At 61.0% G+C, this 56,781-nt stretch carries 52 protein-coding genes and 1 pseudogene (2 of these 53 only partly in view); 32 read left to right on the top strand and 21 right to left on the bottom strand.

Translation table 11 applies throughout. From position 1 onward, the window contains the following. On the bottom strand, positions 1-39 hold the 5' portion of the coding sequence (hda, locus tag ACYVDM_RS06090) for a DnaA regulatory inactivator Hda (RefSeq protein ID WP_415789586.1). 687 nt of this gene lie to the left of the window's left edge; the window shows 39 of its 726 coding nt (coding positions 1-39); its start codon is at positions 37-39; its stop codon lies beyond the left edge, outside the window. 139 nt (positions 40-178) lie between these two features. Between hda and purM the strand changes: the two genes are divergently transcribed. Then, positions 179-1,228: a phosphoribosylformylglycinamidine cyclo-ligase gene (gene purM, locus ACYVDM_RS06085; protein WP_415789584.1), complete on the top strand. Its 1,050-nt coding sequence runs from the start codon at positions 179-181 to the stop codon at positions 1,226-1,228. 168 nt (positions 1,229-1,396) lie between these two features. Here the strand turns inward: purM and miaA are convergent, their stop codons facing one another. Then, positions 1,397-2,374, bottom strand: a complete 978-nt coding sequence (gene miaA / locus ACYVDM_RS06080) for a tRNA (adenosine(37)-N6)-dimethylallyltransferase MiaA (protein ID WP_415789582.1) — start codon at positions 2,372-2,374, stop codon at positions 1,397-1,399. Between the two features lie 47 nt (positions 2,375-2,421). Next, positions 2,422-4,386, bottom strand: a complete 1,965-nt coding sequence (gene mutL, locus ACYVDM_RS06075; protein ID WP_415789665.1) for a DNA mismatch repair endonuclease MutL — start codon at positions 4,384-4,386, stop codon at positions 2,422-2,424. Positions 4,387-4,607: 221 nt separating this feature from the next. Here mutL and ACYVDM_RS06070 point away from each other — a divergent pair, with 221 nt between their 5' ends. After that, on the top strand, positions 4,608-5,246 hold the full coding sequence (locus tag ACYVDM_RS06070; RefSeq protein WP_415789580.1) for a VTT domain-containing protein: 639 nt from the start codon (positions 4,608-4,610) through the stop codon (positions 5,244-5,246). Between the two features lie 26 nt (positions 5,247-5,272). Here ACYVDM_RS06070 and ACYVDM_RS06065 read toward each other — a convergent pair whose 3' ends face one another. After that, positions 5,273-6,694: an N-acetylmuramoyl-L-alanine amidase gene (locus ACYVDM_RS06065; RefSeq protein ID WP_415789578.1), complete on the bottom strand. Its 1,422-nt coding sequence runs from the start codon at positions 6,692-6,694 to the stop codon at positions 5,273-5,275. Further along, positions 6,625-7,161, bottom strand: coding sequence for a tRNA (adenosine(37)-N6)-threonylcarbamoyltransferase complex ATPase subunit type 1 TsaE (gene tsaE, locus ACYVDM_RS06060; protein WP_415789663.1), 537 nt, complete (start codon positions 7,159-7,161; stop codon positions 6,625-6,627). Before tsaE ends, ACYVDM_RS06065 begins: the two co-directional genes overlap by 70 nt. A 145-nt stretch (positions 7,162-7,306) precedes the next feature. On the opposite strand from tsaE, the gene fumC reads away from it, so the two are divergent. After that, positions 7,307-8,698, top strand: coding sequence for a class II fumarate hydratase (gene fumC / locus ACYVDM_RS06055; protein WP_415789576.1), 1,392 nt, complete (start codon positions 7,307-7,309; stop codon positions 8,696-8,698). A 75-nt stretch (positions 8,699-8,773) separates the two neighbouring features. On the opposite strand, the gene ACYVDM_RS06050 is transcribed toward fumC, so the two are convergent. Beyond that, positions 8,774-9,670, bottom strand: a complete 897-nt coding sequence (locus tag ACYVDM_RS06050) for an AEC family transporter (RefSeq protein WP_415789574.1) — start codon at positions 9,668-9,670, stop codon at positions 8,774-8,776. Positions 9,671-9,887: 217 nt separating this feature from the next. Here ACYVDM_RS06050 and ACYVDM_RS06045 point away from each other — a divergent pair, with 217 nt between their 5' ends. The 4 genes from ACYVDM_RS06045 (at position 9,888) to ACYVDM_RS06030 (ending at position 15,451) form a co-directional block, all read left to right on the top strand. Beyond that, the gene (locus tag ACYVDM_RS06045; protein ID WP_415789572.1) at positions 9,888-10,874 is read left to right on the top strand and encodes a tripartite tricarboxylate transporter substrate binding protein BugE; all 987 of its coding nucleotides are present in this window, start codon (positions 9,888-9,890) and stop codon (positions 10,872-10,874) included. A gap of 257 nt (positions 10,875-11,131) precedes the next feature. Then, a complete protein-coding gene (locus ACYVDM_RS06040) occupies positions 11,132-12,397 on the top strand; it encodes a Hint domain-containing protein (protein ID WP_415789570.1) in 1,266 nt (421 codons plus the stop codon). A 349-nt stretch (positions 12,398-12,746) separates the two neighbouring features. Further along, positions 12,747-13,916, top strand: coding sequence for a Hint domain-containing protein (locus ACYVDM_RS06035; RefSeq protein ID WP_415789568.1), 1,170 nt, complete (start codon positions 12,747-12,749; stop codon positions 13,914-13,916). A gap of 362 nt (positions 13,917-14,278) precedes the next feature. After that, the gene (locus ACYVDM_RS06030) at positions 14,279-15,451 is read left to right on the top strand and encodes a Hint domain-containing protein (RefSeq protein WP_415789566.1); all 1,173 of its coding nucleotides are present in this window, start codon (positions 14,279-14,281) and stop codon (positions 15,449-15,451) included. 65 nt (positions 15,452-15,516) lie between these two features. Here ACYVDM_RS06030 and ACYVDM_RS06025 read toward each other — a convergent pair whose 3' ends face one another. Beyond that, positions 15,517-16,410: a LysR family transcriptional regulator gene (locus ACYVDM_RS06025; protein ID WP_415789564.1), complete on the bottom strand. Its 894-nt coding sequence runs from the start codon at positions 16,408-16,410 to the stop codon at positions 15,517-15,519. Positions 16,411-16,479: 69 nt separating this feature from the next. Here ACYVDM_RS06025 and ACYVDM_RS06020 point away from each other — a divergent pair. Then, a pseudogene (locus ACYVDM_RS06020) lies at positions 16,480-16,668 on the top strand (gamma-glutamyltransferase); the annotation flags it as partial. On the opposite strand, the gene ACYVDM_RS06015 reads toward ACYVDM_RS06020, so the two are convergent. The 3 genes from ACYVDM_RS06015 to ACYVDM_RS06005 form a co-directional block, all read right to left on the bottom strand. Then, on the bottom strand, positions 16,665-17,810 hold the full coding sequence (locus tag ACYVDM_RS06015) for a CaiB/BaiF CoA transferase family protein (RefSeq protein WP_460475325.1): 1,146 nt from the start codon (positions 17,808-17,810) through the stop codon (positions 16,665-16,667). The pseudogene ACYVDM_RS06020 and the gene ACYVDM_RS06015 sit on opposite strands and share 4 nt — an antisense overlap. 13 nt (positions 17,811-17,823) lie before the next feature. After that, a complete protein-coding gene (locus ACYVDM_RS06010) occupies positions 17,824-18,801 on the bottom strand; it encodes a Bug family tripartite tricarboxylate transporter substrate binding protein (RefSeq protein WP_415789560.1) in 978 nt (325 codons plus the stop codon). A 97-nt stretch (positions 18,802-18,898) separates the two neighbouring features. Then, the gene (locus tag ACYVDM_RS06005; RefSeq protein ID WP_415789558.1) at positions 18,899-20,593 is read right to left on the bottom strand and encodes an acyl-CoA dehydrogenase family protein; all 1,695 of its coding nucleotides are present in this window, start codon (positions 20,591-20,593) and stop codon (positions 18,899-18,901) included. 121 nt (positions 20,594-20,714) lie between these two features. Here ACYVDM_RS06005 and ACYVDM_RS06000 point away from each other — a divergent pair, with 121 nt between their 5' ends. From ACYVDM_RS06000 to ACYVDM_RS05945, 12 genes are all read left to right on the top strand, one after another. Continuing rightward, complete coding sequence (locus ACYVDM_RS06000; RefSeq protein ID WP_415789556.1) at positions 20,715-21,620, top strand: LysR family transcriptional regulator; 906 nt, start codon at positions 20,715-20,717, stop codon at positions 21,618-21,620. A 182-nt stretch (positions 21,621-21,802) separates the two neighbouring features. After that, positions 21,803-22,306, top strand: coding sequence for a MaoC family dehydratase (locus ACYVDM_RS05995; protein WP_415789554.1), 504 nt, complete (start codon positions 21,803-21,805; stop codon positions 22,304-22,306). A gap of 114 nt (positions 22,307-22,420) precedes the next feature. Then, positions 22,421-23,413 (top strand): TRAP transporter substrate-binding protein DctP, encoded by a 993-nt coding sequence (dctP, locus tag ACYVDM_RS05990; RefSeq protein WP_415789552.1) that lies wholly within the window; start codon positions 22,421-22,423, stop codon positions 23,411-23,413. 1 nt (position 23,414) lies between these two features. Then, positions 23,415-25,058, top strand: coding sequence for an amidase (locus tag ACYVDM_RS05985; protein ID WP_415789550.1), 1,644 nt, complete (start codon positions 23,415-23,417; stop codon positions 25,056-25,058). Then, positions 25,055-26,059, top strand: coding sequence for a TRAP transporter substrate-binding protein DctP (gene dctP, locus ACYVDM_RS05980; protein ID WP_415789548.1), 1,005 nt, complete (start codon positions 25,055-25,057; stop codon positions 26,057-26,059). The genes ACYVDM_RS05985 and dctP (ACYVDM_RS05980) overlap by 4 nt, the downstream gene beginning before the upstream one ends. Next, entirely contained in the window at positions 26,046-26,687 is a 642-nt protein-coding gene (locus tag ACYVDM_RS05975; protein ID WP_415789545.1) for a TRAP transporter small permease, read from the top strand. Before dctP (ACYVDM_RS05980) ends, ACYVDM_RS05975 begins: the two co-directional genes overlap by 14 nt. Continuing rightward, on the top strand, positions 26,684-27,955 hold the full coding sequence (locus tag ACYVDM_RS05970; protein ID WP_415789543.1) for a TRAP transporter large permease: 1,272 nt from the start codon (positions 26,684-26,686) through the stop codon (positions 27,953-27,955). The genes ACYVDM_RS05975 and ACYVDM_RS05970 overlap by 4 nt, the downstream gene beginning before the upstream one ends. A 31-nt stretch (positions 27,956-27,986) precedes the next feature. After that, on the top strand, positions 27,987-29,387 hold the full coding sequence (locus tag ACYVDM_RS05965) for an MmgE/PrpD family protein (protein ID WP_415789541.1): 1,401 nt from the start codon (positions 27,987-27,989) through the stop codon (positions 29,385-29,387). 41 nt (positions 29,388-29,428) lie between these two features. Continuing rightward, positions 29,429-30,583: an acyl-CoA dehydrogenase family protein gene (locus ACYVDM_RS05960; RefSeq protein WP_415789539.1), complete on the top strand. Its 1,155-nt coding sequence runs from the start codon at positions 29,429-29,431 to the stop codon at positions 30,581-30,583. After that, a complete protein-coding gene (locus ACYVDM_RS05955; protein ID WP_415789537.1) occupies positions 30,580-31,770 on the top strand; it encodes a CaiB/BaiF CoA transferase family protein in 1,191 nt (396 codons plus the stop codon). The genes ACYVDM_RS05960 and ACYVDM_RS05955 overlap by 4 nt, the downstream gene beginning before the upstream one ends. Next, on the top strand, positions 31,767-32,525 hold the full coding sequence (locus ACYVDM_RS05950) for a GntR family transcriptional regulator (RefSeq protein WP_415789535.1): 759 nt from the start codon (positions 31,767-31,769) through the stop codon (positions 32,523-32,525). Before ACYVDM_RS05955 ends, ACYVDM_RS05950 begins: the two co-directional genes overlap by 4 nt. Beyond that, entirely contained in the window at positions 32,522-33,736 is a 1,215-nt protein-coding gene (locus tag ACYVDM_RS05945) for an MFS transporter (RefSeq protein WP_460475324.1), read from the top strand. The genes ACYVDM_RS05950 and ACYVDM_RS05945 overlap by 4 nt, the downstream gene beginning before the upstream one ends. Positions 33,737-33,749: 13 nt before the next feature. Here ACYVDM_RS05945 and ACYVDM_RS05940 read toward each other — a convergent pair whose 3' ends face one another. Both ACYVDM_RS05940 and denD read right to left on the bottom strand, forming a co-directional pair. Continuing rightward, positions 33,750-35,537 carry an IlvD/Edd family dehydratase gene (locus ACYVDM_RS05940; RefSeq protein WP_415789531.1) on the bottom strand — a complete coding sequence of 596 codons (1,788 nt, stop codon included), beginning with the start codon at positions 35,535-35,537 and terminating at the stop codon, positions 33,750-33,752. Between the two features lie 9 nt (positions 35,538-35,546). Then, positions 35,547-36,533, bottom strand: a complete 987-nt coding sequence (denD, locus tag ACYVDM_RS05935) for a D-erythronate dehydrogenase (protein ID WP_415789529.1) — start codon at positions 36,531-36,533, stop codon at positions 35,547-35,549. A gap of 191 nt (positions 36,534-36,724) precedes the next feature. On the opposite strand from denD, the gene ACYVDM_RS05930 reads away from it, so the two are divergent. From ACYVDM_RS05930 to ACYVDM_RS05880, 11 genes are all read left to right on the top strand, one after another. After that, positions 36,725-38,164 (top strand): FAD-binding oxidoreductase, encoded by a 1,440-nt coding sequence (locus ACYVDM_RS05930; protein ID WP_415789527.1) that lies wholly within the window; start codon positions 36,725-36,727, stop codon positions 38,162-38,164. 44 nt (positions 38,165-38,208) lie between these two features. Next, positions 38,209-38,955 carry a FadR/GntR family transcriptional regulator gene (locus ACYVDM_RS05925; protein ID WP_415789525.1) on the top strand — a complete coding sequence of 249 codons (747 nt, stop codon included), beginning with the start codon at positions 38,209-38,211 and terminating at the stop codon, positions 38,953-38,955. 7 nt (positions 38,956-38,962) lie between these two features. Next, positions 38,963-40,129: a fumarylacetoacetate hydrolase family protein gene (locus tag ACYVDM_RS05920; RefSeq protein ID WP_415789661.1), complete on the top strand. Its 1,167-nt coding sequence runs from the start codon at positions 38,963-38,965 to the stop codon at positions 40,127-40,129. A 106-nt stretch (positions 40,130-40,235) separates the two neighbouring features. Next, positions 40,236-40,760, top strand: coding sequence for a TRAP transporter small permease (locus ACYVDM_RS05915; RefSeq protein ID WP_415789523.1), 525 nt, complete (start codon positions 40,236-40,238; stop codon positions 40,758-40,760). Continuing rightward, positions 40,760-42,037 (top strand): TRAP transporter large permease subunit, encoded by a 1,278-nt coding sequence (locus tag ACYVDM_RS05910; RefSeq protein ID WP_415789521.1) that lies wholly within the window; start codon positions 40,760-40,762, stop codon positions 42,035-42,037. Before ACYVDM_RS05915 ends, ACYVDM_RS05910 begins: the two co-directional genes overlap by 1 nt. A gap of 145 nt (positions 42,038-42,182) precedes the next feature. Beyond that, complete coding sequence (locus ACYVDM_RS05905) at positions 42,183-43,205, top strand: TRAP transporter substrate-binding protein (protein WP_415789519.1); 1,023 nt, start codon at positions 42,183-42,185, stop codon at positions 43,203-43,205. Between the two features lie 68 nt (positions 43,206-43,273). After that, complete coding sequence (locus ACYVDM_RS05900) at positions 43,274-44,008, top strand: SDR family oxidoreductase (RefSeq protein WP_415789517.1); 735 nt, start codon at positions 43,274-43,276, stop codon at positions 44,006-44,008. Positions 44,009-44,042: 34 nt separating this feature from the next. Continuing rightward, complete coding sequence (locus ACYVDM_RS05895) at positions 44,043-44,888, top strand: fumarylacetoacetate hydrolase family protein (protein WP_415789515.1); 846 nt, start codon at positions 44,043-44,045, stop codon at positions 44,886-44,888. 75 nt (positions 44,889-44,963) lie between these two features. Then, positions 44,964-45,740 carry an SDR family oxidoreductase gene (locus ACYVDM_RS05890; protein ID WP_415789659.1) on the top strand — a complete coding sequence of 259 codons (777 nt, stop codon included), beginning with the start codon at positions 44,964-44,966 and terminating at the stop codon, positions 45,738-45,740. Positions 45,741-45,853: 113 nt separating this feature from the next. Further along, positions 45,854-46,495: a bifunctional 4-hydroxy-2-oxoglutarate aldolase/2-dehydro-3-deoxy-phosphogluconate aldolase gene (locus tag ACYVDM_RS05885; protein WP_415789513.1), complete on the top strand. Its 642-nt coding sequence runs from the start codon at positions 45,854-45,856 to the stop codon at positions 46,493-46,495. Continuing rightward, entirely contained in the window at positions 46,479-47,417 is a 939-nt protein-coding gene (locus ACYVDM_RS05880) for a sugar kinase (RefSeq protein WP_415789511.1), read from the top strand. The genes ACYVDM_RS05885 and ACYVDM_RS05880 overlap by 17 nt, the downstream gene beginning before the upstream one ends. Before the next feature lie 68 nt (positions 47,418-47,485). On the opposite strand, the gene purU is transcribed toward ACYVDM_RS05880, so the two are convergent. The 6 genes from purU to ACYVDM_RS05850 all read right to left on the bottom strand — a co-directional run bounded on the left by purU (position 47,486) and on the right by ACYVDM_RS05850 (position 52,603). After that, positions 47,486-48,340: a formyltetrahydrofolate deformylase gene (purU, locus tag ACYVDM_RS05875; protein WP_415789509.1), complete on the bottom strand. Its 855-nt coding sequence runs from the start codon at positions 48,338-48,340 to the stop codon at positions 47,486-47,488. A gap of 25 nt (positions 48,341-48,365) precedes the next feature. Next, positions 48,366-49,475 carry an NAD(P)/FAD-dependent oxidoreductase gene (locus tag ACYVDM_RS05870; protein WP_415789507.1) on the bottom strand — a complete coding sequence of 370 codons (1,110 nt, stop codon included), beginning with the start codon at positions 49,473-49,475 and terminating at the stop codon, positions 48,366-48,368. Positions 49,476-49,488: 13 nt separating this feature from the next. Next, on the bottom strand, positions 49,489-50,001 hold the full coding sequence (locus ACYVDM_RS05865; RefSeq protein ID WP_415789505.1) for a flavin reductase family protein: 513 nt from the start codon (positions 49,999-50,001) through the stop codon (positions 49,489-49,491). Positions 50,002-50,039: 38 nt separating this feature from the next. Then, positions 50,040-50,672, bottom strand: coding sequence for a pyridoxamine 5'-phosphate oxidase (pdxH, locus tag ACYVDM_RS05860; RefSeq protein WP_415789503.1), 633 nt, complete (start codon positions 50,670-50,672; stop codon positions 50,040-50,042). Positions 50,673-50,738: 66 nt separating this feature from the next. Then, positions 50,739-51,392, bottom strand: coding sequence for a gamma-glutamylcyclotransferase (locus tag ACYVDM_RS05855; protein WP_460475323.1), 654 nt, complete (start codon positions 51,390-51,392; stop codon positions 50,739-50,741). Beyond that, positions 51,389-52,603, bottom strand: coding sequence for an MFS transporter (locus ACYVDM_RS05850; protein WP_415789501.1), 1,215 nt, complete (start codon positions 52,601-52,603; stop codon positions 51,389-51,391). The genes ACYVDM_RS05855 and ACYVDM_RS05850 overlap by 4 nt, the downstream gene beginning before the upstream one ends. Positions 52,604-52,890: 287 nt before the next feature. On the opposite strand from ACYVDM_RS05850, the gene ACYVDM_RS05845 reads away from it, so the two are divergent. Then, positions 52,891-53,844 (top strand): tRNA threonylcarbamoyladenosine dehydratase, encoded by a 954-nt coding sequence (locus tag ACYVDM_RS05845; protein WP_415789499.1) that lies wholly within the window; start codon positions 52,891-52,893, stop codon positions 53,842-53,844. A 5-nt stretch (positions 53,845-53,849) separates the two neighbouring features. Here the strand turns inward: ACYVDM_RS05845 and ACYVDM_RS05840 are convergent, their stop codons facing one another. The 3 genes from ACYVDM_RS05840 to uvrA all read right to left on the bottom strand — a co-directional run. After that, positions 53,850-54,485 (bottom strand): aminotransferase class IV family protein, encoded by a 636-nt coding sequence (locus ACYVDM_RS05840; protein ID WP_415789496.1) that lies wholly within the window; start codon positions 54,483-54,485, stop codon positions 53,850-53,852. A gap of 82 nt (positions 54,486-54,567) precedes the next feature. Beyond that, positions 54,568-55,764, bottom strand: a complete 1,197-nt coding sequence (locus tag ACYVDM_RS05835; RefSeq protein ID WP_415789493.1) for an aminodeoxychorismate synthase component I — start codon at positions 55,762-55,764, stop codon at positions 54,568-54,570. 3 nt (positions 55,765-55,767) lie between these two features. After that, a protein-coding gene (gene uvrA, locus ACYVDM_RS05830; RefSeq protein ID WP_415789657.1) for an excinuclease ABC subunit UvrA crosses the window boundary here: on the bottom strand, positions 55,768-56,781 show its 3' portion. Its footprint extends 4,758 nt past the window's final position; the window shows 1,014 of its 5,772 coding nt (coding positions 4,759-5,772); its start codon lies off the right edge, out of view — the gene reads right to left on this strand; its stop codon occupies positions 55,768-55,770.

The raw sequence follows: 56,781 nt of genomic DNA, 5'->3' as shown, positions 1-56,781 counted from the left end.
GGGTGCGGGTAGAACGTCGAGCAGGAGCTGGCGATTCATGGGTAAACATCTAGTATGGCAGGGGCGCGGAACCATCAAAAAGACGGTTTACGCGATGCTTGGCACCTTACATCGTAAAATCATGGGTACGGCACTCCCTATAAACTCTGCAATTGTCACATACCCGACGGTTTTTCTCATGACGACTCAACCTTCTGCCCCCCTGACGTACCGCGACGCTGGTGTCGATATCGATGCGGGGGACGCTCTGGTCGACCGCATCAAGCCCCTGGCGGCACGCACGATGCGCCCTGGCGTACTGGCCGGCATTGGCGGCTTCGGCGCCTTGTTTCAGGTGCCTGGGAAATACCGTGAACCGGTTCTGGTGTCCGGCACGGACGGCGTAGGGACCAAACTGCGCCTGGCTTTTGAATGGAATCGCCACGATACGGTCGGCATCGACCTAGTTGGGATGAGCGTCAACGATATTCTGGTTCAGGGCGCTGAACCGTTGTTTTTCCTGGACTATTTCGCTTGCGGCAAACTGGCTGTCGATACCGCCGCCGCCGTGGTGGGAGGCATCGCCCAGGGCTGCGAGCAGGCCGGTTGCGCGTTGATTGGCGGTGAAACCGCCGAAATGCCCGGTATGTACCCCGACGGGGAATACGATCTGGCCGGTTTTGCGGTCGGCGCGGTCGAAAAATCCGACATCATCGACGGCAAGTCCATCAAACCGGGCGACGTGGTGCTGGGCCTGGCCTCCAGCGGCGCGCACTCCAACGGTTTTTCGCTGATTCGCAAGATCATCGAGCGCGCCAACGCCAAGCCCGATGATGATTTTCACGGCCAACCGCTGGCTGACGTGGTCATGGCGCCGACGCGTATCTACGTCAAGCAGGTGCTGGCCGCGCTGGCCAAGCATGGCACCGACATCAAGGGCCTGGCCCACATCACGGGTGGCGGCTTGCTGGACAACGTACCTCGTATTCTGCAGGCCGGCCTGTCGGCCAGGCTGCATCGCGACGGCTGGGAAATGCCCAAGCTGTTCCAGTGGCTGCAGCAGCAGGGCGGTGTCGAAGACAACGAGATGTACCGGGTGTTCAACTGCGGTATCGGCATGGTGCTGGTCGTAGACGCCGCCCAGGCCGATGCGATCGCCGCGACCTTGCGCGAGCAAGGTGAAACCGTCAGCAAACTCGGTGAAATCGTCGAGCAGGCTGACGGGATGGCCCAGACCGTCGTGGTGTAACACGTTGTCGGTTCTGTAGCGCCGAGGCTGCCCTGCGTAATTCCGATGCTCGGCGCACTGCGCCTGTGCTTCGGATTACTCCGGGGTCCTCGGCTCATGTCGGTCCTGGCGCCGACGGCTACAGAGCAGAGGCTCGGCAGTTCAAATAACAGAGCCAGACGCTCACCATCAACCCGAAACCTCGCCAGCCACGGCATCGATGACTTGCCCGACGGCATCTTCGGCGAGGCAGTCCACGATGACGCGGTCCGGTTGCGCTCGCAGCCAGGTGATCTGCCGTTTGGCTAACTGGCGCGTTGCGGCAATGGCTTGTTCACGTGCTGTGTCCAGATCGGTGACGCCGTCCAGATGTGCCCACATCTGCCGATAACCGACACACCGCACCGAGGGCAGACCGGGATGCAGATCGTCGCGCGCATGCAGGCGGCGGACTTCGTCCAGCAGACCCGCATCCAGCATGGCATCAAAGCGCTGGGCAATACGCGCGTGCAGCGCCGTTCGATCAGAGGGTTCCAGACTCAGGGTGATGTAACGGTGCCCCGACACCTCGTCCCTCGCTTCCCTGTCGGTCGTTTCGACGGTCGCGGCGCGGGATCGTCGCTGCAGCAAGTTGGACATGGGCTGCCCGCTCAGGATGCAGACCTCCAGCGCGCGCTGGATTCGCTGGCTATCGTTTGGGGCCAGTCGCGCGGCCGTCACCGGGTCCCGCTCGGCAAGCTCGGCGTGCAGGGCGGGCCAGCCCTCTTGGGCCGCACGGGCTTCCAGTGTGGCGCGCAGGGCCGGATCGGCCTGTGGCAGGTCGTCCAGGCCCTCCCGCAGGGCCTTGTAATACATCATCGTGCCACCCGCCAGCAGGGGCATGCGGCCGCGTGCCCGGATCTCATCGATCAGGCGCAATGTGTCCGTGCGGAATTCGGCGGCTGAGTACGACTGGGCCGGGTCCCGGATGTCCAGCAAGTGCTGCGGAACCAGGGTCTGCTCGCGAACCGAGGGCTTCGCCGTCCCGATGTCCATGCCCCGATAAATGGTGGCGGAATCGACGTTGATGATCTCCAGGGGCCAGCGCTGCGCCAGCGCCAACGTGGCGGCGCTTTTACCGGCAGCTGTCGGGCCGGCCAGACAGAAAATGGGGGCAGGCCTCGTCATGCCGGGTTGGACGTCGGGCGTCCTGGTCGTGAAAACGGCGGCATCGCTTATTGGCCGCGCAAAAAGAGTTTGTCCAGGTCGGACACGGACCACTGCACCCAGGTGGGACGGCCATGGTTGCACTGGTCCGCGCGTTCGGTGACCTCCATCTGGCGCAACAGGGCATTCATTTCTTCGAGGGTGAGGCGCCGGTTGGCACGCACGGAGCCATGGCACGCCATGGTTGACAGCAATTCGTTGCGTTGCTCGGTGAGCAGGCCCGAGACGCCGACGGCGCCCAGGTCGCGCAGCACGGCGCGTGCCATGGTCTCGATGTCGCCCCGCGCCAGCAGGGCGGGTACGGATCGCACGGCGATCGACGTGGGCCCCGCCGGGCGCAGATCAAAGCCCAGGCCGGCCAGTTGTTCCTGGTGTTCTTCCGTGAGAGCCACGTCCTTTTCCTGGGCATGGAATACCACGGGTACCAGAAGGTCTTGGCGCGGCAGCTCGCGGGCATCCAGGGCATGTTTCAGCTGTTCGTAGACTACGCGTTCGTGCGCGGCGTGCATATCGACCAATATCAGGCCGTGGCGGTTTTGCGCCAGGATGTAGATACCATGCAATTGCGCTAGCGCCATTCCCAGCGGGTGCTCTTCGTCGGGCGGCAGTGAGGTGGCAGCGCCGGGGGCGACAGAAGGAGCCGGTTCGCGTAAGGTCGTGGCCGACGAGGCGGAGATTTCGTCCAACGGTCGGTAGTGCGCGCGCCAGTCCGCGACGGGGTTGCCGCTGGATTCGGCATGCAGACGGAACGGCACTTGCGTATGGGGGCGCGTCGCTGGGCGAGACGCTGGTTGGGGAGCAAAACGCGAGGCCGAGGTGGACGGCACCGAGGCGCCGTCGGTGCGAGGTGTCTGCCACGCGCCCGGTTGCACTTGCTCAGGAGTGCCTGCGGACGCACCGTCCTGATGAGTGGTGGGCACGCCGGGCGTAACGGGCGTCGTGGGTGCGTCGGCCGCCTCAGGGGCGGCGGAAACGGCTGACGCGCCGCCTGTCTGCGCCAAGGCCTGCCCCACGACCTGATTCACAAAGCGGTGTACGGCCCCGCTGTCACGAAAGCGGACCTCGTGCTTGGCCGGATGCACGTTGACATCGACGGCACCGGGATCGATGTCCAGATACAGTACATAGGCCGGTTGACGATCGCCATGCAGCACGTCCGCATAGGCGGCGCGCAGGGCATGGCTGACGGTGCGATCGCGGATATACCGGCCATTGACATAGAGGTATTGCCTATCTGCGCGGGCACGGGCGGCCGTGGGGCGCGTGATCATGCCCGACAGGCTGATGGCCCCCATCGACACATCGACGGGCAGGCCGTGTTCGGCGAATTCGGCGCCGAGAACATCGCGAATGCGTTGGCCCGGTGCGGCGGGCAGCCATTGGCGTTGTGCGCGGTCGTGATGGAACAGACGGAACGCAACGTCGGGATGGGCCAGCGCAATGCGTTCCATGGCATCGACGCAATGACCAAATTCGGTGGCCTCGGCACGCAGAAACTTGCGCCGCGCCGGGACGGCGTCGAACAATTGACGTACATCGACGGTGGTGCCCGGCGGTCCTGATGCGGGGGCGACCTCAAGACTGCCGCCGTCGATCTGCCAGGCGTGATCGCCCTGGCGCGTGCGAGAGATGATCGTGACTTGGGCCACCGACGCAATCGATGCCAGCGCCTCGCCCCGGAATCCCATCGACGCAACGGACTCCAGTTCGCCGAGCGAGCTGATCTTGCTGGTGGCGTGTCGTGCCAGCGCCAGAGGTAGTTCGTCGGGGGGAATACCACCGCCATCGTCCGAGACCGCGATGCGTCGAATACCGCCCCCTTCGAGTCGCACCTCAATCGCGCGCGCGCCCGCATCGATGGCGTTTTCCAGGATTTCCTTCAGCACAGAGGCCGGCCGTTCGATCACCTCGCCCGCCGCGATCTGGCTGATCAGCAAATCGGGCAGGGCAGCGATACTGCGGCGTTCGGACACGGAAGGCGTTTGGGGCAAGTCAGAGAGTTCGGGCATGTGGCGATTTTAGCGCCCGAGGGCCCATCGATGCGCGGACAGCCATGACGGCTACCCGGAATATCGGGGAATGATCGCGTGCATTTGGTCATCGATGTGGTGACGTGTTGCGCTATAGTCCAAACCGGTCAGCCTTGGAAACCCCCGGCGAGTATCCCCGCCTTATTTACTGACACGGTTATTGCATGCTCGAATTTTTTCAGATGGTGTTGCACATCGACCAGACATTGGGTATTTGGGTCGAACAGTACGGAGCCTGGGTTTACTTGGTTTTGTTCCTGATTATCTTTGCCGAAACGGGGCTGGTGGTCTTTCCCTTTTTGCCAGGCGATTCCCTATTGTTTATTGCGGGTGCGTTCGGCGCGACCGGCAGTTTGAATCCCGTTTTGCTGGGCGCGCTGCTCATCGTGGCGGCTGTGACCGGCAATACCGTGAATTATGCGATCGGTCGTTATATCGGGCCGCGCGTATTCACCATGAATGTGCGTTTCCTGGACCGTGCCGCGCTTTTGCGAACGCACGCGTTTTATGAAAAACACGGTGGTAAAACCATTGTGATGTCGCGTTTCTTGCCGATCATTCGCACGTTCGCGCCGTTTGTGGCGGGCGTGGCGGAAATGAACCTGCTGCGTTTTCAGTTGTTCAATATCGGGGGGGCGGTGCTATGGGTGGCCAGCCTGATTACCGCCGGCTATTTCTTCGGCAACATCCCGCTGGTCAAAGAGCACCTGAACACCATTGTGCTGCTGGGCCTGGCCGCGGCCATCGTGCCGCTGATCGTGGCAGGCCTGGTCAAGTTGGTGCGAGGACGACGCCAGGGCTAGTGGGGAGCTGAGCCCTGGCGTGCGTATCAACTGGCGTCGGCAATATGCGCGAGCGGCGGGTTCGCCACAAAATATTGCTGGATGCCGGTCAGCATGGCCAATGCCAGCTTTTGCTGATGGCTGCTTGAGCGCAGGAGTTGCTCTTCCTTCGGGTTACTGATAAAGGCGGTTTCAACCAGAATCGACGGAATATCCGGCGCCTTTAATACAGCAAAACCGGCCTGCTCGACTTGGCGCTTGTGCAGACGGTTGATCTTTTTGATTTCATCCAAAAAGGCCGAGCCCAGTCGTAGCGAATCATTGATCTGCGCGGTCGTGGAGAGATCCAGCAGCACCTTGGCGACCTGTCTGTTATGGCTGCCCAGGTTGACGCCGCCGATCAAATCGGCCGCGTTTTCCTTGTCGGCGAGCCAACGTGCTTGCGTGCTGGTCGCGCCGCGCTGCGATAACGCAAAGACCGACGACCCGTTGGCCGAGGGCTTGATCCAGGCATCGGCGTGGATGGAAATGAACAGATCGGCACGTACCCGACGGGCTTTTTGTACGCGGACGTGCAGCGGCACGAAGTAGTCGTCGTCGCGTGTCAGATAAGCGCGCATATTGGGCTGATCGTCGATCAACTCCTTGAGCCGGCGAGCGATGCGCAGCACGACGTCTTTTTCGCGCAACCCGCTGCCGCCAATGGCGCCGGGGTCTTCGCCGCCGTGTCCTGGGTCGAGTGCGATCGTCACCATGCGCTTGCGGCGCGATGGCGTGGAGGGAATCGAGGGTGCAGGGGCCGGCGCAGGCGAAGGCTTGGGCAGGGCGATCCTGGTGGGTGGCTCCTGGCCCTCGGCTTGTGGCGCCGGGGCCGGGATTTGAGCCGGACCCGAGCCCGAGGGGGCAGGCGTGCTGCGTGAAATGTCTTCGAGAATGCGCGCCAGCGGATCATCGACATCCGCCTGGGCGGGTCGCTCGAGTATTGCCATCAGCGGATCTCGTGCGACCTTGGGGTACAGATCCAGCACCAGCCGGTACTGGTAATCGGCCACCGGTTTCAGTGTGAACACCTGCGGCGCGACCGATTGTTTCAGGTCAAATACCAGACGTACGACGTTGGGGCGATTTTGCGCGACCCGCAAGCTGCGGATGTACGGATCGTCGTGACGGACCTTGGAAATCAGTTGGTTCAGCGCGGTGGTAGCCTGCAGTCCTTCGATATCCACCACCAGCCGGTGGGGATTTTCCAGGGTGAAATGCTCGGCTTTGAGCTCGCTGTCGAGCTCGAGCGTGACGCGCGTGTATTCATCGGCGGGCCAGGTCCGTACCGCCAGGATCGTGGCGGCTTGTGCCAGACGTGGGATAACCGGCAGGACGAGCAGGGTCGTGGCGACGCTGATCAGGCGTCGTCGGCGGGCCCCATTGGGGGACAGGGCATCTGGGTCGGAGGAGCAATCGCGTTCAACCATGTTTGTCCTCGTGCGGTAAAAGCGGTCAGGGTGACGACGCGGCCCGGGTCGGCATACACCAGGGAAAGCTGCATGTCAGGGGGGGGAAGAACCCCCTCTGCTCGCTCGGGCCATTCGATCAAGACCACTGCGTCCTCGCGCAGTAAATCCCGGAATCCCGCATCCAGCCATTCGCGCGAATCGTTAAATCTATAAAAATCAAAGTGATAGAAGTATAAGTTAGAAACTTTATAGGATTCAAGTAGCGCGTAGCTCGGACTTTTGATTCGGCCCTGTATGCCGCATTCCCGCAACAGTGCCCGGGTAAAGGCGGTTTTTCCGGCTCCCAGGTCGCCTTGCAGATGGATGCGTCCCCCTGGCGGTTGGCCCGTGGCGCCGCTGACCAGGGGCGCAAATTGTCGGGCGAGTGCATCGGTGGCGGCTTCGTCGGGCAGGGTCAGGGTCAGGCTGCACAGCGGGGCGGACATGGCGGGCATCGAGTGGTAAAACAGGTTGAACGTGTTCGGATTATAGGGAGCCAGCCCTCTGCTATGATCGAATTGATTTTTATTCTTGTTTAAGCTTCGCGTCTGGGCCGCGGTCCGGCCCACTTCTGCCAGGAATTTTGACATCATGACTACCCGCATCGAAAAAGATACGTTCGGCCCTATCGAGGTTCCTTCCGATCACTTGTGGGGTGCCCAGACACAGCGCTCGCTGCACTTTTTTGCCATTTCGACCGAGCGCATGCCCGTGCCGCTGGTGGCGGCCATGGCGAGCTTAAAGCGCGCGGCGGCCAGGGTGAACGCCGAACTGGGCGAACTCGATGCCAAGATCGCGGATGGCATCGTGCGTGCCGCTGATGAGGTGATCGCCGGCAAGTGGCCCGACGAGTTCCCGCTGTCAGTCTGGCAAACGGGGTCGGGCACGCAAAGCAATATGAATATGAACGAGGTGCTGGCTAATCGCGCCTCGGAACTGCTGGGCGGCGAGCGTGGCGAGGCCCGCCTCGTGCATCCCAACGATCACGTAAACCGCGGCCAATCATCCAACGATACTTTTCCGACGGCAATGCATGTGGCGGCGGCCGTGCAGGTCGAGACGCATCTGTTGCCGGCGCTGAAAGCGCTGCGTGCCACGTTGGCGGAAAAGAGCGCGGCGTTCTATGACATCGTCAAAATCGGCCGTACCCATTTACAGGACGCCACGCCGCTGACACTGGGACAAGAACTGTCGGGCCACGTGGCCCAACTGGACCTGGCCGAGCAACAGATTCGGGCGACCTTATCCGGGCTGCATCAGTTGGCCATCGGCGGCACCGCCGTGGGGACGGGGCTCAACGCTCACCCGGAGTTCAGCGCCAAAGTCAGCGCAGCGCTGGCGCATGATACCGGTGCTGCCTTTGTGTCGGCGCCCAACAAGTTCCAAGCCTTGGCCTCGCACGAGGCCCTGCTTTTCGCCCACGGCGCCCTGAAGGCATTGGCAGCGGGTCTGATGAAGATCGCTAACGACGTGCGCTGGCTGGCCAGCGGCCCGAGGTCGGGGTTGGGCGAGATCAGCATTCCGGAAAACGAGCCAGGCAGCTCGATTATGCCGGGCAAGGTCAATCCCACGCAGTGCGAGGCCATCACCATGTTGGCCGCCCAAGTGCTGGGCAACGACGTGGCGATCAACATTGGCGGCGCCAGCGGTAATTTTGAGTTGAACGTGTTCAAGCCGTTGGTGATTCATAACTTCCTGCAGTCGGTACGCTTGTTGGCCGACGGCATGGCCAGCTTTGATCAACATTGCGCGGCAGGCATTGAACCCAATCGCGAACGCATCGCTGAGCTGGTGGATCGCTCGTTGATGCTGGTGACCGCGCTGAATCCGCATATCGGCTACGACAAGGCCGCCCAGATCGCGAAAAAAGCGCACAAGGAAAACCTGTCGCTCAAGGACTCGGCGCTGGCGTTGGGTTTCGTGACGGAAGAACAGTTTGCACAATGGGTCGTGCCGGCAGACATGACCAACGCCAAACGCTAAGCTAGCCTTCACGCTGTTCGACCGCGGGCCTTGGCAGAGTCACGCGGTGCCTGGCCGCATGCTGCCCCGAGACAGTCAGCCACCGACGATCATCAACCACATCGGCAGGGTCACGACCGAGAACAGCGTGCCTAGCGAAATGATCAGTGCCACCATGCGACCGTCTCCGCCCATGCGCATGGCCAGTACATAGGCAGCCGAGGCCGTCGGCAAGGCCGCAAACAGCAGCAGGATGCGGGCCTCGGCATCGGCCAGGCCGAACAGGGTGGCAGCGCCGATGGCTGCCAGGGGCAGCAGCAGCAGTTTGACCGTCAATATCCAGGTGATCAGGCGGCCGTGCCCCTGGCCGCCTTGCCACGAGAGGCTGGCGCCCACGCACAGGATGCCCAGTGCCAGCGAGGCGGCGCCCAGGCGTGCCATCACCGTGTCGACAGGGCCCGGCAGTTGCAGGCCCGCCAGATTGCCGGCCAGGCCCAGCAGGGTGGCCACCAGCAAGGGGTTGCGTATCAGCTCGCGCAATAGGCCGCTGCCGCCATGGCGCGCCAGCCCATAGACGGCCGCGAGGTTCGCAAAAGGGACCGCAAAACCCACGATCAGCGCCATGGTGGTTTGACCCTGTGCGCCGCCCAGGCTGGCCGCCAAAGCCAGGCCGATATACGTATTAAAGCGATAGCCGCATTGTGCCGCCGACGCCAATGCCAAGGGTGGAGCCCGCAAAATTCGACCGCCCAGCCATGCCAGCGCCACGCCCACCGCCAGAACCGACACTGTCGACTGCAGCAACAAGAGGGCATTATCGGCACTGATGGGCGTGCGCAGAATCGATTGAAAGAGCAGCGCCGGAAACAGAATGAAGTACACCAGGCGCTCGGTGCCGGCGAAAAAATCCCGGTTAAAACCCAGTTTGTGACGCAATACCCAACCGAGGGCAACCAGCAAAAAATCAGGCAAAACCAGTAGCGCAACGGACATAAAAATCAGCGTGGGGCAGGAAAATAGGGTATTTCTAGTCTACTCGGAGAGGCCGATTTGCTGCTATTCTCCCGAAACCCGACGAAGATGCAATCTCAAAATTGCCTATACTTCGCCTAGTTTTTTGCGTTGACGGCGTTTGGCTTATCGGCTGGGCGCTGACGCCTGCACTAGTGGTTCCCGGACAGGGAGCCTCGCACATGGAGGAATCACAATAATGAAGATCAACACTCGTATCCTGGTGACGGCCATCGCGATGGCCACAGGATTGGCCGGTGCGTCGGCCGCGTTGGCGGCGGATGCCTACCCCAACAAGCCGGTTCGCGTCATTGTGCCGTTTGCCCCGGGTGGCTCGACCGACATCATCGCGCGTCTGGTGACCCAGCGCATGGCTCAAGAGCTGGGCCAGCCGTTGGTCGTGGAAAACAAAGGTGGCGCCGGTGGTGCAATCGGTGCGGCCGAAGCCGCCCGCGCCAAGCCCGATGGCTACACCTTGTCGATCGCGACTGTCTCGACGATGGCAGTGAACTCGGCTTGCCGTCCGAACGACCTGCCCTATGATCCGATCAAGGATTTCCAGCCGGTCACCAATTTTGCCAACACCGCCAACGTGGTGTCGGTGAACCCCAAGTTCCCGGCCAAGGACTTCAAGAGCTTTCTCGAAGAGCTGAAAAAGAATCCCGGCAAGTATTCGTACGGTAGTTCGGGTACGTGCGGCGTGCTGCACTTGATGGGCGAGTCCTTCAAGGACGCAACCGGCGCCGATATCGTCCACGTGCCTTACAAAGGCTCGGGTCCCGCCGTGGCGGATGCCGTCGGTGGCCAGATCGAAATCGTGTTCGACAACCTGCCCTCGTCCATGGGTCAGATTCAGGCGGGCAACCTGCGCGCCATGGCCGTGGCATGGCCCGAGCGTCTGAAGTCGCTGCCCGATGTCCCGACCTTCAAGGAAGTCGGCTTTCCGCAAGTCAACCAGCCGGTTTGGTACGGTTTGTTGGCGCCGGCCGGCACGCCGATGGAAATCGTGAACAAGCTGCGTGACGCTGCCGTGGTGGCACTGAAGGATCCCAAGGTCATTCAAGTCCTCGACCAGCAGGGTTCCGCGCCGTCTGGCAATACCCCCGAAGAGTTCGCCAAGGAAATCAAAGAGCAGAACGACTGGGCGAAAGACATCGTCAAAAAGAGCAACATCAAGCTCAACTAATCCCCGCGGCAGGGTTGACCCGTCCTGGGTTCGACCCCGTCATCGTGGAATACAAAACGCCTCATTCTTGAGGCGTTTTTTTTCGTTCAGGACGAGGTGTGATGGGATAAGTGTAGGGGTTCGTCTCAGACTGAGTTCTGCGATTTCGTTCAATGAAAAGTAGGTAGCACAAGCGGGAACCAGGCTGTTTCGAGGGGTACTTAGGGACGCGCGCATAACTCAAGCGCATCCCTCAGACTCATCTCGCCCACGTTCACATGACTACCCACGATATCGAATTACCAGACGCTACCACCCTCCTACTTAACTCCGTCACGAGTGACAATCACGATACCTGGAACGTCGTCATGCCAGGGTTGAATGTGGTGGTGGTCAAAGGGATTGACGTCACTATCAATCCCACCATGACGGGCACGGATACCAGCGCCAACAGTATCGGTGCGTTTGACGGTGCCGACGTGATCATCGGTACTGCCCAAGGGGTCTGCGCACACAAGCAGATGACCTACAAAATTGAGGGAGAATCATCACTCACCTACCGTAGCCAAGGCCTGGACGCGAAACAACTCGACCACACCGATTTCGAGTTCACGGGGGATGCCGGCGGTACGCTCAAACTCCTCTTGCCGAGTGATCCAAAGATCGATATTCCTACCATTTCCATTAGTGGACTACGTCCTGGCGACAACATGCTCGTGGAAATGAACAATCCCTACGGTGGCGCCAATATTCTGCCAAAGACCCTTTATTACGATAGGGGAGAGGGCTTGCTGAGCTTGTCATTCAATGTGAATGGTGCCAACTATGAGTTTAATGGCGCTCCGATCAAATGGGTGCGTTTCCAACTCGATGAAGATATGCCAGCGGGCTACTCTTTTAAGCCGAACGGAGATGGTTCGCTCAGCTACGCCTGCTATCTGCGCGGTACGCACATCGCCACGCCCGACGGGGAAACTAAAGTCGAGGCCCTGCAAGCCGGCGACAAGGTGTTGACCGCCGGTGGGCAAGTGGCCACCGTCAAATGGCTGGGTTATCGCAAGCTGACCGCATCGCGTATCCCCGCCCAAGACGCGCTCAAGGCGTTTCCGATCACGTTTCAAAAAGACGCCATCGCCGATAACGTGCCGCACCGGGATCTGACGATCTCGCCTTATCATCATCTGTACTTCGACGGCAAATTGATTCCGGCCATGGCGTTGGTCAACGGCCTGACCATCACGCAAGATTTTTCGCGCCAGTCGTTTGAGTATTTCCACGTTGAGCTGGATCACTTCGACATCCTGTTGGCCGAGGGCGTTGCCGCCGAGTCGTACGTGGATACGGGGAATCGTTCGATGTTTCAGAACGTCAATCCCACCTCGATGTTGGCGGACTTCGGGCCTGCCCCGGGCCGTCAATCCATCGCAGGCATGAAGATCGTCCGTAAAGGCCCCGTGGTCGAGGCCCTGCGCGAGCGTCTGCGCCAGCGCGCCGAGGCGATCGCGCCTGTGGTCCAGCCTGTGGTCCAACGCTGCGCAGCGTAAGTCGACCACGAGCCTTCACGGCTTGCATTGCGATCGTCGACATTGCTACGCAAGCGTCAATTACGCCAAGTCTGCAGCCGCGACGCTCGGTGGCGCGCGTCGCGGACATGCGTAATGGCAAGGCCTCGTCGCATATTGAACTCGACGATTGCATTCAATGAAAAGTAGGTGGAACAAGCCGGAACTAGACCGTCTTGAGGGTTACTCAGGAACGCGCGAATAACTCAGGCGCATCCTTCAGACTCATTCAGCCTATATTTCCATGATCTATAAATACAAAGTACCAGACGACACGGTCGTTGAGATTAATGCCGGCTCATGTAATCCTCACGACACCTGGAAACTCACGATGACGGGGTCGAGCCGGGTAGAGGTCAAGGGCATTGACATCAATGTTAAGCCCATCATTGATTGCCCTGACAGCTGCGCTAGCAGCATCGTTGCTATGAACGGCGCCGACGTCGTCATCGGCCCTACCATGGGTGTCCGCGCAGACACCAGCATGACGTACAGGATCGACGGAAAATCCTCGCTGACCTACGGCAACCAAGACTCGAGCGCGAGCGATTTCGACAACGTCGATTTCGAGTTCACCGGGGACACCGGCGGAACGCTCAAACTCATTTTGCCGAATGATCCGAATATTGATGCTCCTGTTGTCTACATTCGGGGTTTACGCCCTGACGACACATTTATTGCGGAAATGACCAATCCCGCCGGCGCCAACTTTCTACCGGTGGACATGGAATACGACGCGGAGGGTCTGCTGAACCTGGCATACGCCGTCGATGGCCCCCTCTATGAATTCGACGTCCCCGACGCCAGATTCGTGAAAATCTACCTGGACGAAAGTGTGACGGAAGGTGATCGGATCGCCCTGTACGACGATGGTTCGGTCGGCTACGCCTGCTATCTGCGCGGTACGCACATCGCCACGCCTGACGGGGAAACCAAAGTCGAGGCCCTGCAAGCCGGCGACAAGGTGCTGACCGCCAGCGGACAGGTGGCCACCGTCAAATGGCTGGGTTATCGCAAGCTGACTGCGTCGCGTATTCCAGCCAAGGACGCGCTCAAGGCCTTTCCAATCACGTTTCAAAAGGACGCCATCGCCGATAACGTGCCGCATCGCGATCTGACGATCTCGCCTCATCATCACCTGTACTTCGAGGGCAAACTGATTCCGGCCATGGCGTTGGTCAACGGCAAGACCATCACGCAAGATCTGTCATGCCAGTCGTTTGAGTATTTCCATGTTGAGCTGGATCACTTCGATATCCTGTTGGCCGAGGGCGTTGCCGCCGAGTCGTACGTGGATACGGGGAATCGTTCGATGTTTCAGAACGTCAACCCCACCTCGATGTTGGCGGACTTCGGGCCTGCCCCGGGCCGTCAATCCATCGCAGGCATGAAGATCGTCCGCAAGGGTCCCGTGGTTGAGGCCCTGCGCGAGCGTCTGCGCCAGCGCGCCGAGGCGATCGCGCCTGTGGTCCAGCCTGTGGTCGAGCGCCGCGCCGCGTAAGTCGACCACGAGCCTTCACGGCTCGCATTGCGCTCGTATCGCTACGCGATCGTTGACGCCGCTACGCGAGCGTCGATTGCGCCAGGTCTGTGCAGGCCTGGCGCAGCGTCGCGCGCACGGGCCTTCGTCAATGGGCGACCTCGTCGCATGTTGGACTGGACGATTGCCTATCGAGAGAAGTCGTTGAAACGAGTCGGAACGAGATGAGTTCGGCTGTTACTCAGAAGCACGCGAATCATTCGAACGCATCCTTCAGACTCATTCAGCCTCTTTCCATGAATTACAGATACACAGTTCCTGACAACGTCATTATCAGGATTGACGATAACGCTTGCAGCCCTTACGACACCTGGAAACTCAAGATGACGGGGTCGAGCCAGGTAATGGTCGATGGCGTTGACGTCATTGTCAACGCCATCATTGAATGCCCTGATAGCTGCACCAACAGCATCGTTGCTTTGAACGGTGCCGACGTCGTCATCGGCCCCACCATGGGTGCCCGCGTAGATACCAGTATGACGTACAGGATCGACGGAGCGTCCTCGCTGACCTACGGCAACCAGGACTCGCGCACGAGCGATTTCGACAACGTCGATTTCGAGTTCACCGGGGACGCCGGCGGTACGCTTAAACTGATCTTGCCGAATGATCCGGCCGTCGATGTTCCTGTCATTTCCATTCGCGGTCTGCGCATCGGTGATCGGATCATTGCGGAAATGAACGATCCCGATGGCGGTGGCAACTTTCTGCCGGTGGACATGAAATACGACGAGAATGGTCTGCTGGGCGTGGGATACGCCATCGATGGTCTCCCTCTTGAAGTTAACGGTCCTACCGTCAAATTTGTGAAATTCCAGATCGATGGTGATGTGCCGGCGGGCACCGTGCTTTCCGTGTACGACAATGGTTTGATCAGCTACGCCTGCTATCTGCGCGGCACGCACATCGCCACCCCTGACGGGGAATCCAAGGTCGAGGCTTTGCGGGCCGGCGACAAGGTGCTGACCGCCAGCGGGCAGGTGGCCACCGTCAAGTGGCTGGGTTATCGCAAGCTGACTGCGTCGCGTATCCCCGCCAAAGACGCGCTCAAGGCCTTTCCGATCACGTTTCACAAAGACGCCATCGCCGATAACGTGCCGCATCGCGATCTGACGATCTCGCCTCATCATCACCTGTACTTCGACGGCAAATTGATTCCGGCCATGGCGTTGGTCAACGGCAAGACCATCACGCAAGATCTGTCACGCCAGTCGTTTGAGTATTTCCATGTTGAGCTGGACCACTTCGACATCCTGTTGGCCGAGGGCGTTGCCGCCGAGTCGTACGTGGATACGGGGAATCGTTCGATGTTTCAGAACGTCAACCCCACCTCGATGTTGGCGGACTTTGGGCCTGCTCCGGGCCGTCAATCCATCGCAGGCATGAAGATTGTCCGCAAGGGCCCCGTGGTTGAGGCCCTGCGCGAGCGTCTGCGCCTGCGCGCCGAGGCGATCACGTTTGTGGCCCAGTCTGTGGTTCAGCGCCGCGTCGCGTAAGTCGACCACGAGCCTTCACAGCTCGCATTGCGATCGTCGACATCGCTACGCGATCGTTGACGTCGTTACGCGAGCGTCGATTGCGCCAGGTCTTCGCAGGCCTGGCGCAGCCGTTCAATGAGCTCGCGATGCAGGCTCGATAAGGGATCCTGTGTTCGCGTCAAAATGCTGAGCGGGACCTTCAGCGGCGGATCCAGACGCCGCACGATCATGCCCGGACGCAACATGGCGCGCACGGTAATGGCATCGACGATCGCTTCGCCGCAGCCGGCTTCTGCTAGTGCACAGGCGACGTAATGGGTCTGCACTTGAATGGCCACATCGGGATTCAGGCCTTGGGCATCCAGCGCCATCTGCAGCAGCGTGCCTGAGGCATCGCGCGAGTCCAGCACGATCAAGGTGTCATCGACCAGGTCGGCCAGGCGGGTCGTCGTCGTAGTGTCCGCCTTGCGGCCCAAGTGCACCAGTTCGGTATGGCCCAGCGGCGCGCGGGTCAGGCCCGCATAGTCGTGCATATCGAATGTCACGGCCAGGTCCAGCTCGCGGCTCAGCAGTCCCTGGACCAGCTCGGCGCTGTGATAGGTATGAATATCGAACGTCAAACCGGGGCGGGCGTCACGGCTGGCGCGTACCACTTGCGGCAGCAGGCCCAGCCCCAATGCGGGTGCGCAACCCAACCGGATGTGGCCGTGCGGCCGATCGCGCAGACTGGCCGCCAGTCTGCGCACGCTATTCAGGTCTTGATTCAGGCGAGTGACCTCGGGGGTCAGGATCTCGGCCTCGCGCGTGGCCACCAGACGGCCCTTGACGCGCTCGAACAGCTTGAAACCCAATTGCGCCTCGGCGTGCGCAAGCAGCTTGCTGGCAGCCGGTTGGGAAATATGCAGCGCCGCCGCCGCTTCGGTCAGTGAGCCCGTACGGCGGATGGCTTCGAAAATTTCGATGTGTCGAAGACGCATGATAAAAGGGTGGGGGAAAACAGGGATTCTATTGCGATAATGGCGGTTGGCACAGGTCGATTTCATTACAGCCGCAATCAGGCCGCGGATTTAGAGCAAGGCACGGCACTGGAGAATCTGGCGCCGGCCCTGCGCGGCATGGGGTACGAGGTCAAGATGGTCGATTTCCCCAGCGGCCTCCAGGGCATCGTCATCGATGCGGGAGGGCTGCTGGATGGGGCCGATCCAAGACGCGAAGGGTGGGTGCTGGGTGACTAATCGCCGAGGTCAGCGCGGATCTCGGCATCGTGCTCGCCGAGCGCAGGCGGTAGCCTGCGCAGGCTGGCTGGGGTGCGCGATAGCTTGATGGGCGAGCCTACCCCGCGGTAGTCGCCTTGCTCCAGCACCATGTCACGATGCTGCGTGTGCGGATGGTGCAGCACGTCTTCGACGGTCTGTACGGCCGCCGCCGGCACGCCTTGCCGCAGCAACTGTTCGGCTAGTGGTGCCGCTTCGTACGGTGCCAACAGCGCAGTCAGTGCGTCGCGTAGTGCCTCGCGGTGCTGCAACCGGTCGGCGTTGTTAATAAAGCGCGGGTCCGTGGCCAACTGAGGGACATCCAGCGCCTTGGCCAGCGCTGCGAATTGCCGGTTGTTGCCCACCGCCAGAAAGATCGGCCCGTTGCGGGTGGGCAGCGTTTCATAGGGGGCGATGTTGGGGTGCGCATTGCCGGTGCGGCCCGGTACTTTGCCGCTATAGAAATAATTCGCCGCATGCGGATGCAGCAACGACACGGCGCAGTCGTACAAGGTGATATCCAGAAACTGCCCCAGCCCACTGCGCGTGCGCTCATTCAGGGCCAACAGTACCGCCACCGCCGCGTTCAGGCCCGTGACCATGTCTACCACGGGCAGTCCCACGCGCGTCGCTTGACCGTCGGCATCGCCGTTGACGCTCATCAAGCCGCACATCGCCTGCGCGCAGGCATCGTAGCCAGGCAGGCCGCCCAGCGGGCCGTCCGCGCCAAAGCCGCTGACGCGACAATGAATCAGGCGCGGAAATGCGGCACAGAGTTCGTCATAGCCGAGTCCCCATTTCTCTAGCGTGCCAGGCTTGAAGTTCTCGACCAGCACATCGGCGTCGGCCAGCAGTCGGCGCAACAGCTCCTGGCCGGCGGGTTGCGACAGATCGAGCGCCATGCCGCGCTTGTTGCGGTTGACGCCGACGAAGTACGACGCCGTATCGCCCAGAAACGGAGGCCCCCAGCCGCGCGTTTCGTCGCCGGCAGGAGGTTCGATCTTGATGACATCAGCACCGTGGTCCGCCAGCAACTGCGTGCAGTACGGGCCGCCCAGCACGCGAGACAAGTCGATGACGCGGCAGCCCGCCAGCGCGCCGGGTTGCAGAGTAGGGATAGGCATAGGGAATCGATCCTCAGTCCAGCGCCACGTGGGCTTCCTGGACGATAGCGCGCCACTTGGGTACTTGCGCATCAATGAAGGTGGCCAGGCCTTCAGGCGTCTTGTCCTCGGCGTCGACGATGCCCTGCTTGTGCAGGGTTTCTTTGACACCCGGGTCCGCTAACGTCGCGATAAAGGCCTGGTTCAATTTGGCGACCACCTCGGCAGGCGTGCCGCGCGGCGCCACGATGCCAAAGAAAACGCTGACGTCGTAGCCCGGCAGGCCCTGTTCGGCGATGGTGGGCAGATCGGGCAGGGCGTCGGAGCGTTCGGCGCTCGCCAGCCCGATGGCACGCAACGTGCCGGCCTGCACGTGCGGCAATGCGGTCAGGATGTCGGTGAACGACATCGATACCTGGCCACCCAGCAGGTCGTTCAGGGCCGGACCGGTGCCCTTGTAGGGCACGTGCAGGATTTTCGTGTCGGCCATTTTGTTAAACAGAATGCCGGCCAGATGCGAGGAGGCGCCGTTGCCCGACGAGGCATAGCTGAGCTTGTCGGGATTTTCCTTGGCGTAGGCGATCAGTTCCTGCACATTATTTACGGGTACCGACGGATGCACGGTCAGGATGTTGGGCAGGTGGCCGATGCGGATGATGGGCGCAAAGCTCTCTTGGGGGTCGTACTGCTGTTTCTTGTACAGGCTGACGTTGATCGCCAGCGGGCCCGACGTGCCGAACAGGAGGGTGTAACCGTCGGGCTTGGCGTTGGCGACGTATTCGGCGCCGATGTTGCCGCCGGCGCCGCTGCGGTTTTCCACCACTACGGTTTGCCCCAATTGGTTTTTCAGACCCTCGGCCAGGCGGCGCGCCATAGCGTCCGTGGGGCCACCGGGTGGGAAAGGAACGACCAGCGTCACAGGCCGGTCGGGATAGGCGTCGGCCGCCGAGGCAGGGGCCGCGGCGAGTAGGGTGGCGGCTGCCATGGCCAGGCAGAAAATACGACGTTGCATGGTGGTCTCCTGAGGGGAATGAACGCGCTTTTGCCCGGGACGCGGGTCGGATAGCGCTGTTGTGAAGGCCGCGGGCCATGTGGCCAGCGGTGGGACATTACAGGGCATCGGCCAGGATGGCGCGGCACGCGGCGTCTTCTTCGCCGGGGATCGCGCACGGGTCGCGGGGCGCCAGGCGATGCCGCAGCACCTGATCGGCCAATAGGCCGCGGCTGGCCAGGCCCGGGGCGCTGGCTTCGCGGCGCAGTGCGGCCAGCGATAGCGCGTGGTACAGCGCCGAGGCGGCCTGGCGGGCCAGATCGGGCCGGTCCTGCAGTGCGGCGTGTCGGGCTAGTGCAAAGGCGCTGTCGAGCGCGCGTGCCTGATTGTCGGCCAATGCCGGATCGCAGGGGGCGCCGTCTTGCAGCAGGGTGTCGATATGGCGGCGCAATGCGGCCAGCGCGTCGGTTTTCTGGATGGCGCGCAGCACGTCTAGCGCCACGATGTTGCTCGTGCCTTCCCAGATAGAGCCCAGGTGCGCGTCGCGTACCAGACGGGATTCGACGAACTCTTCGATGTAACCGCAGCCGCCGCGCACTTCCATGCCGTCGCCGGTGACTTTGCGCGCGTCGCGGCAAGCGCGAAATTTGATCAGTGGCGTCAGGATGCGGGCCAGCGCCGCGGCGTTGGCGTTCTGCTCCGAGTCGGCCAGCGCGATCGCCGTCTGGAACATGACGCTGCGCGCTTGCTCCGCCCAGACATTCATCTTGGTCAATTGGCGGCGCATCAGCGGCATATCGATCAGGCGTTTGCCAAACGCGCGGCGTTGCTGGGCAACGTAGATCGCCTCTGTGACGGCGCGGCGCATCAGGCCAGCGGCACGCATGCCGTTGGACAGTCGCGAGTTGTTAATCATGTCGGCCATGTGCTTGAAGCCCTGGCCGCGCTCGCCAACCAGCCACGCCAGCGCGCCTTCTAGACGGATCTCGCCGCTGGCCATCGAGCGCGTGCCGAGCTTGTCCTTCAGGCGCAAGATGCGGTAGGCATTGTGCGTGCCATCGGGCAAGTCGCGGGGCAGCAGGAACAGGGATACGCCTTTCAGGCCGTCCGTGGCCTCGCTGCGTGCCAACACCATGGCAAAACCCGCGTCGGGGTTCGAGCAGAACCATTTGTCGCCATGCAGGCGCCAGGTGCCGTCGTCGTGCGGTTCGGCACGCGTCGTGGTGGCGCTGACGTCCGAGCCCGCGCCCTGTTCCGTCATGAACATCGCGCCCTGGCGCAGTTCGTCGAAATCCTGCGACGTGACTTGCGGCAGCACGCGTTCGATCAGGTCCGGGTCGCCGAATTTGCGTAGCGTACGGGCCAGCGAATCGGTCATGCTGACCGGGCAGCACAGACCGAACTCGCCTTGCACAAACAGATGGCTGAGTGCGTACTTGGCCGCCGGGGGCATGGGTTCGGGCCAGCCCAGCACGCCGCCGCGATGCGATAGCGCGGCCAGACCAAACTCGCTGTAGGCCAGGCGTTCCAGTTCGATATAGGCGGGGTGCTTGTGTACCCGTGATTCGTCCTGTCCGGCTCGGTTGCGCACCGACAGAGTCGGCGGATTCTGGTCGGCTACGGCGGCGAGTGTGTCGATCTGACTGCCGGCCAGTGCACCCAGGCGATCCAGGTGAGGCAACAGATGGGCGTACAGCGCCGGCGGCAGGTACAGCGCGCACAGTGCGGCGGCGTACGGATCGGCGCTGAATAGGTTCAGACCACGCGAATCAGGAACTTCGGTAGCGGTGCAAGCAGCGGATAGGGTGGGCATAGCGGACACTCGGATGGCGGGACAGTGCATGGTCGCGCAAGCTATCTATCTATACAAATACCGTTTTTATGTAGAACAATACATAAAAAATATAGATTCAAACTCACCATCGGAACACGCCATGGATCTGGAACCCCGCCTGCTGCGCTATTTCATTGCGGTCGCCGAAGAGCGACATTTCAGCCGTGCCGCGGCCCGACTGCATTTGTCGCAGCCGCCGCTCAGTTACGCCATTCGCCAGTTGGAGTCCACGCTGGGCGTTCGTTTGCTCGAACGCACGAGCCGGCACGTCGCTCTGACCGAAGCGGGGCGGGTGCTCTATCGTGAGGCCCAGGCGCTGTTGCGCCAATCGGAAGCCATCGGCACCTTGGTCCAGCGTGTTGACGCGGGGCTGCGGGGTCGGTTGCGTATCGGGTTTGTGGGGTCCATGTTGTATCGCGGGCTGCCTGATCTGCTGGCGGCGATGCGTGCGGCGCTGCCCGATGTCGAACACGTACTGACCGAGTTGAATTCGCATGACCAGGTCGAAGCCGTGCGTCGCGGCGAACAGGACCTTGGATTCATTCATGCCAACCCGGCGCCTGCCGAAGTGCAGACCCAGGATTTGATGGCAGAGCCTTTCGTGCTGTGTGTACCCGATACCCACCCGTTGGCCCGGCGCCGGCGCGTCCAACTGCTGGAGCTGGAGGACGATGACTTTATTTTGTTTGCACGCGAGGCGTCGCCCAGTTATCACGAGACCGTGCTGTCGCTGTGCGTGACCGCGGGCTTTCATCCTGTTATTCGCCATGAGGTGCGGCATTGGCTCAGCGTGGCCGCGCTCGTGTCGCAGGGGTTGGGCGTGTCGGTTGTGCCAGCCTGCCTGGCACGCAGCGGCCTGGCGGGAACGAAGTTCATCGCCTTCGAGCACCAGGCTCGCTCGGTCAGTCAGATGATTTGGCCGCGCGAATCCGATTCGCCATTGTTGCGCATGGCCGTGTCGCTGGCGCAAAAACACTATGGCGAAAACCGCCAGACGCGGCGCTGAGCCAGGCGCGTGGTGACAACTACGCGATACCAATACGGCGTCAATCTCGAAGAGATTTCTCTGACCGTATCCGACTGAACATCCCCGTTGCTGCGCCGCGGGAAGAAAAATCGTTGACAAGGACTCTTCCTTTGTTGGATCATTTGTCCAGACAAAGTGATAAATAAGACAAAGGAGACAAAATGGAAGTCGTGGCAGTGAGCCCCAAGCGATATCGCTTCAGTTTCGGTCGTTATTTGGAGGAGTTCGAAGTGGGGGCGGTGTACGAACACCGACCGGGCCGCACCTTGACCGATGCGGACAACATTCAGTTCTCGCTGATGACGATGAATTTTCATCCCATGCATTGCGATGCCGCGCACGCTGCCAAAAGCGAGTTTGGCAAATTGCTGGTCAACAGTGGCCTGACGGTGGCAGTCGTCTTAGGCATGACCGTCGCCGACGTCAGCGGCAAAGCCATCGCGAATCTGGGCTGGAAAGAAATCAATCTGACTGCCCCGGTCTTTGCCGGCGATACCTTATATGCCGAGTCAGAGGTACTGGAGTTGCGTGAATCGCGCAGTCGACCAACACAGGGCATCGTAACGACACTGACGCGTGCCTATAACCAGAATGGCGTTGAAGTGATGAACTTCATCCGGTCGTGCCTGGTGCCCAAGCGCGGGCATGGTGTGGGCGATCAATAGTCGGCACACCTGTTTTTCCAACATCGCGCGACAAATTTTGCTGAAAACGCCGCAGCGCTGTGCGCCAGGATCGTGCACGTGCTGCATTGCAGTACTCATCCAGGAGATATTGCCATGTTTCATTCGCTATTGCGCCGGGCTGCATTGTTGTTCCTTACGTTGATCGTCCCCTTGAGTGCCGGAGCCGTCGAGATGGTGCTGACGTCGGAAGTCGCCGCGTCGCACTGGAAAACGCGCTACATGAATGAGTTCGCCAAGGATGTCGCCAAGCGCACCAATGGTGAAGTGCAGGTCAAAGTCTTTCCCGCGTCACAGCTGTACAACGATCAGGACGGTATGGCGGCGTTGGGCACAGGCGCCGTGCATATGGTGTGGCCTGTCTCCGTTCGCCTGGAAACGTTGGATCCTGGCTTGGGTTATGTGAATCTGCCATTTGGCTTGTCGGACCAGAAGATGGAGAACGCGTGCTTTGCGAACGGTCTGACGGCACTGATTTCCGACCGCTTGAAGTCCCGCCAGCTGCAGGTGCTGGGGTTGCTGCGTACCGCTGACCTGTTCTTCATTTTTCGCGATCGCGATGTGAAATCACTGAAAGATATGGAAGGCGCGAAGCTGCGGGTGACGGGGGGGCGGATCTTCCTGGACATGGTGCGCAGCTTTGATGCCAGTCCGATCTCGATGGCCGCGTCGGAAATGAGCACGGCCTTGGCGCAGGGCGCGATTGACGGCGTGTTGACCTCACCGGCGGGTTGGGCCGAGATGATCGGCAAGACTGGCAAATACGCCTTCCATGTTCCTGGCATGTCACTGGCGACCTATGCGGTCGTGGTCGATCGCAACTGGATGGATGCGCTGACGGATTCGCAGCGCAAGGCCGTGACCGACAGCCTGAACAGTATTGTCCAGCGCCAATGGGAAGAGGCCCGCGAGGCTGACGCCAAGCTGGTGAAAAAAATGGAAGAGCAGGGCTCGACCTACCGCGTTGCCGACGAGGCCGCCTCGGCAGAGTGGAAAGCCCGCGCCGATGTTGCCAAAAAGGCCTACACCGACAAATATCCCGAGGTAGTGAAGCAGGTCGACGAGATCACCAAACGCTGCGGGGCCTGACGTGAGTACCCCGACAGCGTCGGCAGTGCATGGGGCGCGCGAGTGCAATCTGCCCGTGAATGATCGAGATTTAGCGGAGTTGACCGAGGTTGTGGCCGCCTTGACGGCGACTCTGGCGCAGGAAACGGCGACATTATCGATGACGCAGATGGCCGTGCCATTTGGCCACGTGCTGCAAGCGTTGGCGCCGCAGCCATGGTTCGATGTGCCTGTTGCCGAAAAGACTGCCGTCATGAGCAGCGAAGACTGGGTGCGTGCCAGTCTGGCCGCGATAGCGCGTTCGGCGCCAGGAAAATTGGCATGGATGAGTATCGATGCCGATGCGGCGTTGGAGGCCGCGCGCCACTGCGACGACGAGCGGCGCCAGGGTCGAGTACGAGGCCCTTTGCATGGCATGCCTGTCGGGATCAAGGATATGTTTGACCTGAAAGGCCGGGTTGCGGGCTGGGGAACGCCCTTGCGTTCTGATAGTGCGCCCGCCCGTATCGACGCGACGATCGTGACGCGCTTGCGTGCGGCGGGCGCCATCGTATTGGGCACGCAACATATGGCGGAGTTTGCCATGTCTCCCACAGGTTGGAATGCTACTTATGGGCCGGGCCGCAATCCCTGGGATACGGATCGGGTCTCGGGAGGCAGTTCCAGCGGCGCGGCCATGTCGGTGGCGGCCGGGCATGTGCCGCTCGCGATCGGCTCCGATACCGGCGGTTCCATTCGGTTGCCCGCTGCGCTGTGTGGATTAACCGGGCTGAAACCGACCCAGCATCGCATCAGTGTCGCAGGCGCGATGCCGTTATCGGCAAGCCTGGATTGCATTGGCCCATTGGCGGGATCGGCCGAATTATGCGGTCAGGCCTATCAGGCCATGGCGGGACCGGACCCTGCGGACGGGTCCTGTCTGGATGCGCGGGTCGCGGTGGGCGCGGCACAACGTCGTCTGCGTGTGGCGGTACCTCAATGGCGAGATGAGGATCCGCTGTCGCAAGAGATGCGGCGATCGCTGGACGAAGCCGTGCAGGTGTTGCGCACATCGGGCGTGGAGTGTGTGACCGTGCCGTCGCCCTATCCGATGTTGCAACGGGCAGGGGTGCTGGCGTCCATTTTGCTCGTTGTCGAAGCGTCCGCGATGCATCAGCGCTGGTTGCGCCAACAGGGAGATGCCTATGGACATCAGGTGCGTCGGCGCATTTCGCGCGGCTTCTTGGTGTCAGGCGTGGATTACTACGATGCCTTGCGTTTGCGCGAGCCCTTTTTGCAGCGCTATTTGCGTGAGGTGCAGGGCGATGCAGACGTGCTGTTGTTGCCCAGCACACCGGGTGTGGCGCCGCTTGTCGAGGACACCCGAGTCGGGGACCAAGCTCGGCTGGAACGCGAGTTCTCCTTGTTGTCGGTATGGACACGAGGCATCAATTATTTGGGGCTGCCCGTGCTGAGCGTACCGATCGGCGGGGGGACGGGAGGGTTGCCTTTAGGGATGCAACTGGTTGGCCCTCCGCTGGGCGAAGACAGGGTGTTGGCGTTAGGCCGGCTGTATCAACAAGCGACGCAATGGCATCAACAGCATCCCAACGATTACGCAGCACACGACGATCAATTCCCGCGCGACCCATCAGGGCGTCGTCAAACGACAAAGGAGGCAACATGAAGGCATGCTGGAGTAAAGCCGCATTCTGGATGACAACGCTGGTTGTCGGGTGGGCGTCAGCCGCGAACGGAACAGAAATGATCATCACCAGTGAGATCCCACTGGCGACCAATCCCAGTCCGTATATCGAGCAGTTCATCACTGAAGTCGACAAGCGGACTGACGGTGCGATCAAAGGAAAGTATTTCCCCGCGTCGCAGCTCTATAACGATCGTGATGGTCTGGCCGCACTGGGTACGGGTGCCGTGCACATGGTGTGGCCCGTGTCTTCGCGGCTAGAGCAGTTTGATCAGCGCGTGGGGATCGCCAGTCTGCCGTTTGCACTAACGACAGAAGAAATGACCAACGCGTGTTTCGCGAATGGATTTACGCGTCAGATTTCGGGTTATCTGGAGCCCCGTGGCATGCAGATTCTAGGGTTCTTGCGCACGGCAGATCTGATTTTCCTGATGAAGGATCATGACATTCAGACCGTCGCGGATCTAAAGGGTCAGAAAATTCGCGTGATTGGCGGGCAGATCATGTTGGACGCGATGCGTTCGGTACAAGCCAGCCCCATTTCAATGTCGGCCTCAGAAATGTCGGCGGCGCTATCGCAGGGCGCGATCGACGGCGCAATGACTTCGCCGGCGGGGTGGGTCGATGTGCTGGGAAAGACAGCAAAGTACGCCACGCTGGCACCAGGCATGGGATTGGCAACGTCAGCCGTGACCGTGGATAAGCAATGGCTGGACGCATTACCTGATGCACAGAAAAAAGCGATTCAAGAGGTGCTGAGCGAAATCATCGCGCGGCAATGGAAGGAGACCGTGGCCAAGGATAAGGCGCTGATTGATCAGATGGTCGGTAAAGGGGGGCATTACCGCGTGATGGCGCCCGACGAGGTCAATAAGCTGAAAGAACGTTTTCTGGCCGCGGGTGAGGGTTTTCGCAACAAGCATGCGGATGTGATTGCGCAATTAGAAAAAACTCGCCAGGAGTGCATCCATGATGGCAAGTGATCTTAAGCCTGGCCCACTGCACGCGAGACAGCCTTTGCCTGACAAGGCAACGGCTGCCCCGCGCGCCGCGCCGGTTTTCGGCCAGCTAGGCTGGCTATCCAGAATCATCCTGGCGGTGGGCACTGTCCTTGCGTTGGGCGCGACCGGCATCATGATTCTGGAGGGGTTTAGCCGCTACGTTCTGAATGTCAGCTATTTCTGGGCCGAAGAGTCGGTTCGCTTTTTAATGGTGTGGGCATTCTTCCTGACACTGGGCGTTGCCGGCTTTCGTCACTATCACATCCGTACGGAATTGCTGGTGCAGCGTTTGCCGCGCGGCCTGCAGCGTGCCGTGTGGTTGCTTTCTTGCGTGGCCGGCATGCTGTTCGCGTTCATCCTGGCGTATTCGTCCATTCCTCAAGTACAGCGGTTTTATTCCATGGGCATGGTGTCCGAGTCGTCACTGGAGCTGCCCATGTGGTTGCTGTTTTTGGCGATGCCGGTGGGTGGCGTGGCGTTGTTTCTGTATTACGCATGCGCTGCCTGGTACGCCTGGCGTTGGGGCGATCCCTTTGCGCCTGAGCCTATCGACGAGACACCGGACGCCGGCGTCGCCACCGCGCTAAGCCGTCAGGAGCCACTGCTATGACATTAGGACTTTCCGTAATTGGGTTGTTGGTGTTGCTGGCGCTGGGGGCGCACGTCGGAACGGCCATGGGACTGATATCCAGCGGCATGGTGATGTCCGTAGACGGTGTTCCGCTGACGGTCGTCGCGCAGACGGCGTTCAAGTCGATCAATAGTTACCCGTTGATGGCGATTCCCATGTTCGTGTTGATGGGCAATCTCATGATGCGCGGCAATATCGTGGCCGTGATGATCGAGTTGATCGGTAGCCTGGTGCGCTGCGTGCGAGGCGGGCTGGCGTTGACAGTGATGCTGTCGTGCGTCTTCTTTGCGGCGGTTTCGGGATCGAGCGTCGGGTCTGCCGCCGCCATTGGCGCGGCGACGGTCGACGGGTTGAAACGAGAGCACTATCCGCCGCGTTTCTCTGCCGCATTAGTGGCAGTGGGGGGGACGCTGGGTTTGATGATTCCTCCGTCATTGGGTTTCATTCTGATCGGCTCCATTGTGGGGATTCCCGTCGACAAGCTCTTTGTGGCCGGCATTCTGCCTGGCCTGATGGAGGCGGCGCTCCTGTTGTTGACGACGATCTACCTGACGCGTCGTTATGGCTATGGCGATACGACGGGAAAGCCTGATCTGGCGGGTTTCGCGAAACGCTTGCCGCGCGCGGCCGGCGCCTTGTCGATGCCGGTGATCGTGTTAGGCACGATCTATCTCGGCATCTTTACGCCGACTGAAGTGTCGGCTGTGGCCGCCGGGTACGCGGCGCTGCTGTGCGTGGTGGTGTATCGCACCATGAATTGGCGTGGCGTATGGCTGGCATCGCAAGAGTCGATTCTGCAGTCGACCATGATCTTCATGGTGGTCATGGGCGGCAGCCTGATTGGTTTCATTCTGGCGCGCATGGGCGTATCCGCTTCATTGATTGGCGCGATGGAAAGCATGGATATGTCGGCCTGGCAGTTTCTGTTGCTGGCCAATGCGGTTTTGCTGGTGCTGGGCATGTTTCTGGACGGCGTGGCCATGATCGTGTTGACCGCGCCGTTGCTATTCCCCATGGCCACGCATCTGGGTATTGATCCGGTGCACTTTGCCGTGATCATGGTGGCCAACGTCGAAGTTGCCACGCTGACGCCGCCTATTGGTCTGAATCTGTTCGTCATGAGTGGCATCGCTCGCATTCCCGTCGAGCAGGTGGCGCGCGGTGTTGTTCCCTTCTATCTGACTCGTTTGATATCGCTGGCGTTGATTACCTTTGTTCCCGCGATATCGCTGACGCTGGTGAGTTGATGCCCGAACGTGTTTCTGCTGGAGAATCCTTATGAAAGACAATGTCGATACGCCCGTGGTCGGGCAAGCATTATCCGAATTGCTGGCGGATTACGCCGCTGGCTTCAAGGCCGAACGCATTCCCGCCGAGGTCCGCGAGCGCGCGCGCTTGCTGATGCTGGACTCGATTGGTATTGCCCTGGCCTCGCATGGCTACGACTTTGCGCGACGAGCGATGGCCGCCGTCGGTGAGTTGGATGGAGGCGGCGATAGCATCGTGATCGGCACGTCCGTCAGGATGGACCCGCGTAATGCGGCGCTGCTCAATGGGGTGCTGGTGCACGGCTTGGATTACGACGACACGCACGCACGCGGCGTGATTCACGCCACGGCCTCCGTACTGCCTACTGTACTGGCGCTGGCCGCGCGTGATGATCGATCCGGTGCGGACATGGTGGCCGCCTATGTGCTGGGCATGGAGGTCGCGACACGGTTGGGCGCGGTTGCGAAAGGCGGCTTTCACCAGGTGGGTTTTCATCCTACCGGACTGATCGGTACGTTCGGCTGCACGTTGGCGGCCGGCTGGCTGCTGGGCCTGAATGCAAAACAGATGGTGGATGCTCAGGGCATTGCGCTGTCTATCGCGTCTGGCAGTCTGGAGTTCTTGAACGACGGCGCGTGGAACAAACGCATGCACCCCGGCTGGGCGGCCAACGGCGGGATCACTGCCGCGACCTTTGGCAAGCATGGCTACACCGGCACACGCTTGGCCTATGAGGGGCGCTTTGGCCTGTATGCCAGTCATCTTGGGGACGCTGACTACGACTTGAGCCTGGCGTCGGCTGATCTGGGCGAGCAGTGGGAGGTGCCACGTGTGTCAGTCAAACCGCTACCCGCCTGCCACTTTACGCATGCCAGCGTGGACGCGGCGACACGATTGCACGCGCAAGGGGTGCGGCCGGAACAGGTACGGCGCATTACGGTGCTGGTGCCGCAAGAGGTCGTCAAGACCGTTTGCGAGCCGGAGGCCGCCAAGCGCAAGCCTGCCAACAGTTACGAGGCGCAATTCAGTATTCCCTATCTGGTCGGTACCGCGTTGTGCAAAGGCGGTTTGACGTTGGACGACTTAGAGGAGAGCGCGTTGCGGGATCCTGCCGTGCTGGCGTTGGCGGCCATAACTGACTATCAATGTGATCCGCACAGCGGGTTCCCCAAACATTACTCGGGCGAGGTCATTGTGGAACTCAATGACGGTCGAATTTTGCGTGAGCGCGAGGCCGTCAACCGTGGTGCGGAAGACCGGCCCCTGACAACAGAAGACATTCGTGGCAAGTATCGCGACAACGCGTTGCGTCAAGTTTCCGCGGCGCGTGCCGAATCCATCGAACAAAGCGTATTGCGGCTGGAGCAAGGTTCGGCGCGCGCGCTGGCAGATCAATTGGGGCAGGCTTAAGCCGCCGCCTGACGCATTCAACATACTGAGGAGAGGACGACATGACGGACCGTGATGACGGCCAGGAGCAACTGATCCTGGATATGGTGGGACGCTTTCTGGAGCAGGAAGTACGGCCGCACGTGTGGCAGCTTGAACACGACGATACGTATCCAGAAGAGATCGTCGAGAAGATGAAGGCGATGGGCTTGTTCGGCTGCCTGATCGCGCCGGAATATGGTGGGCTTGGCTTATCGACGGTAACGTATGCCAAGATCATCGAGCGCATATCGGAAGAATGGATGTCGCTTTCGGGCATCTTGAATTCCCATTTGATTATGGCGACAGCGGTGCAGCGCAACGGCACCGAGGCGCAGAAGCAAGCCTATCTTCCCCGATTTGCCACGGGTGAGCTGCGCGGCGGCATCGGGTTGACCGAACCCGATTGCGGAACGGACTTGCAGGCCATTCGCACCGTCGCGCGTCGTGATGGTGATGCCTATGTCGTCAATGGGGCCAAGATGTGGATCACGAATGGCTACCACGGCAATTGTTTTGCACTGCTGGTGAAAACCGACCTTCAAGCCGAGCCGCGCCACAAAGGCATGAGTCTGTTCATCGCGGAAAAAGGTCCCGGCTTTACGGTGAGCCGCCAGTTGGAGAAACTGGGTTACAAGGGGATCGATTCGACGGAGTTGGTGTTCGAGGACTATCGCATTCCGGCAGACAGGCTGATTGGCGGGGTCGAGGGGCGTGGGCTGCAAATGGTGTTGAATGGCCTGGAACTGGGGCGCATCAATGTCGCTGCGCGCGGCGTCGGCGTGGCGCAGGCGGCCCTGCGGGAGGCGGTGAAGTACGCTCAGCAGCGCAAGACGTTCGGCAAGCCTATTTGTGAGCATCAGGCCATTCAGACCAAGCTGGGTGATATGGCGACGCGCACCGAGGCCTCGCGCCTATTGACCTTGCGCGCGGCCGAGGCCTACGACCGGGGTGAGCGTTGCGATATGGAGGCGGGCATGGCCAAGCTTTTTGCGACGGAAACCGCGGTCGAGAATAGCCTGGAGGCCGTGCGTATCCACGGCGGATATGGCTATTCGAAGGAATACCTGGTCGAACGCTTTTATCGCGATGCGCCGTTGCTGGTCATTGGCGAAGGGACCAATGAAATGCAGCGGATCATCATTTCCAAGCAATTGGTGCAGAGGAACCGTATATGAGCTTGCCGTTGACAGGGTTGCGCATTGTTTCGGTAGAGCAATATGGGGCAGGGCCGTTTGGCACGCAGCATCTGGCCGACCTCGGTGCCGAGGTCATCAAGATAGAAAATCCGCACGATGGCGGGGATGTGGGGCGTGCGGTCGGGCCGCATTATTTTGGACCCGGAGATAGCCATTTCTATCAAGCTTTCAACCGCAACAAGAAAAGCGTCACACTGAATCTAAAGCATGATGAGGGTCGGCAGGTGCTTCATGATCTGTGTCGGGAAGCGGATGCCGTATTCAACAACTTGCGCGGCGATTTGCCGGGAAAGCTGGGACTAACGTACGAAGCCCTGCGCGAGGTCCGTCAGGATATCGTCTGCGTGCATCTTTCCGCCTATGGCCGAGAGGGGGAGCGCGCCAGTTGGCCGGGATACGACTACCTGATGCAGGCCGAGACGGGTTACCTCTCGCTGACGGGCGAGCCGGACGGGCCGCCGTCGCGCTTTGGCTTGTCTGTGGTCGACTTGATGACGGGCACGACCGCCGCGCTGGGCCTGGTCTCGGCGGTCCTGGGCGCGCGCCAGAGTGGCGTCGGGCGCGATGTGGATGTCAGTTTGTTTGATGTCGCCTTGCACACGCTGGGTTATGTGGCCACCTGGTATCTGAACGGCGGCCACACCACAGGGCGAGCGCCTCGCTCCGGTCATCCCTCGCTGGTGCCAAGCCAGTTGTACCGTACGGCAGACGGCTGGATTTTCATTATGTGTAACAAGGAAAAATTCTGGCCCCTGCTCGCGCAAGCCATGGATCATCCCGAATGGGCCGAAAATCCGAACTACCGCAGCTTCAAGGATCGTCTGCAACATCGCGAAAGCTTCAATCAGGAGCTCGAGGCCGTCTTCATGACAGCGTCGACCGAACACTGGATGACACGCTTTGCCGGCCGCGTGCCCGCGGCGCCGGTTTATGATGTAGCGCAAGCGCTTGATACCCCCTTCGTCCAGGCGCGGGAATGTCTGCTGGATGCCTACGATGCCGACGGGCGTCCGATCAGGAGCGTCGCCTCGCCTATCCGTTGTCCCGGCGAGGTCCCGTTGGCGCGAGCGGCGCCTGCCATGGGCGTGGATACAGAAGATCTACTGGCGCAGGCGGGATACGGGCCCGACCAGATTGCCAGGCTGAGGAAGAATGCTGTGTTATGACTGTAAAAATCGAAGCACCGGGTGGCCGTCCGCGATATCTGCAGCTGGCCACGACGCTGATCAATGAGATCCGTTCCGGTCGCTATCCGGTGGGCGGTTTATTGCCCACCGAGTTTGAGCTCTGTGACCAGTTTGGCGTATCGCGCTTTACGGTGCGCGAGGCGATCAAGCAACTGGTACTGAGGGGCATGGTGACGCGTCAGGCTGGTGTCGGCAGTCGCGTCTTGACCGACGCACCGGTCACGCAGTACACGCAGACCATGTCGGGAATCACCGACCTGCGGCAGTACGCCTACGAAACCTCGTTGGAAATCGAGGGCCAGGCGTTGATCAATGTCGACAGCGAACTGGCGGATACGCTGGATGCGTCGCCCGGAGAGGTGTGGCTGCATGTTTGGGGGCTACGCTATACCGAGGCGCATGATGCGCCGATTTGCCTGACAGATACCTACATTGCCCCGCCATTTCGGGCCGTGACAGGCATCAGCGGCCGAATGACCAAGGCAGTGTATGCGGTGTTGGAAGAGCAGTTCGACCTGCAGATCCGGACGGTGCATCAGGAAATCCGTGGGGTCGTGCTCGACAAGGCGACGGCGTCGCGCCTGGGATCCAAGCCGGGTTCCGCAGGGTTGCGACTGGAACGTCGTTACCTGGATGCACGTGATTCACTGATCGAGTTCGCTGTCAGTGTGCATCCCGCGGATCGTTTTAGCTATCGCGAGTCGTTCCGGCGAGACTGGCAGGTGCCCGCGTGAAAATTTCCGGAGCGGGAACGTTGGCGATTACGCTGACGGTGCAGGCGCTGGTGGCGGCCGCCGCATTGGTCGTGCCGGTGCTGGCGCCGGTGATCGGCGCCAGCACCGGCGTGCCGGCCGAGTTGATCGGCGTCTATGTTTCCCTGATCTATGTCGGGGCGATGCTGGGCAGCCTGATGGCGGGCGGTTGGGTCCAACGGCAGGGAGCGATTCGGGCGAGTCAGTGGGGATTGGTCTTGTGCGCGGTGGGGTTGCTGCTCAGTATGCTAGGTCACTGGGTCGCGCTGGCCGGAGGCGCCCTGTTGCTGGGTCTGGGTTATGGGCCGATCACGCCCGCCAGCTCGCACTTACTGATTCAAACGACATCGGCCCGTCGACTATCGTTGGTGTTTTCCATTAAGCAGACCGGCGTGCCGCTAGGCGGCGTGCTGGCCGGGTTATTGGCGCCCAAACTGGAAATGACGATCGGCTGGCATGGGGTCTTGCTGGTAACGGCGCTGGCGTGTCTGCTGTGCGCGCTGCTGGCCCAGGTCGTACGCGACGAACTGGATGCGGATCGCAAGCCGGATCGCCGGGCGGGACTAGGCGACTTGCGCGCGCCGTTGATGCTGATTTTTTCGCGGCGATCGTTGACGCTCCTGGCGGCGGCGTCGTTTTGTTTTTCGGCGGTACAGTGGTCGTTCAGCGCCTATGTCGTCACGTATTTGCACGACGGCCTGGCCTATACCCTGATTGCGGCAGGGGCAATGTTATCGCTGGGTCAGGTCGCCGGCGTTGTCGGACGCATTTTATGGGGGTGGTGCGCGGACCGTTATCTCGGGGCCGTGGGCATGTTGTTTAGCCTGGCGCTGTTGATGGGCGTGGGCACGATTGGGCTGGCCTTGTTGCCGGCCAACGCGCCCGTACCGCTGGTGGCGCTGGCCTTGATGATATTGGGCGCGGCGGCGGTCGGCTGGAATGGCGTCTATCTGGCAGAGGTGGCGCGTCAGGCGCCGGCTGGCAAAACCAGCCTGGCCACGGGTGGCGCCCTGACGTGCACGTTCTTTGGCGTGGTCTTGGGGCCGGCCCTGTTCGGGGTGGTCGCGTCGCTGTTTGACAGCTATCGCATCGCCTTTATTCTGATCGCGATTCCTGCACTGCTCTTTGGCACGCTGTTGTTCACGCGGCGCAACCTTTTCGCCCCTCAGAAATCCACGACCCCTGCCTCCTGACGCCAGCCCGAGCTCAGTGATTATGCCGCGGCATCCGTTTAGCAATCTGGCGGAATGGCAACGTGTCTTCCAGCACGGCACCCTCTGCCAGCGACCCCACGCGCTGCCGATAAATCATTTGCCAGGGCGTGGCATCGGGCGGCACGGCGGGAATGCCGTCGTGTTGCTGGCGACGCGAGATTTCCGCGTCGTCGACGAGCGCATCGCACTGCCCTTGATTCAGATCGATGCGCACGATGTCACCCGTACGCAGCCACGACAATCCCCCGCCTGCCGCGCTTTCGGGAGAGGCATTCAGAATGGAAGGGCTATCGGCCGTGCCCGATTGCCTGCCATCGCCCAGCGTTGGCAGGCTGGATATCCCACGCCGCAATAGGGCATCGGGCGGTTGCATGTTCACCACCTCTGCCGAACCCGGCCAGCCAATCGGACCGGCGCCGCGAATGACCAGCATGCAGTGTTCGTCGATATTCAAGTCAGGATCATTAATGCGGCGGTGATAGTCCTCGGATCCGTCAAACACGATCGCCCGGCACTCAAAGACCCCTTCGCGGCCCGGCTCGCTCAAATACCGTTGACGGAATTCCGGAGAAATGACGCTGGTCTTCATGATGGCGAAGTCAAACAAATTGCCCTTGAGTACCAGAAAACCGGCGCGTTCTTTCACGGGGGCGGCGTACGGGAAGATCACGTCGCGGTCAGTGCTTTCGCGGTCTTGCAGGTTTTCGCGCACGGTCTGGCCGGTAACGGTGGGGCAGTCTCCATCCAGTTTGCCTTGTTGCAGCAGTTCCCACATGATGGCCGGCACACCGCCCGCGCGATGAAAGCGCTCGCCCAGATACTTACCCGCCGGCTGCACGTTGGCCAATAGCGGCAGGTCATAGCCCTCGCGTTGCCAATCATCCAGCGGGAGTTCCACGCCGGCATGACGCGCCATTGCCATCAAGTGAGGTTGCGCATTTGTCGATCCGCCCAGGGCCGTATTCACGCGTATCGCGTTGAGGAACGCCGCACGCGTCATGATGTCCGACGGTTTGATGTCATCGATCACCAGTTCGACGGCGCGTCGACCGGTGCGATAGGCCATCTGGCCGCGTTCGCGATACGCGGCCGGAATCGCCGCACAGCCCGTGAGCGACATACCTAGGGCTTCGGCCATTGCGTTCATCGTGGATGCGGTGCCCATGGTGTTGCAGTGTCCCACCGACGGGGCAGAGTCCAGTGCCGCCTGCATGAATTGCGCCTCGTTGATTTCCCCCGCCGCGAGCTTGCGGCGCGAGCGCCAGATGACCGTGCCGGACCCCACCAGTTCATTGTCATGCCAGCCATCCAGCATGGGGCCGCCGGACAGGACGATGGCGGGGATGTCGACCGTCGAGGCGGCCATCAGCGCAGAGGGTGTGGTCTTGTCGCAACCGGTGGTCAGCACGACGCCGTCGATGGGGTAGCCGTACAGGATTTCCACCAGTCCCAAGTAGGCCAGGTTGCGATCCAGCGCGGCGGTGGGGCGCTTGCAGTTTTCAAACAATGGATGCGTGGGAAACTCAATCGGAATGCCGCCCGCATCGCGAATGCCATCGCGCACGCGCTTGACCAACTCGAGATGCACCCGGTTGCAGGGTACGAGGTCGCTGCCGCTTTGGGCAATGCCGATAATCGGCTTGCCTGAGCGCAGTTCCTCGGGCGTGATGCCATAGTTCATGAAGCGTTCCAGGTACAACGCCGTCATGTCGATATGATCGGGATTGTCGAACCAGTCCAGCGAACGCAGTCGTTTGACAGGCTTTTTACCGTTGTTCATTGCGTGCTCCTAAAGCAACTGGCCATTCAGTTCGTCGTCGATATGTGCGCGAATAATTTCGTCGAATGAAGACTCTGCCGTGAAACCCAGCTGCCGAGCCCGCTGGGCGGTGAACCCCGGCGCCCATCCCTGAACCATTTGCGTGATCATGTCATCCGGTTCGCGTCGAATCAGGCGCACGGCCTTGTCGCCGGCGATACGGCGCAACGCCTCTATCTGCTCGCCCACGGTGGCGCTGACGCCAGGCATATTGAGATTGCGCCGCGGTCCGAGCGGCTGCAGATCAAGCGTGGCGGCATGACGCAAGAATCCCACCGCCGAGCGCGGCGAGGCGTGCCAGTGACGCACGTCTTCCGGGACCGGCAGCACGGCCTCCTGGCCAACTAGCGGCTCGCGCAGAATGCTGGAAAAAAAGCCCGATGCGGCCTTGTTGGGTTTGCCGGGCCGGATGCACAGGGTGGGCAGGCGTATGCCTATGCCCTCGAAAAAACCGCGACGTGTGTAATCGGCCAGCAGCAGCTCACTGATGGCTTTTTGCGTGCCATAGCTCGTCAACGGCGTGTGGTGATAATCATCGGGGATAGGGTAGGGCAGCGGCGCGCCATACACGGCAATCGATGAGGCGAAGATAAGACGGGGGTGATAGCCGTCGGCCAGCGATTGCACGCGGATCGCGTCGAACAGCGCCCGCGACCCGTCTAAATTAATCCGATACCCCTTGTCGAAATCCAGCTCGGCCTCGCCCGACACGATCGCAGCCAAGTGCACGATCAGATCCGGGCGCGATGCTATCACCTTCTCCGCCTGTCCAGGCTCGGACAGGTCAGCGGCGTGGCAATCGACTCGCCCGTGAAAGTCCGACGGTGCTTCCGGTGGCAGCACGTCCCAGAGCGTCATTCGGTCGACGTGGTGGGGTTTGAGCATCGGGTCGCGTACCAACGACGCCGTCAGTTTCCGACCGACCATTCCTGCTGCGCCAATGATGGCGATATGCATGTGTGTCTCCTCCGGGTGTCCACACACCCGATCTTTGTGGGTCTTGTTGTTGTGTTGTTAGTGAAGGGCTTAGGGTTGATCTCTAGTAGGCAGATTAACGACTTCCAAGTAACCTGACGACCTATTATAGGGTTGTCTGACAAGCTGACTACTGGTAAAAACATGCCTACGCAAAATTTTCAGGATTCCGCATGACATCGCCCGTTGCTCCCGACATTTCCGAGTTGCAGGCGGCATTGGTGCGACGGTTGGGCGCGACCTCGGTGATTACCGATGTTGCGGATCAACAGCGTTACTGCCGCGATTGGCACGGCGATGTCACGACGGGCGCCGTTGCAGTGCTGCGTCCGGATTCCACGCAGGCCGTGGCCCAGGCAGTCAGGGCTTGCGCCGATTTGGGATTGGCGGTGGTTCCGCAGGGCGGCAATACGGGACTGGTGCTGGGCGCCACGCCGGATGACCCCCAGCGTCAGGTGGTATTGAGCCTGGAGCGCATGAATCGCGTGCGCCAGATGGATCCCGATGATTTTTCCGCCGTGGTCGAGGCGGGGTGCATCCTGCAGCAAATCCAGGAGGCCGCCGACGACGCCGGACTGTTTTTGGGGTTGTCATTGGGCGCCGAGGGTAGTTGCCAGATTGGCGGCAATATCAGCACCAACGCGGGTGGCATCAATGTGCTGCGCTATGGCATGGCGCGCGATCAGGTGCTGGGACTGGAGGTGGTGTTACCCGATGGCACGATCCTGGATGCGCTGGGGTCGCTGCGCAAGGACAACCGTGGCATGGACGTCAAGCAGTTGTTTATCGGCGCCGAGGGAATCTTGGGCATCGTGACGGCCGTGTCGCTCAAACTGTACCCGCGTCCCGAGCAGATCGAAACGGCGTTGCTTGGGGTGGATTCGTTGCAGTCCGCTATTGCGCTCTATCGCCGTGCGCGACGCGACTGCTGCGATCTGATGACGGCGTTCGAGTTCATGCCGCCCGCCGCGTTAATGCTGGCTCGCGAGGCGCTCCCCAGTTTGACGGTGCCCATCGCCGCGGATCATCCCGGCTACGTGCTGATGGAGATCTCGGGTTCGGGGCTGGTGGATATTCGCGCGTTGCTCGAACAGTTTCTCGAAAATGTGATGAATGACGGGCTGATGCATGACGGTGTGGTGGCCGCGTCGCGCGCGCAGGCCGCGAATCTGTGGAAGATTCGCGAGGCCATGAACGAAGGCCAAGCCAAGCGGGGAGCCCACCTGCGTACGGACGTATCGGTGTCGCTATCGCGTCTGGCCGAATTTGTCGAACAGGCCGAGGAGCGCTTGCGGCAGGCATTTCCCCAGTGCCTGACGTTGTCGTATGGGCACGTCGGCGACGGCAACGTGCACATCAATGTGCTGCCGCCTGTGACGGCGAATGCCGTCGACCGCGAGCAAATTATCCATGATGCCAAGGACTGCATTAACGCTGTGATCGACGAGTTTCACGGCAGTATCAGCGCCGAACATGGCATTGGCCGCCTCAAACGCGGCGAATTCGAGGCGCGACTCAGCGAGCCGCGCCGTCATTTGCTGGTGGCGATCAAGCGGGCGATTGATCCCCACTTGATGTTGAACCCCAATTGTCAGATCCGGCTGGACACATGAGGGTCGTCGTCTCGGTGTTTATTGTCACAACGTAGCAGGAATAGATGGTTAATTTTGGACAGATCCAGCGCTTGGAGCATTTGCCTGCCAAGATCGCTGCGACGATAGGACAGGAAATCGCGGCGGGCCGTCTGAAAGGCGGTGAAAAGCTGCCCACCGAGCACGAGCTGGCCAAGACCTTTGGGGTCAGCCGTTCGGTGGTGCGCGAGGCCATTGCACAACTGCGCAATGAGGGCCTGCTGGATACGCGCCAGGGCGTGGGCGCCTTCGTGCTGGAGACACAGCGTCGGCCCGTGATCCGTATCGACAGCATGGATTTGTCGAATCCGGAAAGTTTTCGCAGTTTATTTCAGTTGCGCATGCCGCTGGAGGTCGAGGCGGCAGGGCTGGCGGCGTTGCATCATACGGCCGAGGATTTGCAGCGGCTGGACGATGCGCTCGGCATTATGCGTGATATGGATACGCGCTGGACGACCGAAGGGATGCAAGCCGACCTGGCGTTTCATTGTGCCTTGGCGCAAGGCACGCAGAACGAGTACTACTCGATGTTCGTGGGCTTCGTTGGCGAGAAAATCGCGAACACGATTGCCGTCGCCCGTGCGCGCGCCGAACTCGAAACGATCGTGCAACTCACGGTCGATGAACATACGGCGATACGTGATGCCGTTGCCTTGGGCGACATGATGCAGGCCCGCACGGCCATGCGCGCCCATATTTTAGGTGCAGCCTCACGTCTGGGGCTGCAAGTGGATAGTCCGACGGATGACGCAAAGAGAGATTGTGATGCATAGGTCAAAAATGATTGCCGGATTGAGCGTGGCCGATATCGTGCCGCATGATGCGGATCAGGCACGCCTGGTCGGTCGCGTGTGGTCGAACCAGGCGGGCGGCCCATGTCCCGTATTTATACGTCAAGGCCAGGTGTATGACGCGAGCGCGGTGGCGTGCACCATGTCAATGTTGCTCGAGCGTACGGACCTGTTGGCGCAGTTCGATCAAAACGACGAGTTGCCGGTATTAGGGTCACTGCAGGATTTCCTGGACGGGTCCGCTGGCGATTTGCTGGCCCCGATTGATATCCAGGCTATCAAGGCCGCCGGGGTGACGTTTGCCGACAGCATGCTAGAGCGGGTGATCGAAGAGCAAGCCAAGGGCGATCCTTCGCGTGCGCAGTCGATACGCGCCAAGCTGGCGCCGGTGTTGGGCGATAACTTGCGTGGCTTGGTGGCAGGCTCTGAAAAGGCGCTCCAGGCCAAGGCGCTGCTCCAGGATATGGGATTGTGGTCCCAGTACCTGGAGGTCGGCATCGGCCCAGACGCCGAGATTTTCACGAAGGCGCAGCCCATGTCGGCGGTTGGTTGCGGCGCAGCCATCGGCATCCATCCCGGGTCGCAGTGGAATAACCCCGAGCCGGAAGTCGTGCTCGCCCTCTCTTCGGATGGTCGTATCGTCGGCGCGACGTTGGGCAATGACGTCAACTTGCGCGATTTCGAAGGGCGGTCCGCGCTGTTGTTAAGCAAGGCCAAGGATAACAACGCGTCTTGCGCGCTGGGTCCGTTTATTCGCCTGTTGGACGATGATTTCACGTTGACGTCGATCGGTCAGTTGGAGGTCTCCCTGGATGTGCAAGGGCCGGACGGTTTTCATATGCAAGGCGTCAGCGCCATGTCCGCCATCAGCCGCACGCCGCGCAATCTGGCCGACCAGCTACTGAATCGCTGCCATCAGTATCCCGATGGCGCTGTTCTGTTCCTGGGCACGATGTTTTCCCCCACGCAGGATCGTCGGGGCGCAGGACAGGGCTTTACCCATGAGGTGGGGGATCGGGTCAGTATCTCGGCGCCGCAACTGGGCCGTTTGGTCAATGAGGTCGACACGTCCGATGCCTGCCCAGAATGGACATTTGGTGTGGGTGCGTTGATGCGCAATCTGGTGAAACGGGGGGTGTTGACACCCATGATGTAGCGTTATCTGGCTGACTGACGCATGTCAGTCACCGCTCTGCTCTGTACGACGACCTCAACGCATCGCGCACGCCGACTGGCCTAGCGCGAGCATCAAGGAGACAGGTATGCAAGGAGTCACCAATTTATTTTATAAATTTCTGGGCCTCGTCATGGTGCTGCTTTTGGCGGCCATGGTGTTCATGGTGTTCGGAAATGTCATGCTGCGTTATGGATTCAACTCCGGCATTTTGGTGTCTGAGGAACTATCGCGCTATTGCTTTGTATGGCTGACCTTCGTAGGAGCCGTGCTGACTTTCCACGAGCAGTCGCACATGGGCATCGAAAGCCTGGTGCAACGGCTTAGCCGTCGCGGACGTTTGATCTGCATGGCGTTAAGCAACATTGTCGTCATGGGCTGCTCTGCGATTTTTTTCTGGGGCGCGCAGATGCAGTTCGATATCAACGCGACGATGTTTGCACCGGTCACGGGGTTGTCTTTGGCGTGGGTCTACGGCATCGGCTTGTTCACGGGGGCGGCGTGCTTTGTGATCTCGGCCCTTCGATTGATACAGGTGCTCACCGGGAAAATCAGTGACGAGGAGATCGCCCGTTTTGTGGGTGAAGACGGCCAGATTGCGGAGGTTGTCTGATGACGTTGCTGATTTTTGTGGGTTCTTTACTCGGGGCCATGGCGATTGGTGTGCCTGTCGCATTCGCGTTGATTTTTTGCGGCGTGATGTTGATGTGGCACATGGATATGTTCAACGCGCAGATTGTGGCGCAGAACATGGTCACGGGCGCCGATACGTTTACCTTATTGGCGATTCCATTCTTTTTGCTAGCCGGCGAGTTGATGAATGCCGGGGGATTGTCTCGCCGCATTATTGATTTCGCGTTGGCGTGCGTCGGCCATATCAAGGGCGGCCTGGGGATTGTCGCGATCCTGGCCGCCATCATCATGGCGAGTTTGTCAGGATCGGCCTCGGCAGATACCGCTGCGCTGGCAGCCATTCTGATCCCCATGATGCGTGAGGCCGGCTACAACGTGCCGCGTTCGGCCGGCTTGATCGCCTCGGGTGGCATCATCGCGCCGGTGATCCCGCCTTCCATGGCATTTATCGTGTTTGGTGTCGCAGCCAATGTGTCGATTTCCAAGCTCTTCATGGCCGGTATTGCCCCTGGGTTGATGATGGGGTTCACGCTGGTTGCGATGTGGCTATGGCTGGTACGCAAGTCGGATATCAAGCCGCTGCCTAAACAAACGATGAAACAGCGTCTGCAAGCCACGGGACGCGGTGCATGGGCGCTGGGTATGCCGGTGATTATTCTGGGTGGCATACGGATGGGCGTCGTGACGCCCACGGAAGCTGCCGTCGTGGCGGCCGTGTATGCGTGGTTTGTGGGGATGTTCGTTTATCGCGAACTCAAGATCCGCGATCTGTATGAGGTATTCCTGAAATCAGGGAAAACCACCGCCGTCGTGATGTTCTTGGTGGCGGCCGCCATGGTGTCGGCCTGGCTGATCACCGCCGCGGACATCCCGGGTGAGCTCAAGGGGCTGATCGAACCGTTGATCGATCATCCCAAGATGCTGATGTTCGTCATCATGGTGCTCGTGATGGTCGTGGGTACGGCGCTGGATCTGACTCCGACCATTTTGATCTTGACGCCTGTGTTGTTACCCATCGTGAAATTGGCGGGGATCGATCCCGTGTACTTCGGCGTCATGTTCGTGATGAATAACTGCATCGGGCTCCTGACGCCGCCGGTGGGCGTGGTCCTCAATGTGGTCAGCAGTGTGGCGCGGGTGCCGTTGGGCCGTGTCGTGTGGGGCGTGATGCCGTTCTTGCTGGCCTACACGGTGTTGCTGGTTTTGTTTGTGATATTTCCGGAACTGATCACCGTTCCCATGCAGTGGCTGTATTGAGTTCGGCGCCATGCGGTATTACCGCCTGGCGACCGATCGCAGATTGTGGTGCGTAGCGAGCAATAAGACTCGCCTTTTCTTCAAGCTCGCAGCTTACGGCTCGACGTCAAACGTCAGCTTTCACCAATCAGATGAGGAGATACAAATGAAGAAACTAGCATTGGCCGTCGTGATGGCCACGCTCGGTGTGGGGGCCACGCTCCCCGCATCCGCCGCGGGTGATTTCAAGTCGCGCAATATTCGTTTGTCCAACGGGCTTGCTCAGGACCATCCCGTGGGCAATGGCGTCAAGGTCTTTAATCAGTGCCTACAGGATAAATCCGGTGGCAAGATGAAGATCACGGCGTACTGGAGCAGCTCACTGGGCGATGATTTGCAAGCGACGCAAGCACTGCGTTCGGGGACACAAGAGGCGGTTATCACCTCGTCATCCCCGCTAGTTGGACTGGTGCCCGCGTTAGGTGTCTTCGATTTGCCGTTTTTGTTCAGCAATGAAAAAGAGGCCGACGCCGTCATGGACGGCGAGTTTGGCAAATTCATCAACGAAAAGCTGGACGCCGCAGGGGTGGTTAATCTGGCGTACTGGGAAAATGGTTTTCGCAACCTGAGCAATTCTAAGCACGCCGTGAATAAATGGGAAGACTTCGGCGACCTGAAACTGCGCGTCATGCAGAACAATATCTTCCTGGATACATTCCGCACGATGGGAGCGAATGCGACGCCCATGGCGTTCGGTGAAGTTTTCTCCGCGTTGGAAACCGGCGCCATTGATGGCCAGGAAAATCCATTCGTGACCATCGACACGTCGAAGTTCTACGAAGTCCAGAAATTCATCTCGGTGACGAATCACGCCTACACGCCTTTCCTGGTGTTGTTCTCCAAACCCCTCTGGGCGGGCTACTCCGATGATGAAAAGGCCGCGCTGCGCGAGTGTGCCGTATTGGGTGGCCAAGAAGAGCGCAAAGTGATTCGAGCCATGAACGACAAGTCCCTGGACAAAATCAAGGAAGCCGGCCTGAAGGTCAACCAGGTGAGCCCCGAGGAGCAAAAACGGATGCGCGAGAAGGTACAGGTCGTGTACGAACAGCACAAGGCCACCATTGGCGCCGATGTGGTGGATCGTGTGCAAAAAGAGCTCGCCGATCTGCGTGCGAAAAGCGGTTCCTGATTCCGAGGCAGGCCCGGACGACCGGTAAGACCGGGCCGGGCCATGGATTTCATGCGAGAGGGCTTACCATGACAGGACATTTGCAGGGCCAAGTGGTATTGGCAACAGCCGCGGGACAAGGGATAGGACGTGCATCGGCGCTGGCGTTCGCCCGGGCGGGCGCCACGGTCCATGCGACGGATATCGACACACAAGCGTTGCAGGATTTATCCGCACAGCCCGGCATGTTTACGCATGTGCTGGACGTGCGGGATAACGCGGCGATCCGGGGCTTGGTCGAGCGTATTGGCCGCATCGACGTGTTGTTTAATTGCGCCGGCATTGTGCAGTCGGGGGCCGTGCTGGAGATGGCGGACAGCGATCTCGACGTGGCGTTTGATTTGAATGTGCGCGCTATGGTACGAACGGTGCAGGCCGTATTGCCGGGGATGCTGGAGCGGGGTGCCGGGAGTATCGTCAACATGGCGTCGGTCGCGGGCTCGGTCAAGGGGGTGCCGAATCGGTGCGCCTATGGCATCACCAAGGCGGCCGTGGTGGGGCTGACCAAATCGATCGCGGCCGACTATGTGGCTCGCGGCATACGTTGCAATGCGATCTGCCCCGGTACCGTCGACAGTCCCTCGCTACAGGAGCGCATGCGTGCGCAAGGCGACTATGACGCGGCACGTGCCGCGTTCATTGCCCGCCAGCCCATGGGTCGCCTGGGTACGGCGGATGAAATTGCCGACTTGGTGGTCTATGTGGCGGGCGCACAGTACACCACGGGACAGGCGCATATCATCGATGGCGGTTGGGTCGGTTGAGCGTTTACGATTCAGACTAAACAGGAGCGTTTTTATGAAATTGGTGAGATTCGGCCAGGCAGGCCAAGAAAAGCCGGGTGTAGTCGATGCGCAAGGCGTCGTGCGTGACCTATCGGGACATGTCACCGATATCGCGGGTGCAGTATTGGACGATACGTCGTTGCAAACCCTGCGTGGTCTGGATGTGAACAGCTTGCCGCAGGCGCCCGCCGGTGTGCGCTTGGGACCGTGTGTCGGCCAGGTCGGCAAGTTCATCTGCATTGGCCTGAATTATTCAGATCATGCGGCGGAGACGGGTGCACAGCCGCCCAGCGAACCCATCATTTTCATGAAAGCCACCTCTGCCATCTGCGGCCCGGACGACGTCTTGCGTATTCCGCGCGGATCCGAGAAAACGGACTGGGAAGTCGAGTTGGGTGTGGTGATTGGCAAGACCGCCAAATACGTGTCGCGCGAAGAAGCACTGGATTACGTGGCGGGCTACTGCGTGGTGCATGACGTCAGTGAGCGCGCATTTCAGATCGAGCGTCAGGGCCAATGGACCAAGGGCAAGTCTTGCGATACGTTCGGCCCGATCGGTCCGTGGCTGGTGACAAGAGATGAAGTCGCCGACCCAGGTCAATTGGCGATGTGGTTAAAAGTCAATGGCGACACCCGTCAAAACGGATCTACCCGCACCATGATCTTCGACGTGGCGCACTTGGTGTCCTACTTGAGCCAGTTTATGTCGTTGCAGCCGGGGGATGTCATTTCCACCGGCACGCCACCGGGCGTCGGCATGGGCATGAAACCGCCCCAGTATCTGAAAGCCGGTGATGTGGTCGAACTGGGTATCGACGGCTTGGGCACACAGCGACAATCGGTGCGCGCCGACGACTAATGGGGGGCTTGCATGGCATCTGGGCCATCGATCAAATCGACAGCACCCGCGACGGCAGAGGGGACCATGTCCTCGATGGGACCGGTGACGTCTCGCTTGTTCGACCTGTCGCGCCGCCGCGTGCTGATCACTGGTGCCAGCCAAGGCTTGGGCTATACATTGGCCCGAGGGCTTGCCCAGCACGGCGCCACCGTGGTCATGAACGCGCGCAATGTCGTCCGGCTGGACGAGGCCGTGCAGCGCCTGCGCACCGATGGGCTGTCAGCGTACGCGCTGCCCTTTGATGTGACCGATCCCGTCGCGGCGCAGATTGGTGTCGATCACGCCGAGTCGGAATTCGGCCCGATCGACATCTTGGTCAACAATGCGGGCATGCAACATCGTGCGCCGCTGGACCAGTTTCCACTAGACCAGTGGGACGCCCTGATGCGTACCAACGTCAGCAGTCTCTTTTACGTCAGCAAGCCGGTCGCCACGCACATGATCACGCGTGGCAGAGGCAAGATCATCAACATCGCCTCCGTACAAAGCGAGCTGGCGCGCCCCGGCATTGCCCCCTATGCGGCGACCAAGGGCGCGGTACGCAATCTCACCCGAGGCATGGCGACCGATTGGGCACGACACGGCCTGCAAGTCAACGCCATTGCGCCAGGATATTTCCGTACCGAACTGACCCAACCTCTAGTGGACAATCCTGAGTTCACACAATGGCTGAGCCAACGCACGCCCGCAGGACGCTGGGGAGACCCCACCGAACTAATCGGTGCCGCCGTCTTCCTCGCCAGTGACGCCTCATCCTTCGTGAACGGCCACACCCTATTCGTGGACGGCGGCATGACCGCCAGCGTATAAACCCCATGCGTGTCCACAAAGACAAAAAAGCCAAGGCCAGGCGCCCGGCAGGGACGCGTTAATAGAGACAACCAGCCAAAGAGCGATACCCGCCTTTTTACGGAATGCACAAAATGACCAACCCCCTGACGACCCAGTTGATCCAAACGCGCGTCGTACCCGTCCTGCGTTATACCGATGCCGAGACGGCCCTCTATGCGGCCGACATTGCCGTACGCGCGGGCTTTGAGGCCATCGAATTGACCTGGACCATCCCCGATGTACTCGATGTGTTGCAGACCTTGCGCAAACAACACGGGACATCGATTTTGCTGGGCGTGGGAACCTTGATGAATGCGGACCAGGCGCGCGCCGTACTGAATGCCGGCGCCGATTTTCTGGTATCGCCCGGATTAGCGACCGATATGGTGGCGCCCGCACACGAGGCCGGCAAGCTATGTTTGGTGGGCGCATTCACCCCCAGCGAGGTGATGGCCGCCATCCGTGCAGAGGCCGACGTGGTCAAGATTTTTCCCGCTGATACGGGTGGCCCGGCGCATCTGGCGGCGTTACGTGCCGTTTTTTCGTCCACCGTGTTCTGCCCCACAGGGGGCCTGTCGGCGAAAAATATGCACGATTACTTCCAGGCGGGGGCCAGTTTTGTCGGCATCGGTTCGTCGCTCTATGACAAAAAAGCCCTCGCAGCGCGTGATACCGACGGCTTGTTGGCAAGCGTACGCAGCATTCGGGAGGCGGCCCATGGCAAGCACGCATGATTTCGATGTGGTCGGGTTGGGCGAGGCACTGATTGAGTTCAACCAGACCGTGCCGGGCGAGCCGACATATCGTCAGGGCTTGGGTGGCGATACTTCTAATGTGATTATCGCGGCGGCGCGAGCGGGGGCGCGCACGGCCTATTTGGGACGTTACGGGGGCAATGACGATTTCGGCGAGTTGTTGCTGCAAACCTGGCGAGACGAAGGCGTGGATGTGTCGGGAATGTTGTGCGATGAACAGGCGAACAACGGCCTGTATTTCGTGCAGCATACCCAGGACGGTCATCGCTTCAGCTACGCGAGGCATCAGTCAGCAGCTGCGCGCATGCAACCGTCCGACCTGCAACACGGCTTGGTCGAGCGATCACGCTATCTGCATGTATCGGGCATCAGCCTTGCCATTAGTGTTAGTGCTTGCGATACCGTCTTTGCGGCCATGCAGCGCGCGCGAGACGCTGGGAGGCAGTCGTGTCTGGATGCCAACCTGCGCACGCGCCTATGGCCGATGTCCCGCGCACGTGCCATTTTGCGCGAAGCCATCACGCAGTGCGATGTGTTTTTACCGGGGTGGGACGATATGGCGCTGTTGACGGGCTTGGATCAAGCTGACGCGATGCTGGATTGGATCCGAGCGCTGAACGGCCAGGCCGTGGTGGCACTGAAAATGGGTAGCAAGGGTGTGATTCTGGATGACGGGCGCACGCGCACGTCGATCATGCCGCACAGCGTGCAGTCGGTGGATGCCACCGGGGCCGGCGATTGTTTTGCCGGGAACCTGTTGGCCCGCATTTGTGCAGGCGATGACTGGTTGCCTGCCTGCCACTATGCCAATGCCGCGGCGGGTTTGTCGACGATGGGATACGGGGCAGTGGATCCGTTGCCGCGACCCGATCAGGTCAAGGCGCTGTTGCAGCGAGGTTAAGCACACCGTCGGGGTGTCAGGACAGCGGTGTTTCGCCGCCCCGGCCGCGTCATGATCGCAACAGCCTGCTAGCGAAATACCACTGTCTTGTTGCGGTTGAGCACAATACGATGTTCGACGTGGCTGCGTACGGCGCGCGCCAGCACCAGGGACTCGACATCGCTGCCGACTTGCGTCAGGTCCTGGGCGGTCATGGTGTGATCCACGCGCTCGATGTCTTGTTCGATGATCGGACCTTCGTCGAGGGCCGACGTCACGTAGTGGGCCGTGGCGCCAATGATCTTGACGCCGCGCGCATGCGCCTGATGATAGGGGCGTGCGCCCTTGAAACTGGGCAAGAAGCTGTGGTGGATATTGATGGCGCGGCCATTGAGCGCCTCACACATGTCTTGCGACAAAATTTGCATGTAGCGCGCCAGCACCACCAGATCGATCTGCTCCGATTCGACCAGGCTCAAGATTTGTTTTTCTTGTTGGGCTTTGGTGTCGGGGGTGACGGGCAGGTGATGAAAGGGAATACCGTAGGACGCCGCCAGACCTGCATAGTCATTGTGATTCGAAACAATAGCGGCGATCTCGGCGTGCAACTGTCCACTCTGCACTCGGAACAACAGGTCGTTCAAACAGTGTCCCTGCTTGCTGACCATGATCAGCAGACGAGATTTGCGGCGTGCATCATGTATTTGCCATTCCATGCCGAGACCCTCGGCTACTTCGGTGAATTGTTCGCGCAGGCTGTCTACCTCGACGGCGCTGGGCAGGTCAAAGTGCACGCGCAGAAAGAAGCGCCCGCTTTCGTCATCGCCGAATTGCTGGGAGTCCAGGATATTGCAGCCCAACTTAAACAGCAGACCACTGACGCGATAGACGATGCCAGTACGGTCGGGGCAGGACAGGGTCAGGATGTGGTCGTTGTGGGGCATGATCCGAAAACGCAAAAATAGTAGCTTAGGAAGACAGGCGAGCCAGGGTTTCGTCGGCGAGGGCCAGACTGGCAGTCAGGCCCGGGGATTCGATCCCGAACAGATTCACGAGGCCTGCCACGCCATGCACCGCTGGGCCGGCGATCAGGAAGTCCGCGGCAGGCTCGGTAGGACCTGAGATTTTAGGTCGGATTCCCGTATAGCCAGGGGCCAGCGCGCCGTCGGGCAAGGCGGGCCAATAGGAGCGCACGGCATCATAGAATACCTCGGCGCGGCTGGGCTCCAGCGTGTAGTCTTCTTGCGGGATCCATTCGGTATCCGGCCCGAATTTAGCTTGTCCACCCAAATCCAGCGTCAGGTGTACGCCCAGGCCGGCGTGTTGCGGAACGGGGTAGATCAGGTGCGAGAACGGCGCCCGGCCCGTCAGGGTGAAGTAGCTGCCCTTGCACAGATATTCAGTGGGAATGCTGGCCTGCGGCAGGCCTTCGATACGGTGGGCCAGCGTGGGCGCGTGAATGCCCGAGGCGTTGATCAGCACGTTGCACGACAGGCTCATGGCTTCGTCGCCGCCGAATTCAACGTCGAAGCCGCCCTCGGGGCGCACGCGTGCCGACAGCATGGGCGTATGAAACACACATTGCGCGCCTGCGTTTTCGGCATCTCCCTGGTAGGCGAGCATCAGAGCATGACTGTCGACGATGCCGGTCGAGGGAGACAGCAGGGCGGCCGTGCAACGTAGGGAGGGTTCGAGCGCGGTGGCCTCGGCCCCGCTGAGCTTGCGCATATCATCCACGCCATTGGCGCGGGCGCGTTCGGCAATGCCGTCGAGCAGGCGGGCTTCGTCGTCCGTGGTGGCGACGATCAGTTTGCCCAGTCGCTGATGGGGCACCCCGCGCGCGGCGCAGTACTCGTACAGCATGTGTTTGCCACGCACGCACAACTGCGCTTTGAGGCTGCCGGCAGGGTAGTAGATGCCGGCATGAATGACTTCGGAGTTGCGGGAGCTGGTGCCGGTGCCGATGCCTTCCGTGGCCTCTGCCAGCAGGACTTCTCGGCCTTGCAAGGCCAGCGCGCGCGCCACGGCCAGGCCTACTACGCCAGCGCCGACGACGATGCAGTCGATATCTGTACTCATGATTCGATCAGATTTATTGGGAGTTCTTGTGAGGCGGCGTCAGTTCAAAGCCGCCAGCATGAAAAACGAGCGGTGCCTCGCTGGAGTGGCCGCAGTGCTCGACCTCGCCGACCATGATGATGTGATCGCCTTCGATATAGCGGCTGCGGTTACGGCACTCAAACCAGGCGGCGCTTTGTGCGTCCAGCATGGGGGTGCCGTGGGCGCTTTGCCCGTGCGCCAGTCCGTTAAAGCGCTCGCGCGTATTACCTGTGGCAAAGCGTCGGGCCAGTGCGATCTGGCTGGCGGACAACACGTTGACCACGTAGCGATCACAGTGTTCGAAGATCTCGAGCGAGCTCGATCGCAGCGACAAGCTCCACAATACCAGGGGTGGGTCCAGCGAGACGGAATTGAACGAACTGACCGTCAGCCCGATGGGTGCGCCATCGGGCGCCGCCGTGGTGACGACGGTGACGCCAGTGGCGAAGCGGCCGAGCGCGGTACGGAAATAGCGCGCGTCAAAGGAAGGGTCAGTGTTGAGCATGCAGGCAGATAATGGCAGATGGGCCTCGGCCCCCCCGCTCATGGCGAGAGTCGGTCGATGATCCAGCCACCTTGGCTGTCGGGGAGATAACGCAGCCGGTCATGAAGCCGTGAAGGACGGCCTTGCCAGAATTCGAATACGGTCGGCACGAGACGGTAACCTCCCCAGTGCGGAGGCCTGGGCGGTTGGTCGCCATAGCGGTCGCGGAAGGTCTGTTCGCGGGCCTCGAGTTCCGCCCGAGTGACGGGCTGGCTTTGCTCGGAGGCCCAGGCGCCCAGGCGCGAGCCCAATGGACGGCTATGAAAATACGCGTCGGATTCTTCGGGGGCGACTTTTTCGATCAGGCCTTCGATACGCACCTGGCGTTCTAGCGGCTGCCAGAAAAACAGCAGGGCGGCGCGCGGGTTGACTTGCAGGTCGTGACCCTTGCGCGACGCGTAATTGGTAAAGAACACAAAACCCCGCGCGTCATAGCCCTTGATCAGCACAGTGCGCGCCGACGGCTGGCCGGCGCTGTCCACGGTGGCCAGGGTCATGGCGTTGGGTTCGGGGACTTTGGCGGCCAGCGCCTCGTCAAACCACAGGCGGAACTGCTCGATGGGAGAGGCGGCTGCCGTTTCCTCGAGCAGAACGTTTTTTTCGTAGCTTTGGCGCAGATCGGAGACAGGCATGGACGGCGTGGAGTCGGCACGTAAAAATCGGGTAACCCCCAGTTTACCGCCTTCGTCGGAGAACGATCAGTTGTCCGGCAGTAAGTTGGTTTGTTCTTTCAGCAGTCGCGTAATGCGGTCGAGGCTGGCGTCGCGAATACCGGCCGAGCGCAGTGCATTGGCGGTTTCTATCACGTACTCGGTGCAGGGGCCGTAGGTGCCGGAGGCCCGTCGGATGACGGCCAGTAATTCGGCTTCGGGCAGGGCAGGGATGTAGGCGGGGTTGTCGCGGTTCATGATGAAAACCAGCGCGCGGACGGGGCCCTGCTCGGTCGAGCAATTGAGCCAGCGCGGCAGGTAGGCGCCCGTGGACATCTCGCGTCGCCAGAGGGCGGGAAAAAAATCGGGGACGGCATTGCCAGCCAGACGATACACGACGCCGCGGCACGAGCCGCCCCTGTCCAGTCCAAACACCAGCCCGGGGCATTCGGGGGTGCCGCGATTGACGCGCGACCAGAGACAGAGGGCACGATGATGTCCGTGCAAGGTGGCCAGCCGGCGTTCCAGAAAGTCGAATTCGGGGCGCCAGATCAACGAGCCGTACCCATAGACCCAGACGTCCTCGCCGTGGCGCCAGTGCGTCAGCGCCTCTTCGAGGGAGGCGCGCCGCTCTTCTGGCGTCCAGAGGCGAAAGGGAGGGGCGGGCGAGGTCAGGGGGGAAGAGGGCGTTGGCAAAGTCACGGCGCGGGCGTTTCAACGTCTTGCGGGGGATGGCGGTTGACCCAGCCGCCCGCGGTGATGGCGGCGGCGTAGGCCCAAAACAAGGGAGCGATACCAATTACCGCACCCAACGCACCAAAGGTCAATGGCAGGGAAACCTGCGAGGCATTGATGAGCGCCAGACGAAGGCCGACGGCCTCGGCGGCACGTCCGTGCGGCGTATGTTGGTGCAATAGCGACAGCATACTCGGTTGGCAGCACCCCAGGGCCAGCCCCAAAACGAAAGAGAGCGATATCAAGACGCTAATGTCGCGGAACATCGGGTACAGCAGGAAATCGATGGCCGTGATGACCATGGCGGTGCGAACTAATGTCCAGGATCGAACGCGGGTCTGGATAAAGGGTAGTGCCAGTCTAATCAGGAAAGTTCCCAGCGCGAAGGCAGCAAGTACGGTGCCGATCGTGGTGGCGCTCAGGCCGATGGCGACGCCGAACAGCGGGACGACGAACAGGTGCGTATCCCAGGCGCCCGAGAAAATGGTATTGACCATCAGAATGCGGCGCAGCGGCGGGACCTGCAGCAGTTCGGTGGCTCGCCGGCGTACGGCTTGCCGCGCCCCAGGGTCGAGTGCCTGGTCGACTTCGCGCAAGGCAGGCTGTAGTCGGCGTAGTCCCGCCAGCGCCAGCAAGGGCCCCAGGCTAAGGATGCCGAAGGCTAGCTGTGAACCCAGATTGTCGATGGCCAGGCCCGCCACGAGCGGACCGCTAAAGCCGGAGCCTGCCATCGTGAGCGACAGCCAGGAAAAATTGCGCAGCCGGCGTTTGGGCTGGGCCTGTCCCAGGACATCCTGGGTGGCGACTTGGTGCAGCATGAAGCCGATGCCAATACTGCAGGAGGCGATGAGCAGGCTGATCTGGTTCTGAATAATGAACGGCAGCAGGGTGCCCGTCACTACCAGTATATTGCCCAGCGTGAGGGGGCGACGTACGCCCACGCGATCAATCCATTGGCCGACACGCACCGACATCAACATGGGGAGAACGGCGAAGACCGCCACTAAACACCCGACAGTGAACGTAGATAGCCCCAGATGCAGGGCAGTTAGCGATACGGTGATGCGCCCGCCGGTCAACGCGAAATGGTTGAGCATGGCAACCACGCACAGTAGACCGGCTCCGGAAAATTCCGTCGCGTGAGGGGAAGGCGAGGGGGAAGGCGATGAATTTGACACTGATGCGGCAGTAACTTCTTTGATTTTGGCCCTAAGTCCGCACAGTGTCGAGTCAACGGCCGATATTGAGATACGCGCTGGGCGCCGAGTCAGATAGCCTCAATCCGTCACGTAACGATGGGGTTAGTACCTAACTGGCGTGAATTAATTGATAGATCACAGAAGTTGTGGCGTTGCCAGGTGTCGGTACCGATCGCCAGAGTCGTTGAGCCTGTCTCATTACTGCAACATTGAACGATCAACCCCTCTGACGCACGCAGGGGGCCGGTCGTGGGAAAATACGCGCCATGGACATTTCATCGACATCGTTACCGGCGAATGAGCTGGGCGAGAAAACGGCATCGGCATCGATTGCCGGCTCGTCTACCCAGGCGACCGGCCATCAGGTTGGCCAGGATGACGCTGACCTCGAACGCCGATTCGGCGGCTTGGCCCGGCTATATGGGCCGGATGCGCCCGCGCGTCTGCGTCAAGCGCATATCGCGGTCGCAGGGTTGGGAGGGGTGGGATCGTGGGCCGCCGAGGCACTGGCGCGTTGCGGTGTTGGGGCGTTGACGCTGATCGACCTGGATCACATTGCAGAGTCCAACGTCAATCGACAGATTCACGCTCTGACCACGACGATCGGGCAATCCAAGGTCGACGCGATGGCGGACCGTATTCTGGCGATCAATCCGGCTTGCGTGTTAACGCGCGTCGATGATTTTGTCGAACCGGACAATATCGAGCAGGTGCTGCCCGGCCCGTATACGGCGCTGGCCGATTGCACGGATCAGGCGTCCGCCAAGATCGCCATGGTGTTGTATGCACGTGAACGCCGCGTGCCCCTGCTGCTGTGCGGGGGGGCGGGGGGCAAGACGGATCCTTTGTCGCTGCGTGCCGGCGATCTGTCGCAGGCCCTCAATGATGCGTTGCTGGCCAAGTTGCGCAATCAATTGCGCCGACATCATGGTTTTCCCAAGGCGAGCGATGCGCGCGGCAAGCCGCTCAAGCGCGTGCCGCGCATGGGGGTGAGGGCGCTGTGGTTTGATCAGCCCGCCATCATGCCGGCGGCTTGGGCGAGCCGCGCCGAAATGGACGACGATATGGGTGCCGCGGGGCAGGCGGTAGCGCCCCAGGGACTGTCATGTGCGGGCTATGGATCTGTGGTGACGGTGACTGCGGCGATGGGATTGGCCGTCGCGAACGAGGCGCTGCGGCTGGCGCTGGCCGGCCAAACACCGGCCACGGCTGGCGCGTGACCGTGTCAGGCGGCGCGCAGTGTGACGTCGAACCAGCCACGTAGCGCGTTCGATAGACGCACGCCTTGCGCATCGCGCAGGTCCGCCAGCGTCAGCACGCGCGCGTGAGCTTGGCCGCGTTCGAGCAAATCGGCACGCTGCACGCCCGGCAGGCAGCCGCTGCTCGTGGGGGGCGTGTACCAGACGCCGCGGACGTGCAGATAGACATTGCTGCGACTGCCCTCGCAGAGTTCTCCGTGTTGATTCAAAAACAGTAGATCAAATACCTCAGGGTGCGAGGCTAACCATGCGGTCGCGTCGGCATACCAGGGCCGATGCGTGGTTTTGTAGCGCAGCAGGGGTTCGTCGGCGTCGAGGACTTGATCCGACAGCATGAGCTGTGGATTGTCGGGCATCGCGGTAAGCGGCGCGGTCTCGATGGTGGGGTGTCCCGACCGGTCCAGCAGCAGACGCACGCGATGGGCGCCCGGTGTGGTCAGACCCGCAGCGACGACGGCCAATGCGGACTCGATTTCGTCGTTGCCCGGCCATATATAGTCCAGCGCGGTGCAACTGGCTTGCAGGCGTTCCAGGTGGCGCGACAGCAGCGGGATGTCGCCTTGCGCATCGATAAGCAGGGTTTCGATCAAGTCAGCGGGCATGTCTCTGCGGGCCTCGAGTGTCTATTAGGGCAGGTGACGGGCCCGTGCGTGGCGGACGGTGCCGTTCGATGCTGCGCACGGCCTATCCGTACGCGGGCAGCGCGTCTTGCAGGATGCGGGCTTTCCAGAGGCACTCCTGCCATTCGAGTTCAGGATCGGAGTCGTGCACGATGCCACCCCCTACACTGTAGACGCCGCGCCCGGTTTTATCCAGTATCAGGGTACGAATCGCCACGTTGAGCGAAAAGTCGCCGTCCGGGGCCAGCCAGCCGATGGCGCCGCAGTACAGACCGCGCGGCGCGATTTCCATCTGGCGAATGCGGCGCATCGCGGCGACTTTGGGGGCGCCAGTGATCGAGCCACAAGGAAATAATGCCCGCAGAATCTCGGCGAATGTGGCGTCCGGTGCTTCGGCGGTCACGGTCGAAGTCATCGTCCACACGGTGGGGTAACGTTCCAGCGAGAATAGCGCGGGTACCCGTACTGTGCCCGGTTGGGCTAACCGGCCGAGATCGTTGCGCAGTAAATCCACGATCATGAGATTTTCGGCCCGGTTCTTTTCGCTGTTGTGCAGTTCGCGGCCAAGTCGCGCGTCTTCACCAGGGTCGGGATGACGCGGCGCGGTGCCTTTCATGGGGCGCACAGTCAGTTGCGAGCCCTCGCGTCGCACAAAGAGTTCGGGAGAGAACGACAGGATCGTGCGCGCGCCATCTTCGATATAGGCGGCATGCGCGACGGGGTGGCGTGCGGCGATGCGCCGATAGAGCTGTTGCGGATCCCCTTGCGTCTGGATATCCAGGGGCTGGGTGTAGTTCACCTGATAGAGCTCGCCCTGGGCGATCAATGTGCGCAGGGTGTTGATCTGGCGCAGATAGTCGGCGCGTGCCATGCGGGGATGGATGGCGGTGATCTGTGCCACAGTGGTCGCAACCGCATCGGGGCCGGCGTACGCATTCGCATCCGCGTCTGCGGGCGCGGGCCAGGGGGCTTCGATCTGCATGCGGTCGAATACCAGCGCCGTCAGGCGAGCCTCACCCGTATCGGCACCGGACGCTGCGGGCCTCCCCGTCGGCGGGGGCAGAGTGGTTTCGGGCGCCAGCCATTCGCCCACCTCATAATCGAGCAGCAACGCGACCCAGTGCCCGGCGCGGCGTGCGGCATCAATGTCGTCCAGGGCGGCGGACAATTGATCCGGGCGTCGGGCCTCGATGCGTTGGCGTAGCACGTGCAGGCTGCGGGCATGCCCCGCCAGCCGGTCTTCAAAGCGGCATTGCGTCACGATCTATGATTGCTGTGAGAGAAATTCCGCCAACACGCTGCCCGTATGAGAACGATCGCGCAAGGTCATGACATGCTCTGGCGAGCCTTCTGTGACGAGTTTTCCGCCACCGGTGCCCCCTTCGGGACCGAGATCAAGCAGCCAATCGGCCTCGGCAATCACATCCAGATTGTGTTCGATCACAACGACAGTATTGCCGGCCTCGACCAGGCGATGCAGGACGTGGATGAGCTTTTCCACATCGGCCATCGACAGGCCCACGGTGGGTTCGTCCAGCACGTACAGCGTGTGCGGAATACGCGATGCGCGACCGGTGGTGATGACGCCCTCGGTCAGGCGCGCTTTGGAGAGCTCGGTGACGAGCTTGATGCGTTGTGCCTCGCCGCCCGATAGCGTGGGCGAAGGCTGGCCCAGCGTCAGGTAACCCAGGCCGACGTCTTGCATGAGTTGCAGCGGCCGGTGAATTTTGGGGTGGGCGGTGAAATAGCTCAACGCATCGTCGACCTCCATGCTGAGCAATTCCCCGGCGTTCTTGCCACGCAGTTGCACGGACAGCGTGTCGCTATTGAAGCGGGCGCCATTGCAGGCATCGCATGGCACTTTGACGTCTGGCAGGAAGTTCATCTCGATGGTGCGCATGCCCTGACCTTCGCAAATGGGGCAGCGGCCGTCACCCGTGTTGAACGAAAAGCGAGCAGCGCTCCAGCCGCGCATGCGGGCTTCGCGCGTGTCGGCAAATTGGCGACGGACGTCGTCCCAGAATCCAATATAAGTGGCCGGACATGAGCGGGGCGTTTTGCCGATGGGGGTCTGGTCGACTTCCAGGACGCGATCGATCGTTTCCCAGCCGGTGATGCTTTCGCAGCCGTTCCAGCGCGGCGTCTTGTCTCGTGAGACGGCCTGCAGCAAGTTGTCCAGCAGCACTTCGCGCGCCAAGGTGGATTTGCCGGATCCGGAGACGCCGGTAACGACGCTCAGTCGTCCGATCGGGATGCGTGCGTCGACGTGGCGCAGGTT

This window comes from Bordetella tumulicola, assembly GCF_054779135.1.
The sequence above is the reverse complement of the archived record's forward strand: the minus strand, read 5'-3'. Positions and strand labels throughout refer to the sequence as shown.

Excerpts from the sequence above, each read along its gene's own strand:
- purM (WP_415789584.1), top strand. The coding sequence starts at position 179 with ATGACGACTCAACCTTCTGCCCCCCTGACGTACCGCGACGCTGGTGTC.
- miaA (WP_415789582.1), bottom strand. The coding sequence starts at position 2,374 with ATGACGAGGCCTGCCCCCATTTTCTGTCTGGCCGGCCCGACAGCTGCC.
- ACYVDM_RS06070 (WP_415789580.1), top strand. The coding sequence starts at position 4,608 with ATGCTCGAATTTTTTCAGATGGTGTTGCACATCGACCAGACATTGGGT.
- ACYVDM_RS06065 (WP_415789578.1), bottom strand. The coding sequence starts at position 6,694 with ATGGTTGAACGCGATTGCTCCTCCGACCCAGATGCCCTGTCCCCCAAT.
- tsaE (WP_415789663.1), bottom strand. The coding sequence starts at position 7,161 with ATGTCCGCCCCGCTGTGCAGCCTGACCCTGACCCTGCCCGACGAAGCC.
- fumC (WP_415789576.1), top strand. The coding sequence starts at position 7,307 with ATGACTACCCGCATCGAAAAAGATACGTTCGGCCCTATCGAGGTTCCT.
- ACYVDM_RS06050 (WP_415789574.1), bottom strand. The coding sequence starts at position 9,670 with ATGTCCGTTGCGCTACTGGTTTTGCCTGATTTTTTGCTGGTTGCCCTC.
- ACYVDM_RS06045 (WP_415789572.1), top strand. The coding sequence starts at position 9,888 with ATGAAGATCAACACTCGTATCCTGGTGACGGCCATCGCGATGGCCACA.
- ACYVDM_RS06040 (WP_415789570.1), top strand. The coding sequence starts at position 11,132 with ATGACTACCCACGATATCGAATTACCAGACGCTACCACCCTCCTACTT.
- ACYVDM_RS06035 (WP_415789568.1), top strand. The coding sequence starts at position 12,747 with ATGACGGGGTCGAGCCGGGTAGAGGTCAAGGGCATTGACATCAATGTT.
- ACYVDM_RS06030 (WP_415789566.1), top strand. The coding sequence starts at position 14,279 with ATGACGGGGTCGAGCCAGGTAATGGTCGATGGCGTTGACGTCATTGTC.
- ACYVDM_RS06025 (WP_415789564.1), bottom strand. The coding sequence starts at position 16,410 with ATGCGTCTTCGACACATCGAAATTTTCGAAGCCATCCGCCGTACGGGC.
- ACYVDM_RS06015 (WP_460475325.1), bottom strand. The coding sequence starts at position 17,810 with ATGCCTATCCCTACTCTGCAACCCGGCGCGCTGGCGGGCTGCCGCGTC.
- ACYVDM_RS06010 (WP_415789560.1), bottom strand. The coding sequence starts at position 18,801 with ATGCAACGTCGTATTTTCTGCCTGGCCATGGCAGCCGCCACCCTACTC.
- ACYVDM_RS06005 (WP_415789558.1), bottom strand. The coding sequence starts at position 20,593 with ATGCCCACCCTATCCGCTGCTTGCACCGCTACCGAAGTTCCTGATTCG.
- ACYVDM_RS06000 (WP_415789556.1), top strand. The coding sequence starts at position 20,715 with ATGGATCTGGAACCCCGCCTGCTGCGCTATTTCATTGCGGTCGCCGAA.
- ACYVDM_RS05995 (WP_415789554.1), top strand. The coding sequence starts at position 21,803 with ATGGAAGTCGTGGCAGTGAGCCCCAAGCGATATCGCTTCAGTTTCGGT.
- dctP (WP_415789552.1), top strand. The coding sequence starts at position 22,421 with ATGTTTCATTCGCTATTGCGCCGGGCTGCATTGTTGTTCCTTACGTTG.
- dctP (WP_415789548.1), top strand. The coding sequence starts at position 25,055 with ATGAAGGCATGCTGGAGTAAAGCCGCATTCTGGATGACAACGCTGGTT.
- ACYVDM_RS05975 (WP_415789545.1), top strand. The coding sequence starts at position 26,046 with ATGATGGCAAGTGATCTTAAGCCTGGCCCACTGCACGCGAGACAGCCT.
- ACYVDM_RS05970 (WP_415789543.1), top strand. The coding sequence starts at position 26,684 with ATGACATTAGGACTTTCCGTAATTGGGTTGTTGGTGTTGCTGGCGCTG.
- ACYVDM_RS05965 (WP_415789541.1), top strand. The coding sequence starts at position 27,987 with ATGAAAGACAATGTCGATACGCCCGTGGTCGGGCAAGCATTATCCGAA.
- ACYVDM_RS05960 (WP_415789539.1), top strand. The coding sequence starts at position 29,429 with ATGACGGACCGTGATGACGGCCAGGAGCAACTGATCCTGGATATGGTG.
- ACYVDM_RS05955 (WP_415789537.1), top strand. The coding sequence starts at position 30,580 with ATGAGCTTGCCGTTGACAGGGTTGCGCATTGTTTCGGTAGAGCAATAT.
- ACYVDM_RS05950 (WP_415789535.1), top strand. The coding sequence starts at position 31,767 with ATGACTGTAAAAATCGAAGCACCGGGTGGCCGTCCGCGATATCTGCAG.
- ACYVDM_RS05940 (WP_415789531.1), bottom strand. The coding sequence starts at position 35,537 with ATGAACAACGGTAAAAAGCCTGTCAAACGACTGCGTTCGCTGGACTGG.
- denD (WP_415789529.1), bottom strand. The coding sequence starts at position 36,533 with ATGCATATCGCCATCATTGGCGCAGCAGGAATGGTCGGTCGGAAACTG.
- ACYVDM_RS05930 (WP_415789527.1), top strand. The coding sequence starts at position 36,725 with ATGACATCGCCCGTTGCTCCCGACATTTCCGAGTTGCAGGCGGCATTG.
- ACYVDM_RS05925 (WP_415789525.1), top strand. The coding sequence starts at position 38,209 with ATGGTTAATTTTGGACAGATCCAGCGCTTGGAGCATTTGCCTGCCAAG.
- ACYVDM_RS05920 (WP_415789661.1), top strand. The coding sequence starts at position 38,963 with ATGATTGCCGGATTGAGCGTGGCCGATATCGTGCCGCATGATGCGGAT.
- ACYVDM_RS05915 (WP_415789523.1), top strand. The coding sequence starts at position 40,236 with ATGCAAGGAGTCACCAATTTATTTTATAAATTTCTGGGCCTCGTCATG.
- ACYVDM_RS05910 (WP_415789521.1), top strand. The coding sequence starts at position 40,760 with ATGACGTTGCTGATTTTTGTGGGTTCTTTACTCGGGGCCATGGCGATT.
- ACYVDM_RS05905 (WP_415789519.1), top strand. The coding sequence starts at position 42,183 with ATGAAGAAACTAGCATTGGCCGTCGTGATGGCCACGCTCGGTGTGGGG.
- ACYVDM_RS05900 (WP_415789517.1), top strand. The coding sequence starts at position 43,274 with ATGACAGGACATTTGCAGGGCCAAGTGGTATTGGCAACAGCCGCGGGA.
- ACYVDM_RS05895 (WP_415789515.1), top strand. The coding sequence starts at position 44,043 with ATGAAATTGGTGAGATTCGGCCAGGCAGGCCAAGAAAAGCCGGGTGTA.
- ACYVDM_RS05890 (WP_415789659.1), top strand. The coding sequence starts at position 44,964 with ATGGGACCGGTGACGTCTCGCTTGTTCGACCTGTCGCGCCGCCGCGTG.
- ACYVDM_RS05885 (WP_415789513.1), top strand. The coding sequence starts at position 45,854 with ATGACCAACCCCCTGACGACCCAGTTGATCCAAACGCGCGTCGTACCC.
- ACYVDM_RS05880 (WP_415789511.1), top strand. The coding sequence starts at position 46,479 with ATGGCAAGCACGCATGATTTCGATGTGGTCGGGTTGGGCGAGGCACTG.
- purU (WP_415789509.1), bottom strand. The coding sequence starts at position 48,340 with ATGCCCCACAACGACCACATCCTGACCCTGTCCTGCCCCGACCGTACT.
- ACYVDM_RS05870 (WP_415789507.1), bottom strand. The coding sequence starts at position 49,475 with ATGAGTACAGATATCGACTGCATCGTCGTCGGCGCTGGCGTAGTAGGC.
- ACYVDM_RS05865 (WP_415789505.1), bottom strand. The coding sequence starts at position 50,001 with ATGCTCAACACTGACCCTTCCTTTGACGCGCGCTATTTCCGTACCGCG.
- pdxH (WP_415789503.1), bottom strand. The coding sequence starts at position 50,672 with ATGCCTGTCTCCGATCTGCGCCAAAGCTACGAAAAAAACGTTCTGCTC.
- ACYVDM_RS05845 (WP_415789499.1), top strand. The coding sequence starts at position 52,891 with ATGGACATTTCATCGACATCGTTACCGGCGAATGAGCTGGGCGAGAAA.
- ACYVDM_RS05840 (WP_415789496.1), bottom strand. The coding sequence starts at position 54,485 with ATGCCCGCTGACTTGATCGAAACCCTGCTTATCGATGCGCAAGGCGAC.